56 protein-coding genes and 1 pseudogene (2 of these 57 cut by a window edge) are annotated in these 55,597 nt (G+C 70.9%); 21 read left to right on the top strand and 36 right to left on the bottom strand.

Going from position 1 to position 55,597, the window contains the following annotated elements; genetic code table 11:
• Positions 1–1,252: the 5' portion of a hypothetical protein gene (locus IEZ13_RS46645; protein WP_229794815.1), read on the bottom strand. 1,175 nt of this gene lie to the left of the window's left edge; only the first 1,252 of its 2,427 coding nucleotides appear in the window; it begins with the start codon at positions 1,250–1,252; the stop codon falls past the left edge of the window.
• A 21-nt stretch (positions 1,253–1,273) separates the two neighbouring features.
• Positions 1,274–2,050, bottom strand: a complete 777-nt coding sequence (locus IEZ13_RS20420) for a deoxyribonuclease IV (RefSeq protein ID WP_183226524.1) — start codon at positions 2,048–2,050, stop codon at positions 1,274–1,276.
• Between the two features lie 129 nt (positions 2,051–2,179).
• On the opposite strand from IEZ13_RS20420, the gene IEZ13_RS20415 reads away from it, so the two are divergent.
• The 5 genes from IEZ13_RS20415 (at position 2,180) to rplI (ending at position 5,159) form a co-directional block, all read left to right on the top strand.
• Positions 2,180–3,202, top strand: a complete 1,023-nt coding sequence (locus IEZ13_RS20415; RefSeq protein ID WP_183226523.1) for a hypothetical protein — start codon at positions 2,180–2,182, stop codon at positions 3,200–3,202.
• 294 nt (positions 3,203–3,496) lie between these two features.
• The gene (gene rpsF / locus IEZ13_RS20410; RefSeq protein ID WP_183226522.1) at positions 3,497–3,787 is read left to right on the top strand and encodes a 30S ribosomal protein S6; all 291 of its coding nucleotides are present in this window, start codon (positions 3,497–3,499) and stop codon (positions 3,785–3,787) included.
• 64 nt (positions 3,788–3,851) lie between these two features.
• Entirely contained in the window at positions 3,852–4,415 is a 564-nt protein-coding gene (locus IEZ13_RS20405; RefSeq protein ID WP_183226521.1) for a single-stranded DNA-binding protein, read from the top strand.
• Between the two features lie 40 nt (positions 4,416–4,455).
• Positions 4,456–4,695 (top strand): 30S ribosomal protein S18, encoded by a 240-nt coding sequence (gene rpsR / locus IEZ13_RS20400; protein ID WP_007073789.1) that lies wholly within the window; start codon positions 4,456–4,458, stop codon positions 4,693–4,695.
• Between the two features lie 14 nt (positions 4,696–4,709).
• Complete coding sequence (gene rplI, locus IEZ13_RS20395; protein ID WP_043529634.1) at positions 4,710–5,159, top strand: 50S ribosomal protein L9; 450 nt, start codon at positions 4,710–4,712, stop codon at positions 5,157–5,159.
• Positions 5,160–5,229: 70 nt separating this feature from the next.
• Here rplI and IEZ13_RS47525 read toward each other — a convergent pair whose 3' ends face one another.
• Positions 5,230–8,625, bottom strand: coding sequence for a hypothetical protein (locus IEZ13_RS47525; RefSeq protein WP_183226520.1), 3,396 nt, complete (start codon positions 8,623–8,625; stop codon positions 5,230–5,232).
• Positions 8,626–9,149: 524 nt separating this feature from the next.
• Between IEZ13_RS47525 and dnaB the strand changes: the two genes are divergently transcribed.
• Entirely contained in the window at positions 9,150–10,598 is a 1,449-nt protein-coding gene (dnaB, locus tag IEZ13_RS20385; RefSeq protein ID WP_183226519.1) for a replicative DNA helicase, read from the top strand.
• Between the two features lie 117 nt (positions 10,599–10,715).
• Here dnaB and IEZ13_RS20380 read toward each other — a convergent pair whose 3' ends face one another.
• From IEZ13_RS20380 to IEZ13_RS20360, 5 genes are all read right to left on the bottom strand, one after another.
• Positions 10,716–11,045 carry a YbaB/EbfC family nucleoid-associated protein gene (locus IEZ13_RS20380; RefSeq protein WP_229794814.1) on the bottom strand — a complete coding sequence of 110 codons (330 nt, stop codon included), beginning with the start codon at positions 11,043–11,045 and terminating at the stop codon, positions 10,716–10,718.
• 261 nt (positions 11,046–11,306) lie between these two features.
• Entirely contained in the window at positions 11,307–12,089 is a 783-nt protein-coding gene (locus IEZ13_RS20375) for a nucleotidyltransferase domain-containing protein (protein ID WP_229794842.1), read from the bottom strand.
• Positions 12,090–12,234: 145 nt separating this feature from the next.
• Positions 12,235–12,603: a TFIIB-type zinc ribbon-containing protein gene (locus IEZ13_RS20370; protein WP_183226517.1), complete on the bottom strand. Its 369-nt coding sequence runs from the start codon at positions 12,601–12,603 to the stop codon at positions 12,235–12,237.
• Positions 12,604–12,626: 23 nt separating this feature from the next.
• Positions 12,627–13,823 (bottom strand): glycosyltransferase 87 family protein, encoded by a 1,197-nt coding sequence (locus IEZ13_RS20365; RefSeq protein WP_183226516.1) that lies wholly within the window; start codon positions 13,821–13,823, stop codon positions 12,627–12,629.
• The gene (locus IEZ13_RS20360) at positions 13,820–16,315 is read right to left on the bottom strand and encodes a putative bifunctional diguanylate cyclase/phosphodiesterase (protein ID WP_183226553.1); all 2,496 of its coding nucleotides are present in this window, start codon (positions 16,313–16,315) and stop codon (positions 13,820–13,822) included. Before IEZ13_RS20360 ends, IEZ13_RS20365 begins: the two co-directional genes overlap by 4 nt.
• 373 nt (positions 16,316–16,688) lie before the next feature.
• On the opposite strand from IEZ13_RS20360, the gene moaC reads away from it, so the two are divergent.
• The 4 genes from moaC to IEZ13_RS20340 are packed head-to-tail and all read left to right on the top strand — an operon-like array spanning position 16,689 to position 19,390.
• Positions 16,689–17,180, top strand: a complete 492-nt coding sequence (gene moaC / locus IEZ13_RS20355) for a cyclic pyranopterin monophosphate synthase MoaC (RefSeq protein ID WP_183226515.1) — start codon at positions 16,689–16,691, stop codon at positions 17,178–17,180.
• Positions 17,153–17,650 carry a MogA/MoaB family molybdenum cofactor biosynthesis protein gene (locus IEZ13_RS20350; protein WP_183226514.1) on the top strand — a complete coding sequence of 166 codons (498 nt, stop codon included), beginning with the start codon at positions 17,153–17,155 and terminating at the stop codon, positions 17,648–17,650. Before moaC ends, IEZ13_RS20350 begins: the two co-directional genes overlap by 28 nt.
• Positions 17,651–17,666: 16 nt before the next feature.
• Entirely contained in the window at positions 17,667–18,884 is a 1,218-nt protein-coding gene (locus tag IEZ13_RS20345) for a molybdopterin molybdotransferase MoeA (RefSeq protein WP_183226513.1), read from the top strand.
• Positions 18,881–19,390 carry a molybdenum cofactor biosynthesis protein MoaE gene (locus tag IEZ13_RS20340; RefSeq protein ID WP_229794813.1) on the top strand — a complete coding sequence of 170 codons (510 nt, stop codon included), beginning with the start codon at positions 18,881–18,883 and terminating at the stop codon, positions 19,388–19,390. Before IEZ13_RS20345 ends, IEZ13_RS20340 begins: the two co-directional genes overlap by 4 nt.
• 362 nt (positions 19,391–19,752) lie before the next feature.
• On the opposite strand, the gene IEZ13_RS20335 is transcribed toward IEZ13_RS20340, so the two are convergent.
• From IEZ13_RS20335 to IEZ13_RS20320, 4 genes are all read right to left on the bottom strand, one after another.
• Positions 19,753–21,069, bottom strand: a complete 1,317-nt coding sequence (locus tag IEZ13_RS20335; protein ID WP_229794812.1) for a glycosyltransferase 87 family protein — start codon at positions 21,067–21,069, stop codon at positions 19,753–19,755.
• A gap of 219 nt (positions 21,070–21,288) precedes the next feature.
• Complete coding sequence (locus IEZ13_RS20330) at positions 21,289–21,798, bottom strand: DoxX family protein (protein WP_183226511.1); 510 nt, start codon at positions 21,796–21,798, stop codon at positions 21,289–21,291.
• Positions 21,799–21,826: 28 nt separating this feature from the next.
• Entirely contained in the window at positions 21,827–23,032 is a 1,206-nt protein-coding gene (locus IEZ13_RS20325) for an ATP-binding protein (protein ID WP_183226510.1), read from the bottom strand.
• Between the two features lie 80 nt (positions 23,033–23,112).
• Positions 23,113–23,718 (bottom strand): LppU/SCO3897 family protein, encoded by a 606-nt coding sequence (locus IEZ13_RS20320; RefSeq protein ID WP_183226509.1) that lies wholly within the window; start codon positions 23,716–23,718, stop codon positions 23,113–23,115.
• A 76-nt stretch (positions 23,719–23,794) separates the two neighbouring features.
• Between IEZ13_RS20320 and IEZ13_RS20315 the strand changes: the two genes are divergently transcribed.
• The gene (locus tag IEZ13_RS20315) at positions 23,795–24,478 is read left to right on the top strand and encodes an A24 family peptidase (RefSeq protein WP_229794811.1); all 684 of its coding nucleotides are present in this window, start codon (positions 23,795–23,797) and stop codon (positions 24,476–24,478) included.
• Here IEZ13_RS20315 and IEZ13_RS20310 read toward each other — a convergent pair.
• From IEZ13_RS20310 to IEZ13_RS20285, 6 genes and pseudogenes are all read right to left on the bottom strand, one after another.
• Positions 24,465–27,587: a UvrD-helicase domain-containing protein gene (locus IEZ13_RS20310; RefSeq protein ID WP_183226508.1), complete on the bottom strand. Its 3,123-nt coding sequence runs from the start codon at positions 27,585–27,587 to the stop codon at positions 24,465–24,467. The two genes, IEZ13_RS20315 and IEZ13_RS20310, sit on opposite strands and share 14 nt — an antisense overlap.
• 65 nt (positions 27,588–27,652) lie before the next feature.
• Positions 27,653–28,465: pseudogene (locus IEZ13_RS47955) on the bottom strand (metallophosphoesterase); the annotation flags it as partial.
• A gap of 1,057 nt (positions 28,466–29,522) precedes the next feature.
• The gene (locus IEZ13_RS20300) at positions 29,523–30,083 is read right to left on the bottom strand and encodes a DUF6939 family protein (protein ID WP_183226507.1); all 561 of its coding nucleotides are present in this window, start codon (positions 30,081–30,083) and stop codon (positions 29,523–29,525) included.
• Positions 30,084–30,441: 358 nt separating this feature from the next.
• A complete protein-coding gene (locus IEZ13_RS46630) occupies positions 30,442–30,750 on the bottom strand; it encodes a MoaD/ThiS family protein (protein ID WP_183226506.1) in 309 nt (102 codons plus the stop codon).
• Entirely contained in the window at positions 30,689–31,723 is a 1,035-nt protein-coding gene (gene moaA / locus IEZ13_RS20290; RefSeq protein ID WP_229794837.1) for a GTP 3',8-cyclase MoaA, read from the bottom strand. The genes IEZ13_RS46630 and moaA overlap by 62 nt, the downstream gene beginning before the upstream one ends.
• 118 nt (positions 31,724–31,841) lie before the next feature.
• A complete protein-coding gene (locus IEZ13_RS20285; RefSeq protein WP_183226504.1) occupies positions 31,842–32,711 on the bottom strand; it encodes a fructosamine kinase family protein in 870 nt (289 codons plus the stop codon).
• Positions 32,712–32,767: 56 nt separating this feature from the next.
• Between IEZ13_RS20285 and IEZ13_RS20280 the strand changes: the two genes are divergently transcribed.
• Together IEZ13_RS20280 and IEZ13_RS20275 are read left to right on the top strand one after the other, a co-directional pair.
• Positions 32,768–33,271, top strand: coding sequence for a GNAT family N-acetyltransferase (locus IEZ13_RS20280; RefSeq protein WP_183226503.1), 504 nt, complete (start codon positions 32,768–32,770; stop codon positions 33,269–33,271).
• Between the two features lie 90 nt (positions 33,272–33,361).
• Positions 33,362–34,321, top strand: a complete 960-nt coding sequence (locus IEZ13_RS20275) for a DUF4192 domain-containing protein (RefSeq protein ID WP_183226502.1) — start codon at positions 33,362–33,364, stop codon at positions 34,319–34,321.
• Positions 34,322–34,325: 4 nt separating this feature from the next.
• Here IEZ13_RS20275 and IEZ13_RS20270 read toward each other — a convergent pair whose 3' ends face one another.
• Entirely contained in the window at positions 34,326–35,963 is a 1,638-nt protein-coding gene (locus IEZ13_RS20270; protein ID WP_183226501.1) for an alkaline phosphatase D family protein, read from the bottom strand.
• Positions 35,964–36,022: 59 nt separating this feature from the next.
• Positions 36,023–36,850: a formate dehydrogenase accessory sulfurtransferase FdhD gene (gene fdhD / locus IEZ13_RS20265; RefSeq protein WP_183226500.1), complete on the bottom strand. Its 828-nt coding sequence runs from the start codon at positions 36,848–36,850 to the stop codon at positions 36,023–36,025.
• 82 nt (positions 36,851–36,932) lie between these two features.
• Here fdhD and mobA point away from each other — a divergent pair, with 82 nt between their 5' ends.
• The 3 genes from mobA to IEZ13_RS20250 are packed head-to-tail and all read left to right on the top strand — an operon-like array spanning position 36,933 to position 38,903.
• Positions 36,933–37,532 (top strand): molybdenum cofactor guanylyltransferase, encoded by a 600-nt coding sequence (gene mobA / locus IEZ13_RS20260; protein WP_229794809.1) that lies wholly within the window; start codon positions 36,933–36,935, stop codon positions 37,530–37,532.
• A complete protein-coding gene (locus IEZ13_RS20255) occupies positions 37,529–37,768 on the top strand; it encodes a DUF6457 domain-containing protein (RefSeq protein ID WP_183226498.1) in 240 nt (79 codons plus the stop codon). The genes mobA and IEZ13_RS20255 overlap by 4 nt, the downstream gene beginning before the upstream one ends.
• 58 nt (positions 37,769–37,826) lie before the next feature.
• Positions 37,827–38,903, top strand: a complete 1,077-nt coding sequence (locus IEZ13_RS20250; RefSeq protein WP_183226497.1) for a T3SS (YopN, CesT) and YbjN peptide-binding chaperone 1 — start codon at positions 37,827–37,829, stop codon at positions 38,901–38,903.
• On the opposite strand, the gene IEZ13_RS20245 is transcribed toward IEZ13_RS20250, so the two are convergent.
• Positions 38,898–39,350, bottom strand: coding sequence for an Lrp/AsnC family transcriptional regulator (locus IEZ13_RS20245; protein WP_183226550.1), 453 nt, complete (start codon positions 39,348–39,350; stop codon positions 38,898–38,900). The genes IEZ13_RS20250 and IEZ13_RS20245 overlap by 6 nt on opposite strands.
• 68 nt (positions 39,351–39,418) lie before the next feature.
• Between IEZ13_RS20245 and ddaH the strand changes: the two genes are divergently transcribed.
• Together ddaH and IEZ13_RS20235 are read left to right on the top strand one after the other, a co-directional pair.
• Complete coding sequence (gene ddaH, locus IEZ13_RS20240) at positions 39,419–40,249, top strand: dimethylargininase (RefSeq protein ID WP_183226496.1); 831 nt, start codon at positions 39,419–39,421, stop codon at positions 40,247–40,249.
• 31 nt (positions 40,250–40,280) lie between these two features.
• A complete protein-coding gene (locus IEZ13_RS20235) occupies positions 40,281–40,850 on the top strand; it encodes a bacterial proteasome activator family protein (RefSeq protein WP_183226495.1) in 570 nt (189 codons plus the stop codon).
• Between the two features lie 182 nt (positions 40,851–41,032).
• Here the strand turns inward: IEZ13_RS20235 and IEZ13_RS20230 are convergent, their stop codons facing one another.
• From IEZ13_RS20230 to IEZ13_RS20215, 4 genes are all read right to left on the bottom strand, one after another.
• Positions 41,033–41,830: an HAD family hydrolase gene (locus tag IEZ13_RS20230; RefSeq protein WP_183226494.1), complete on the bottom strand. Its 798-nt coding sequence runs from the start codon at positions 41,828–41,830 to the stop codon at positions 41,033–41,035.
• Entirely contained in the window at positions 41,830–42,639 is an 810-nt protein-coding gene (locus tag IEZ13_RS20225) for an HAD family hydrolase (RefSeq protein WP_183226493.1), read from the bottom strand. Before IEZ13_RS20225 ends, IEZ13_RS20230 begins: the two co-directional genes overlap by 1 nt.
• 108 nt (positions 42,640–42,747) lie before the next feature.
• Positions 42,748–44,004, bottom strand: a complete 1,257-nt coding sequence (gene serS, locus IEZ13_RS20220) for a serine--tRNA ligase (protein ID WP_183226492.1) — start codon at positions 44,002–44,004, stop codon at positions 42,748–42,750.
• A gap of 55 nt (positions 44,005–44,059) precedes the next feature.
• Positions 44,060–44,728, bottom strand: coding sequence for a hypothetical protein (locus IEZ13_RS20215; protein ID WP_183226491.1), 669 nt, complete (start codon positions 44,726–44,728; stop codon positions 44,060–44,062).
• Between the two features lie 66 nt (positions 44,729–44,794).
• Here IEZ13_RS20215 and IEZ13_RS20210 point away from each other — a divergent pair, with 66 nt between their 5' ends.
• Together IEZ13_RS20210 and IEZ13_RS20205 are read left to right on the top strand one after the other, a co-directional pair.
• The gene (locus IEZ13_RS20210; protein WP_183226490.1) at positions 44,795–45,223 is read left to right on the top strand and encodes an OsmC family protein; all 429 of its coding nucleotides are present in this window, start codon (positions 44,795–44,797) and stop codon (positions 45,221–45,223) included.
• 75 nt (positions 45,224–45,298) lie between these two features.
• Positions 45,299–45,640, top strand: coding sequence for a metallopeptidase family protein (locus IEZ13_RS20205; protein ID WP_183226549.1), 342 nt, complete (start codon positions 45,299–45,301; stop codon positions 45,638–45,640).
• A 10-nt stretch (positions 45,641–45,650) separates the two neighbouring features.
• Here the strand turns inward: IEZ13_RS20205 and pheA are convergent, their stop codons facing one another.
• The 5 genes from pheA to IEZ13_RS20180 form a co-directional block, all read right to left on the bottom strand.
• Positions 45,651–46,580, bottom strand: a complete 930-nt coding sequence (pheA, locus tag IEZ13_RS20200; protein WP_183226489.1) for a prephenate dehydratase — start codon at positions 46,578–46,580, stop codon at positions 45,651–45,653.
• Between the two features lie 14 nt (positions 46,581–46,594).
• Complete coding sequence (locus tag IEZ13_RS20195) at positions 46,595–47,137, bottom strand: hypothetical protein (RefSeq protein WP_183226488.1); 543 nt, start codon at positions 47,135–47,137, stop codon at positions 46,595–46,597.
• 24 nt (positions 47,138–47,161) lie between these two features.
• Positions 47,162–47,548: an ACT domain-containing protein gene (locus IEZ13_RS20190; RefSeq protein WP_183226487.1), complete on the bottom strand. Its 387-nt coding sequence runs from the start codon at positions 47,546–47,548 to the stop codon at positions 47,162–47,164.
• Positions 47,549–47,631: 83 nt separating this feature from the next.
• A complete protein-coding gene (locus IEZ13_RS20185) occupies positions 47,632–48,093 on the bottom strand; it encodes a PAS domain-containing protein (RefSeq protein ID WP_183226486.1) in 462 nt (153 codons plus the stop codon).
• Positions 48,094–48,166: 73 nt separating this feature from the next.
• The gene (locus tag IEZ13_RS20180) at positions 48,167–48,904 is read right to left on the bottom strand and encodes a hypothetical protein (protein ID WP_183226485.1); all 738 of its coding nucleotides are present in this window, start codon (positions 48,902–48,904) and stop codon (positions 48,167–48,169) included.
• A 263-nt stretch (positions 48,905–49,167) separates the two neighbouring features.
• Between IEZ13_RS20180 and IEZ13_RS20175 the strand changes: the two genes are divergently transcribed.
• Positions 49,168–50,340, top strand: a complete 1,173-nt coding sequence (locus IEZ13_RS20175) for an arginine deiminase (RefSeq protein ID WP_372441899.1) — start codon at positions 49,168–49,170, stop codon at positions 50,338–50,340.
• Positions 50,341–50,533: 193 nt separating this feature from the next.
• Here the strand turns inward: IEZ13_RS20175 and IEZ13_RS20170 are convergent, their stop codons facing one another.
• The 6 genes from IEZ13_RS20170 to IEZ13_RS20145 form a co-directional block, all read right to left on the bottom strand.
• A complete protein-coding gene (locus tag IEZ13_RS20170) occupies positions 50,534–51,409 on the bottom strand; it encodes a DUF5926 family protein (protein WP_183226483.1) in 876 nt (291 codons plus the stop codon).
• 70 nt (positions 51,410–51,479) lie between these two features.
• The gene (locus IEZ13_RS20165) at positions 51,480–52,634 is read right to left on the bottom strand and encodes a sensor histidine kinase (RefSeq protein WP_183226482.1); all 1,155 of its coding nucleotides are present in this window, start codon (positions 52,632–52,634) and stop codon (positions 51,480–51,482) included.
• Positions 52,635–52,718: 84 nt separating this feature from the next.
• Complete coding sequence (locus tag IEZ13_RS20160) at positions 52,719–53,507, bottom strand: glycerophosphodiester phosphodiesterase (protein ID WP_183226481.1); 789 nt, start codon at positions 53,505–53,507, stop codon at positions 52,719–52,721.
• Positions 53,504–53,839, bottom strand: coding sequence for a rhodanese-like domain-containing protein (locus IEZ13_RS20155; RefSeq protein ID WP_183226480.1), 336 nt, complete (start codon positions 53,837–53,839; stop codon positions 53,504–53,506). Before IEZ13_RS20155 ends, IEZ13_RS20160 begins: the two co-directional genes overlap by 4 nt.
• A 68-nt stretch (positions 53,840–53,907) precedes the next feature.
• Entirely contained in the window at positions 53,908–55,056 is a 1,149-nt protein-coding gene (locus IEZ13_RS20150) for an LCP family protein (protein ID WP_183226479.1), read from the bottom strand.
• A gap of 111 nt (positions 55,057–55,167) precedes the next feature.
• Positions 55,168–55,597 carry the 3' end of an LCP family protein gene (locus IEZ13_RS20145; protein WP_183226478.1) on the bottom strand. Its footprint extends 731 nt past the window's final position, so the window shows 430 of its 1,161 coding nt (coding positions 732–1,161); the start codon falls outside the window, past its right edge; it ends in the stop codon at positions 55,168–55,170.

Here is a 55,597-nt window from a genome sequence, read left to right as displayed (position 1 = left end):
TCTCCGGCCCGGTCACGCCCGGCTTCAGCGGAGCCGCTACCGGCTGCACCTCCGGCTCGGGTCCGTCGGCCTTGGATGCCGCTTTCACGGACGCGCCGGCCGGGGCCGGTACAGCCGACTTTGCCGCCTCGGCCGGGCCGGCCAGTGCCGCGCGCCTGCCACGCCGCAGGCTCCAGCGCCGTCCGGGCACGGCAGCGGCGCGCTTCTCCCGCCGGGACTGGCGGAAATTTCTGATCAACCCGGCGGCGACCAGCGTGATCAGGATCAGGCCCAGCGCGTACGCGAAAGGAATGCCCAGGGAGAAGCCGAGGGTGAGTTGCCAGATCGCCGTCAGCCACCCGGCGACGGCCCAGGCGGCGCGCCGGCGCTTGGGCCGGAAGCCGTACCGGAGTGAATAGCCGTGCCCGCGGGCGAGCATGGCCAGCGCCAGCGGGATGGCGCCCGCCGAGATGATGTTGAGATGCCCCTCCTGTGCCAGACGCCATGGCGCGTAGGCGAACGCGACCGCCGCCACGGCCGCGCCGGTGGGCCGGGCGCCGAGCTGACGGACCAGGGCGTAGGCGCCGATCAGCAGTAGTGCGTGGGCCAGCACGAACAGGATGTTGTACCGCAGGATCGCGGCACTCGGGCCGTCGCCGAGCATCCCGGCGAACGCATACCCGAACAGGCTGTCACCGAAGGCGAAGCTGTCTTTCTGTGGGTAGTAGGCGTTCGACTGCCACAGCCGGGCCGGGTCGTCGATCACCGCGTGCCCGGCCCAGGCGACGCGCCACGCCTGGCGGGTCGGGTCGCCGAGGTCCTGCGGCAGGGTGTGCATCGGATAGCGCAGGGTGGGCCAGGTCATCATCACGGCGAGCAGGCAGCCGGCGTAGACGACGAGCGCGTACTCGTGGACCACCGACCGGCTCAGCGCCCGCAGCGTCCGCCGGAGGAGCCCGGGTGGCTGCTCCGGGATCGCGGCGAAGACACTCCACGGATCCGGTGGCGCGCCGGGCGGGCGGGCGTCCTTCGCCGTCGCCGGAGCGCTTGCCTTCTTTTCCAGCGTCCCGGCCTTGGCGGCGGGTGCGGTCTGCTCTGAGCGGCCGATCTTGGCGGCGGGCGACTCCGCCGTACCGTTGCCGGGTTTGTCCTCTTTGTTTACCGGTGCTGTCGCGCGCCGCGGCGGCAGGAGCCCGAGCAACCGCCGCGGCCCACGGCGCGCGGAAGTCTCCGCGGCGGCCACGGACGACTTCGGTTGCGGCTGCTCGGTCATGACCCTCCCGGTGGCCCTACGTCAGCTGCCCGCCCGCTCCCGCAGTAGGGCGATGTCGGCGGTCTGCCCCTCCACCCCGCCCGGCGTCTCCACAATGGCGGGAGCACCGGAAGCCCGGATCGCGGCCACCACCAACTCGGGGTCGATCTTCCCACTGCCGATGTTGTCGTGGCGGTCCTGGCCGGAGTCGAATCCACCCTTCGAATCGTTGGCGTGGATCAGGTCGATCCGCCCGGTGATCGACTTGATCCGGTCGACGATGCCGGTCAGATCCTCCCCGCCCGCGAACGCATGGCAGGTGTCCAGGCAGAACCCGGCCCCGAAGCGGCCGACCTCGTCCCACAGGCGGGCCAGATCGTCGAAGCGGCGGGCGCACGCGTTGTCCCCACCCGCGGTGTTCTCGATCAGCACCGGGAGCGGGAGGCCGCCTTCGCTCTCCGCATACTCGAAGGCCTTTCGCCAGTTCGTGAAGCCGGCGGTGAGATCGGCGCCCGCGCCGACGTGCCCGCCGTGCACGATCAGGCCCTTCGCGCCCAACTCGGCGGCGGCGCGGGCGTGCGCCATCAGCAGTTTGCGGCTGGGGATGCGGATCCGGTTGTTCGGCGAGGCGACATTCACGATGTACGGCGCATGCACGAACACCTCCACCTCGGAAGCCCGGATCCGCTCCGCGTCCTCGCGTGGTTTGGGCGAGTTGTATTTCTGCGGGTCGGTCAGGAAGAACTGGACGGCGTCGGCCCCGCGGGCGGCGGCCTCGGCCAGCGGGTCGGCGGAATCGACATGGGCTCCGATGCGCATGGAACGAGCCTACGACGCGGGTACGACGCTCTCCCGCCGCGTCACCGGCCTCCGCCGCCCCTCGTTAGCTCCATTGATCACGCTTGACGAATTGCCGGGCGCGCCCGGCGGTGGACTAGGGGATGGTGCATGTCGCGGCAGTTCCGATACCGGATGGCGGCGCTGGGGTTGAGTGCGTTGATCTTCGGCGTGCCGCTGCTCACGAACGGGACGGCGAGTGCCGAACAGCTCGAGGGGAACGATCGCCAGGTCAGTTTCGGCGGCGGTGGGATGCTCGGCCTGTCCTGCGGGTCGAAGCCGAGCGTCGAGTCGATGACGGTGCCGGCCAGCAGCGTCGTCCGAGTCGTCAACCAGACCGGGCACGACGCCCAGCTCAAGCTCGCCGGCTCACCGAAGGGCACCATTCCGGCGGACGGCACGGCCGAGGTCGTGTTCCGGCGCGGCACCACCGAGGTGCTGCTCACGCCGGACTGCCCCCTCGATGAGAATCCGGTTCCGATGCTGGTCACGGCCACCACGGCGGCGGACTCCACGGCCCAGTCCGACCCGGTTCCGGCCCCCACCGACGGGAACGGCGCCGCGGTGGCGATGGCGAAACCGGTCGGACCGGGATCGCCGGCGCACTCCCGTACCTCCGGCTCGATCCTGCCCGATGGGCTGGCGCCGCATTCGGGCCCGGACCGGACCTCGCCGAAGTCCGCGCGCTCGGGGAACCGTCACCCCGCCGACCCGAGGCCGGCCACCGCGATGCGGAACGTGAACATCGCGGCGCAGGCCTTGCCGCAGGGCGGCGTCGCGCCGCGGATCAAAGACAAGATCATTAGGGGTACGGGGATCGGCACGCCCGCGTTCGCCGGCATGCCGCCCGGAGACCGGAGGACGATCCTGCCCGACGCCGTCACCGCGCCGCGGCCCCCGGCCCGGGAGGACGTCGCCCCGCCCACCATGGCCGAGGCGGGGGCGCCGGCCACCGATACGGCCGGGGCGGGCAGTTTCGCGGCCGCCGAGCCGGTCGCCGCGGTGGGCCGGATCGACGAGGGGCACCCGCTCGGCCTGCTGGGCCTGACCGCCCTGGTCTGCGTTCTGGGCGTGGCAACCGCCGCGATTCGGGCAATCGCGTCACAACGTGCATCTCGTACAAATATGGTTTAAGCTCGTCCTTGCAAGCTCCGCGGGGCGTGCGCGCCCAACCTCATCGGTGTGGTCGTTCCTCCCCAGGTCCCACCCAACGAATCGGGACGGGCGCCCCGCGGCTCCCGTCGACGGCCCCGTCCACCCGGACGGGGCCGTCGTTTTTGGCATGGCGGCCGGCGTGGGTATGCTGGCTCGGTTCGCAGTGTGTCCGCCGTGGGCGCTTCTCTCCCACGGCTTTCCTTCTGCGTTCGACACAAGACCTCCTGCCACGGAAATACCGTGGCCGCATAGCCCACAGGAGGTGAGAACGTCTTGCGTCATTACGAACTCATGGTGATCCTCGACCCTTCGCTCGAGGAGCGCACCGTCGCCCCGTCGCTCGACCAGTACCTGAACGTGATCAGGACCGCGGGTGGCTCGGTGGAGAAGCTCGACATCTGGGGCCGTCGCCGGCTCTCGTTCGAGATCAACAAGAAGGCTGAAGGCATCTACGCGGTCGTCGACCTGCAGGCGACGCCCGAGGCCGTGGCCGAGCTGGACCGTCAGCTGCGGCTGAACGAGTCCATCCTGCGTACCAAGGTCATCCGTCCCGAGACCCGCTGAGGCGTTTTTGTCAGAGGGTCCTGAGACCCTTTGCGGCAACGACTGAAGCGGCGAGGAGAAGTTCATGGCAGGAGAAACCACCATCACGGTCGTCGGCAACCTGACCGACGACCCGGAGCTCCGTTTCACCCCTTCGGGTGCGGCGGTCGCCAAGTTCCGCATCGCTTCGACGCCGCGGACCTTGGATCGGCAAACGGGCGAATGGAAAGACGGCGAGCCACTCTTCCTCGCGTGCAACATCTGGCGTGACGCCGCCGAGCACGTCGCCGAGTCGCTGACACGTGGCGCTCGGGTGATCGTGCAGGGTCGGCTGCGCCAGCGGTCCTACGAGACCAAAGAGGGCGAGAAGCGCACCGTCTACGAGCTCGAGGTCGACGAGATCGGCCCGTCCCTGCGCTACGCCACGGCGAAGGTGCAGAAGGCGAGCAGGTCCGGCGGCGGCGGAGGGGGCGGTTTCGGCTCCTCCGGCGGTGGTGGCGGCAACCGGCAGTTCGGCGGCAACAGTGGCGGCGGTCGTGGCAACAGCAACGACTTCGACGACCCCTGGGCCACGGCTGCTCCGGCCGGCGGCGGCCGCTCCGGCGGTGGCGGCGGCAACTCCTCGTTCGACGACGAGCCTCCCTTCTGAGCCTTCGGGCTTTCCAGGATCACTAACAGGAGTTTGAGCAATGGCTAAGGCTGCGGCGCTTCGCAAGCCGAAGAAGAAGGTGAACCCGCTCGACAAGGACGGGATCACCTACATCGACTACAAGGACACCGCGCTCCTGCGGAAGTTCATCTCCGACCGCGGCAAGATTCGTGCCCGCCGCGTCACCGGTGTGACCTCCCAGCAGCAGCGGCAGATCGCCCGCGCGGTCAAGAACGCCCGTGAGATGGCGCTCCTGCCGTACACGGCCACGGCGCGCTGAGAGGGGGCACCGAGATGAAGATCATCCTCACTCAGGAAGTGTCCGGCCTCGGCACCCCCGGCGACATCGTCGAGGTGAAGAACGGCTACGGCCGCAACTACCTGCTCCCGCAGGGGTTCGCGATCCAGTGGACCAAGGGCGCCGAGAAGCAGGTCGTCGTGATCAAGCGGGCCCGCGAGGCTCGTGAGATCCGTGACCTGGGCCAGGCCAACGAGGTCAAGGGCCAGCTCGCCGGCCTCAAGGTCACGCTGAAGGCGCGCTCCGGCAACGGTGGCCGCCTCTTCGGCTCGATCACCCCGGCCGAGATCGTCGACGCGGTCAAGGCCGCCGGCGGTCCGGCTCTCGACCGGCGTCGTCTCGAGCTCCCGGGTCACATCAAGACCACCGGCTCGTACAACGTGCAGGTCAAGCTGCACCCCGAGGTGACCGCGACGTTCCCGGTGAACGTGGTGGCCGCCAAGTAGTCCCCGCACTACGCCGAAGGCGCTCCGGGCTCGCCCGGGGCGCCTTTCGTGTTTCGGGCCGTCCAGCCGGCTAGCTGAGGCTGTTGCCGGTGATGGCGGAACTCAGCACGGTGGCCAGACCGCCACCCACCACGGCCGCCGCCAGGCCGATGCTCGGCGACTTCCAGGCCGTCGTCGCCGACCGCAGGCCGAAGGCCACCAGCATGCTCAGTACGAGCGCGATGCCGAACTCGGGCGCGGCGCCGGCCAGCGTGTCCAGCGCGGTCGACCGCTGCCCGCTGTTCAGCAGGAACATCGCCAGGACGAAGAGCACGACCGGTACGCCGTACCACACGACGGTGTAGCCGACCGCGGCCAGCGGGCTGCTGACCTTCTGCTCTTCCTCGTCGTCAGACGGGTCCAGCAGGTCGGGCGAGCGGCCGGCGAGGAGATCGCCGCTCATCGGCCGCCGCTCGTACGATCCGGTGCCCTGGAAAGCGCCCGTGGAACGCCGTGGCGGCCACGAAGTGTCGTCCCCGGTAGGGGAGTTACCCTCCGGGGCCGTCGAGATCACTGACGTGGCGCTCAGGGCCAGATTCGACGCTCCGGCAACCGTGGCCGAGCCGCTTGGCCGAAAGGGAGGAAAGTCCGACGTGTCGTAACGGCGAGACTCGCCCTCGGCGAGATCATTCTGGCGGGACAGCTCCTGGCGCCAGTCGGTCTCACCGTCCTGCCCGGCGCTCCCTCGATAGTCGGCCCCGCGCCGGTTGGCGCGTTCGGCGGCGAGCCAGTCCGCCATGGGCGGGCGCTCACCGAAACCACCACCGGCGCCCTGATCGCCGTAGCCACCCCGGCCGGACTGGTCCGCCAGCGGGTCCGGCCAGCGACCGGACAGGTCGCCGCCGCCGTACGCCGGCTTCTGCTGCTCCGACCAGGACGGCGTGCCGCCGCCGGCGGGCAGCGCCCGGGGGCCGCCGGTCCCGGCGGGATCTGTCCAGCGTGACCCGGCGTCACTGCCGGCTGGCAGGGCGCGGGCGCTGCCGTAGGCCGGTCCCTGCTGGGCCGGCCGCTGCCGCTCCTGCTCCAGCCAGGCGGGGCCGCTGGACGTCGGAGCGCTGGGCGACCGCTGCTGCCGTTCCTGGTCCAGCCAGGACGGGCCGCCGGCGCCGCCGTACGCCAGGCCCTGGGGTTCCTGGAGCCGCTGACGCTCCTGTTCGAGCCAGGACAGCCCGCTCGACGTCGGCTCAGCGGCCGGGCTGCCGTAGCCGGAACGGCCGGGCGGCAGCTCACGGGGCCCACCACCGTAGGTGGGCTGCTCCGGTGCGGACGGCCCGGCCGGAAGGGCACCCGCCGGGGTGCCGTAGGGCCGTTGCTGCGGCGCCCCGGCGCGCGGCGGAAGGCCACGCTGCGGTTGTTCCTGCACCGACCACGACGGGTCGGACCAGGACGGCGGCTCCGGGCGCGAGGGCTCCGGGCGCGACGGCTCGGACCAGGACGGCCCGGACTGCTGCGGGTACGACGGCTCCGAGCGCTGTGGATAACCCGGTCCGGGCTGTGGGTAGGACGGACCCGAGCTGCCGGCCGGAAGCTCACGCCGGCCGCCACCGTAGGGCTCGTCCCGGTACGCGGACCGGCGTGGCGCCTGGCCACCGGGATCCGACCACTGCGGCGGCCGTGGGCCCGGCCGGCCACCGGGCGGTGGATAGTCGTCGGGTTCGCGCCGGGGCTCCTGCGGGGCCCGCCGCGCTTCCGGGCCGGGCGGCTCGTCCATGGACGGCTCGGGCGCACGCCGGCGGCCCCCACTGCCGGTGGGGTACGGCTCCTCGGAGCGCCGCCGCCGACTCGCCTGGGTGTCGTCGACCGGGCTCATCGGCCCGGGCAGGGCGCTCCGTGGACGGCTGCCGGGCATGGCGCTCGTCGGCCAGGTCGCACCGGCCTCCGAGGGGCCGGGGACGGAGCTGCTCGGCAGCGGCCCGCCGGGCACCCCACCGACCGGTTCCGCACGCCGTGAGCGAGGCCCGCTGTCACCGCGCGGCTCGTCCGGCTTCGTCGACTCGCGACGAGCCGCCTCGGCCCGCCAGGCGAGGACGCGTGGGTCGTCCTCCGCACGGCTCCACTGGCCGGTGTCCGGATCCCGGGTCCAGTTGCTGGTGTCCTGCTCCGCGTCCCAGGAGGCGGTGTCCTCGCGCCAGTTCGTCGGATTGGCGTTGTAGCGCGGCTTGCCCGGCCGGGGCTCCGGCTGGGCGCGCTGTGCCGGCGGCTGCTCCGGCGGTGGCGATGGGGGTTCGGCATACCGTCCGCGGTCACGGCGCGACGGCGGTGCGGACCGGGCGCCCCAGGTGGTCGCGTCCGGGGAGAGCGCCTGGTCGGAGACGACCGGGATGCTGCCGGTGTCGGTGTGGCCGGCCCAGTTGTCGGCGTCGGCGCCGTTCGTCCAGCCGGTGCCACCGGCCGGGGCGGCGCCGGTCTCGGCGGCACGGCGGCGGCCGACCCGGGTGGGCCGCTCGGTGTAGTCCGCCTCCCGGCGCCAGGCCGCCCGGTCGTCCTCACGCACCAGGTGACGGGCGTCCTCGGCGGCCGAACGCTGCCAGCCGGGCGCCTCGGTCCGCTCCCAGCGCGGTATGCCGGTGGTGTTCTCCCCCGGCGGCGGGTTGTCGGAACGGTTCCAGGACGGGGCCCCGGTCTCCGCGCCCCGCCGACGGGACGGCAGCTGGGCGGACGGCTGCTGCCACGACGGGGTCTGCTGGGGTTCCTGCCAGGAGGGCGTCTGCGTGGACGGCTGCTGCCAGGACGGGGTCTGCTGCGGCTGCTGCCACGACGGTGCCGAGGCGGAGGGCTGCTGCCATGACGGCGCCGGAGCGGAGGGCTGCTGCCATGACGGTGCCGGAGCGGAGGGTTGCTGCCGGCTCGGCGTCTGCGGCTGTTGCGGCTGCTGCCAGCTCGGTGTCTGCGCCGACGGCTGCTGCCACGACGGGTTGCTCTTCGACCAGGTCTGCTCGACCGGGCTGGTCACGGCGGGGCCGTCGGTGCGCCTCCAGGACGACGACGTGTCCGGATCGCTCTGGCGCCAGGACGACGACGTGTCGGGGTCGCTCCGGCGCCAGGACGGCGTCTCGGCCTCCAACTCGGGGGTGGGCCACGCCGTACCGGGTATGGAGGGTTTCTCCCGCTCCGCGGCGGCCCGCTGCTCCTCCTCGTCCTCCCAGGCCTCGGTGGTGGAACGCCACACGTGCGACCCGGTGGACGACCGCCACTCGGTGGTCTGCCGCCAGCGCGCCCCGGTGGCCCGCCACTCGGCGGTCTCGGTGCGCCAGCCGACGCCGTCGGCCGGGAAGGTCGGCCGCCCGGTGGAGGTCACCTCGGAGGACCAGCGGTTGGCCGGCTCGACGGCCTGGCCGCCGCCACCCTGGTAGGGCTCGATCTCGGCCTGCTGCGCCCAGTCGTCGGCGCGCCGCTGCCAGGTCAGCGCCTCATCGCTGGGAGCCATGCTGCCGGTGTCGGTCAGAGAGGCCCAGCGGGGCTCCGGCTCCGCGATCTCCGGTTCCCGGGTGGGCCAAGACCCCGCAGCGCGCCGACTGCGCGACATGCGGGTGCCGTAGTCCCACTCCCGTTGGTCCACCTGGAAAGGGTGACGTGCCTGAGACGGAACCGCAACGCCTCAGTGCGACGGCTTGCTCACCCGGGACGGTATTTCCGCAGATCCAGAACCTTTTCTGCCCTCCACAGGTCAGAACTGCAAATCCCCTGCTCGGGTTCGTCGCATCCGAGAGTTATCCACATGGTGTGCACAGGGCTACCCACAGGAGTCACCGGTGCTGTCCACAGGTTGTCCAGAGACTCGTCCACCGGCGCAGTTGGCGGGTGGGTTGGTGATTCGTACAGTGGTCCAGCCTCACGTGCGGACTTTGGTCGGAGCGAACCACTGGATCCGGTGCCGGATCAGTCGAAAGAGATGTGCCGAGGCGGTTCGATCGTGCGAGCGGCCATGGCCGAGTGGAGGGGGAGTCCGGGGTGTCGATCACCGACGACGCGAGGCCGGAGTCGCGGCCGCCGTCCCAGGGCGGTGGCGGCTCCTTCAACGGGGGCGGCGGCGGCGGGAACGGCAAAGGGCCACAGGATGGTGGCGGCGGCAACTACGACAAGGCCCCACCCCAGGACGTGGCTGCTGAGCAGGGCGTCCTCGGCGGCATGCTGCTCTCCAAGGACGCGATCGCGGACGTCGTGGAGATCCTCAAGGTCACCGACTTCTACCGCCCGGTCCACGCGACGATCTACGACGTCATCCTCGATCTGTACGGGCGGGGCGAGCCGGCCGACGCCCTGACCGTCGCGGCGGCCCTCGCCGACTCCGGTGACCTCCAGCGCATCGGCGGTGTGCCGTACCTGCACACCCTGATCGAGAGCGTCCCCACCGCGGCGAACGCGGCCTATTACGCCCGGATCGTCTCCGAGCGGGCCATCCTCCGCCGCCTCGTCGAGGCCGGCACCAAGATCGTCCAGTTGGGCTACGGCGCGAACGGCCACGGCGGGCGCGATGTGGACGACATCGTCGACCTGGCCCAGCAGGCCATCTACGACGTGACCGAGAAACGGGTCAGCGAGGACTTCGCGGCCCTCGGCGACATGCTCCAGCCGACCCTCGACGAGATCGAGGCGGTCGGCGCCTCCGGTGGCGTGATGACCGGTGTGCCCACCGGCTTCCAGGACCTCGACCGCCTCCTCAACGGCCTGCACGCCGGTCAGCTGATCATCGTGGCCGGCCGTCCCGGTCTCGGTAAGTCGACCGCGAGCATGGACTTCGCCCGCAACGCCGCGATCCAGCACGGTCACGCCAGCGCCATCTTCTCGCTCGAAATGAGCAAGATCGAGATGGTGATGCGTCTGCTCTCCGCCGAGGCGCGGGTGCCGCTGCACACGCTGCGTTCCGGCCAGCTCTCCGACGACGACTGGACCAAGCTGGCCCGCCGGATGGGCGAGATCAGTCAGGCGCCGATCTTCGTGGACGACACGCCGAACATGAACCTCATGGAGATCCGGGCCAAGGCGCGCCGCCTCAAGCAGCGCCACAACCTGCGGCTCCTGGTGATCGACTATCTCCAGCTGATGTCCTCGCCGAAGAAGACCGAGAGCCGTCAGCAGGAGGTCTCGGAGCTCTCCCGTGGCCTGAAGCTGCTGGCCAAGGAGATCGAGTGCCCGGTGATCGCGGTCAGCCAGCTGAACCGTGGCCCGGAGCAGCGCACCGACAAGCGGCCCCAGCTGTCCGACCTGCGTGAGTCCGGCTCCATCGAGCAGGACGCCGACGTGGTCATCCTGCTGCACCGTGACGACTACTACGACAAGGAGTCGCCACGCGCGGGCGAGGCCGACTTCATCGTGGCCAAGCACCGTAACGGCCCCACCGACACCGTGACGGTGGCCGCTCAGCTGCACCTGTCGCGCTTCATCGACATGGCGATCTAAAAACGACATTTTCCTCGGTACGGCGTAGGGCCGTCCGAAGAGGAAAGTGGCGGGGCGCGGCGCGTAATTCGTCCGGAATGGGGACGTGCGCCGCGCTTCTGCGGGCCGGGTGGTCTATTAGTCCTCGCTGTCCGGGCTGCGGTGATTGGTCACCAGACTTTCGATCTCGCGGGATTTGTCAGCAGAGGCGTGCTGGACCGTTTCCACGATGACGCGAGCCAGGGTTTCCACGTTCCATTCCCGGCAAGCCTGCTGGTCGAGGCGAAGGTCGACGAGACGGCCGTCCGCATCGACGGTGGCGTGGACGACGCCGTCCTCGGATTCGGCGCTCACCTGCATGGTGGCCAGGCTGCGCTGGAGTTCGTCCACTCCGGAACGCATCTCCTCGTACTGGCCGTAGACGTCTTCCAGGTCGTTCCGCAGGGAGTGATCGGTGGTTCCAGTCACGGTTCTTCCTCCGTTCGCCGCGACGGTGGGGGGGCGAGGAGACAATACCCAAGATCCGCGACGTTGCGTATTCCAGCAACTTCGTAACGCACACGAAAAGAGAAGCTTATCGAAATAGTTCACTCTTAAGTAGTGATATGACTTCGTCTTGTAATTACTAAGAGTGATGAACGCCACCCTGTTGACAATTCGGCGAGCAAAAATCGACGAGTTCTTTGCCGGGCAAAACACGCATTCTGGAGCCGTGGCGCTTCTGAGCCGTCACTCTGAGTTTCGGCCAGGATCTTTGCCGGACAGCACGAAACCTTCTTGAAGAGGTCCGCCCGCAAAGTCCAGGACAGCCAGCACGGCGGCGATGAGCGGCTCCCGGTCGCCGTCCACGACCACCGCCCGCTGGCCGGCCACGAGCCGTCCGGGAAGGTCCGGGTCCACCTCGCCGATGCGCCGGGGCAGCCACTTGCCGCGCGCCGACCACCGATTCCCGGCCAGGAGGAGGAAGTCGGAGGCCGCCAGCATCAGGGTCGCCGCCAGATAGGCGAGTTCCACCGGCTCGGTACAGCCGCGCAGATCATCCACCAGATCGGTCAGCAGGTACCGCTGATAGTTGACCGTCTCGGCGCCCGGCGCCGCCGGGCCGGCCGCCAGCAGTGCGGCGGCCCGCTCCTGGAAGGCCGTCGCCGCGCCGTCACCACCGGCCAGGATCACGCCGTCGGCCACCATCCGCAGCAGCGGAGTACGCCGCCGCTCGGCATCGACACCCCAGTAGTACTCGATCGAGGTGTCCGTCTGCACGAACAGCTCGACGACCCAGCCCTCGAACCGCCGCGTCTCCCGAAACGGGGCGGGCGGCCCGTCCAGAACCACGACGATGTCCAGATCCGACCACGGCGTCCGCCGCTTGGTAGGCGCACTCCCCCCGAGAAAGGCCGCAAGCACCCCAGAGAACCGCTCCCGCACGAGCCGCGCCGCAACTTCCACCGGCCGATCACCAGACACAACCCTCACCGTGGCACAACCCTCACAGCAAGGCACCCCAATACCCATCCCGCCACGGAGCATCCACGTTGAGCAGGACGGCGGTGCACCAACCACCCCCGCAAGACACCGGTTACAAGGCGTTTTGCCGCGGAGCGAAGCGCAGCAAAGCTAGCCCAGCGTTTTGCCGCGGAGCGAAGCGAAGCAATCAAACTCAGTCAAAGAGGTCGTGCAGGAAGCCTCGCCGGCGGTAGTGGCCGTGGGGGCCGCGCCGGTAGTGACCACGGTGCCCATACATCGGCGCGGCAGGCGGGTAGTGGGCGGCCGGTGCGCCGTAGGCGGGCTGCGGCGGAGGCGGCGGGGGCGCGTAACCCGGCTGGTGGTGGGCCGGCGGCGCGGGCGGCGGGGGAACCGGCGCTCCGGTGCCCGGCCGGTTGTTGTAGGTGGCTTCGGCCGCGAAGAGCTTCTCGAGCTCGCCACGGTCGAGGAAGATTCCGCGGCACTCGGTGCACTGGTCGATCGTGACGCCGCTGCGCTCGTAGACCCGCATCTCGCCGTGACACTTGGGACAGGTCATATGCATTTCAATGACGGTACAAGGCTGTGTCATGCCGTGGGGCCGAAGAAGCTGTGTGCTTGCTGAGTACGACCGGAGAACACCCGCAGGGCGGGCGCCCAGAGCAGTAGGGCGACCGGGTAGAGCAGGTAGCCGAACCGTGTCGTCGGCATCAGCAGGATCGCGGCGAGAAGTCCGTATCCGCAGAAGAGGGCGGCGGTGGCGGCGGTACGCGGTGGACGGCGCACCAGGAGCACCCCGATGACGGCGGCCGCGGCCACGAGCAGCCCGGCGGCGACGTAGCGGCCGCCGGGAACCGCCTGGGAGATCAGGTACCCGGGGAAGGGGGACTGTGCGGGGCTCGTGACGAGGCCGTGCCCGAGGGTGAAGCGGAAGACGTTCTCGATGAGGGCGTCGGGGTTCACCAGCAGCGGCGGGAGCACGGCCAGCACCGGGATGCCGAGGGCCCCGGGCAGCAGTCGCCGCCAGGTGCCGGTGGCGATGGACAGCGCCGCGAGGACGGCCACTATCGGGAGCGCGAAGAGTTTGAGCCCGGCGGCCGCACCGATCGCGACTCCGGCCCAGCCGGGGCGGCCGCTCGCGAACAGGGCCAGGGCCAGCAGGCACAGCGCCAGTACGGGGATGTCGTCCCCACCGGTGGCGAGGGTCAGCGCCGTCACGGGTAGGACGGTGGCCGCCTGCATCGCCCGTACCATCGATGGGTTTGACGGACGCAGAAGGGTGACGGCGGCAACCAGCGCGGCCACCGTGATGATCGCGAACCAGACGCGGGCGTCGGTCCACCAGTGCTCACCCGCGATGGCCCGGGGCAGGCCGAAAAGGGACATGCCGGGCTGGTAGGGGCGGTAGCCGAGCAGGCGTTCGTCGAGCGGGATGGCGGCGATCTCGGCACGGCTCAGGTAGGGCGTGCCGGTGTGCAGCAGCGATTCACCCATGTGCTCGACGACGACCACCTCCTCCTGGGCCCGGTCGGTACGCCCACCGGCCCGCTGCACCGCCTGCACGACGAGCGGAAGCATCGCCACCGCTCCCCAGGTGGCCCAGGTCAGGACGTCGCGGCGGCGAACCACGTACACGAGCAGGGCCGCGGCCAGATAGCCGCAGGCGGCGATCGCGCCCCACGCCCGGTGTGGCAGCAGCGTCGACGTGAGGGCGGTGACCAGCGCGAAGACCGCGGAGATCGCGTAGAGGAGCAGATCGACGGCCCGATCGGACGGCTTGGTCACGCGGGCAAGTTTGGCAGACGCCGCACAGGCAGCCTGACCACCGAACCCGCATCGTGCAACGCCACCGCCAGCACGCCCGGCCGCCCGCCTGAGCCGCGCCGCAGCACGCTGAGGAATCGGACCGCCGAGTACGGCCGGGCGAACAGGTGCCCCTGCCCGGCCGTGCAGCCGAGCTGCCAGAGGGCGTGCCGTTGGGGTTCGCTCTCCACGCCTTCGGCGACGACCGTGAGGTGCAGGTTGCGGGCCAGGTCGACGGTGGTTCGGATGACCGCGGCCGCCTCCGTCGAGGTCTCCACCCCGGCCACGAACTCCCGGTCGATCTTGAGTTGGTGCACCGGGATCCGGGAGAGCACGGAGAGCGACGAGACGCCGGTGCCGAAGTCGTCGATGGCCAGTTTGACACCGGCGTTGCGCAGCTCGGCGAGGGTCCGCTCGACCACGTCGAGCTGACTCACGGTGAGGGTTTCGGTGAGTTCGAGGACCAGCCGGTTCGCCGGGACGTCGTGCCGGGACAGTCGGGCCAGCACGGCCGCCGGGAATGTCGGGTCGAGCAGGCTGCGCGGCGACACGTTCACGGCGACGGGCAGGTCGAAGCCCGCCTCCCGCCAGGTCTGGAGGGCGAGCAGCGACTGCTCCAGCACCGCGTCGGCGAACGCCGGCAGCTGCCCGGACCGCTCGACCGTCTCGAGGAACTGCACCGGAGTGAGATTGCCCTGCTGGGGGTGCCGCCACCGGGCCAGCGCCTCGGCCGCGACCACCTCGCCGCTGCCCAGGTCGACGATCGGCTGGAAGTCGACGGTGAACTCGTGCTCGGCCACCGCGCGCCGTAGCTCGCCGGTGAGGACCAGCCGGTCCAGGTCGGCGGTGTCCCGGGCGTGCGCGTAGACGACGGTCGGCTCGCCGGCGCGTTTTGCCTGGTACATGGCGATGTCGGCGCGGCGCATCAGCTCCTCGACGCTGCCCGTGCCGGCGGCCAGGGCGATGCCGCCGGCCGCCTCGACGGTCAGTTGCATGCCCTCGACCTCGATGCCGGCGTCCAGGGCGGCGAGCATGCCGGTGGCCCGGTGCCCGGCCAGCGCGGGTGTCGGCAGGGCGGTGAGCAGCACCGCGAACTCGTCACCGCCGAGCCGGGCGACCAGGTCACCGGGAGCGGCCGCGTCCCGCAGCCGGCCGGCCACCTGGCGCAGCACCTCGTCACCGGCGGCGTGCCCGAGCGTGTCGTTGACCTCCTTGAAGTGGTTCAGGTCGATCAGCAGCAGGGCGAAGAGGCCGGTGTGGGCGGTGGACCGGAAGAGGCGGTCGGCGTGTTCGTACAGCCGGCGGCGGTTGGCCAGGCCGGTGAGCGGGTCGTGTGCGGCGGCGTGCGCGTTCTCCGCGGCGATGCGGGCCAGTTCGGCGTACGCCTGGGCGTTCCGGATGGCGGTGCACACCGCCGACGCGAAGGTACGCAGCTTGTACTGCTCGACCTCGGTGAGCCGGACCGTCCCGCCGAACCGCAGGCGCAGCACCCCGACCCGGACACTGCCGTCGTGCGCCACCAGGTCGACGGTGGTCTCGTCGGGCGGCGACGGCGTGGTGACCAGCAGCGGGCCGTCGGCGAGCACCTGCGTCTCGGTGGCCCGCACGGTCCGCGCGGCCAGATCGATGGCCGCCTCCACCGCCGAGAAGATCTGCGCGGCCCGGGTCGTCGCCGAGTGCAGCACCTGGGTGAGGTCCACCGCGTTGAGCTCGTCGGTCGCCTTGGCCAGACGCTGCCACGACTCCCGTTCCTCCCGGGTCCGGACGCTGCGGGACTGCCACAGGTGCATGCACACCACAACGAGTGGGACGACCAGCAGGAGCAGCGGGTTCGTGCCGGTGGCCAGCACACCGACGACGATCAGGGTCGCCGCCAGCTCGCCGAGATGAAGGATGAGCTTGGTGGTCCAGTCGTGCAGCGCGACCTGCCACAGGCTGCCGCCGGTCGCGACCGACAGCACCGGCACGAAGGCGAGATGGTCGACCACGATGAAGGCGATCAGCGCCGCCACGATCGGGAGCACCGGGAAGGGCGGCCGGACCAGATCCGGCTGGACGTCGAAGGCCAGGAAGACGGCCGCCGCCGCACCGGTGGTGAGCGCGCCCTTGGCGATGCCGAACGCGGTCTTCTGCGGGCCGAGCCAGCTCAGGCAGCGGATCACGGTGATCGCGGCGATCGTGCAGAACACCACCCAGGGCGCCGGGATCAGCGTCAGTCCGATCAGGACCGGGACCTCGCCCCAGGTGTTGCTGTCGACGCTGGACTTGACGCGGACGTGCACCCGGACCCGGTTGGCGATGATTAGGCCGGCGCCGAAGACGGCCAGAACCAGTGGATGCGGCGGTGGGCCGGGGAGGCTCAGCGCGTACGCCAGGAAGCCCGCGGTGGCGCAGACCCCCAGAACGACGACGAGACCGATGAGCAGCCGGAGCCGCTGATCGGTCACGTTTTCGTCGCCTCGTGTGCGAGTCATTGAGTCCTTGTCGTAGCCGAGCGCGATCGGATCGTCGCTCAAGGCTCAACCTAATTGATAACCGTCTGTCCGCGCATCAGGCGTTTCTCAGCCCCACTCTTTTTCGCCATACATGGCGTTTCCTCCACTTTGTCCGCTGTCGTCCTGACAGGGGATAAGTTAGGCGCGTGTAGCGCTGATTTCCAGTAGATCGTGTCGGTATGCGCAGTATGCGACAATAGCCTGCCACGCCATCACGGACAGTTTCTGAATGGAAACTCATTGCGATGAAAATCGCATCGTCCGGCCGTGATGAATTCTATTTCGCCAGCGCCCAGATGGCCCCTGAGCAGTGTGGACAAGATGTGAAGTGCAAACGAACTAGGCTTCCGGTATGCCCCAGGAAAGCCAACTCACCCACGTCGACGAGACCGGCGCCGCCCGGATGGTCGACGTTTCCGGCAAAACCGTGAGCGACCGCCGTGCCGTCGCGGCCGGCCGGGTCCGTACCACCGCTGAGGTCATCGACCTGCTGCGCCGCGACGGCCTGCCCAAGGGCGACGCGCTCGCGGTGGCCCGGCTCGCCGGAATCATGGGCGCGAAGCGGACACCCGACCTGATTCCGCTCTGCCACCCGATCGGGTTGCACGGCGTGAAGGTCGAACTGGAGCCCACCGACACCACGGTCGAGATCACCGCGATCACCAAGACCGCCGACCGGACCGGCGTCGAGATGGAGGCGCTCACCGCCGTCGCCACGGCCGGCCTCGCGCTCATCGACATGATCAAGGCAGTGGACCCGGCGGCCAGCATCGAATCGGTCCGGGTGCTGCGCAAAGAGGGCGGCAAGACCGGCGAGTGGATCCGCCCGGAGGACCGGCCGTGACCATCCGGGCCCGCGTGATCGTCGCCTCCAACCGGGCCGCGGCCGGGGTCTACGCCGACACCAGCGGCCCCCGGCTCGTCACCGGGCTGCGCGAGCTCGGCTGTGAGGTGGGCGAGCCGGTCGTCGTACCGGACGGTGACCCGGTCGCCGAAGCGCTCCGCGCCGCCGTCGCCGACGGCATCGACGTGGTCCTGACCAGCGGCGGCACCGGCGTCACACCGACCGACCGCACGCCGGAGGCCACCCGCGGGCTGCTCGACTTCGAGATCCCCGGCATCGCCGAGGCCATCCGCGCCCACAGCCGCGACCGGGTCCCCGCCGCCGCCCTCTCCCGCGGGCTCGCCGGGGTGGCCGGCCGCACCCTGATCGTCAACCTCCCCGGCTCGACCGGCGGCGCCAAGGACGGGCTGGCCGTGCTCGGGCCGCTGCTCGCACACACCGTGGACCAGATCCGGGGCGGCGACCACTGAGCGATAGGCTTCGCCGGTGACCGAGTCGACCCCTGTGGACTGGGAACTGGCCCGAGCCCTCGCCTTCGCCGCGGGGCAGGCCGCGGCGGGCGGCGCCGAGGTGATTCCGCTGGGCGAGGCCGACGGCCGGACCCTCGCCGAGCCGCTGCGCGCCCTCACCGACCTGCCGGCCTTCCCCACCTCGAGCATCGACGGCTGGGCGGTCCGCGGCCCGGCGCCCTGGCGCCCGGTCGGCCGGGTCCTGGCCGGCGGCACCCCGCCCCCGCTCACCGCGGACGGCGACTGCGTCGAGATCGCCACCGGCGCCATGGTGCCGGAGGGCGCCACCGCCCTGGTCCGGATCGAGGACTCGGCAACCGGCGGGGACGGCCGGGTCACCGGCGAACCGAGGGCCGTCCCCGACTGGCGCCTGCCCGGCGAGGAGGCGCACCGCGGCGAGGAGCTGCTGCCGGCCGGCACGGCGGTCGACCCGGCGGTCATCGGCGTCGCCGCCACCTGCGGCTACGAGACCCTCCAGGTCCGCCCGGCGCCGCGCGCCGCACTTCTGGTCTTCGGCGACGAACTGCTCACCGCGGGCCCGCCCGGCAACGGCCGGGTCCGCGACTCGCTCGGCCCACAGGTGCCGTCCTGGCTGCGCCGTTACGGCGCCACCATGGGCTCGGTCACCGGCCCGGTCAAGGACACGCTCGACGCCCACCTCGACGCCATCCGGTCCGCCCTCGACACCGCCGACCTGGTCTGCACCACCGGCGGCACCATGCACGGCCCGGTCGACCACCTGCATCCCGCCCTCGCCGAGCTGGGCGCCGAGTACATCGTCAACACCGTCGCAGTCCGCCCCGGCTTCCCGATGCTGCTGGCCCGGGTGCCCGGCCCGGCCGGCCGCCCGCGCTTCCTCGCCGGCCTTCCCGGAAACCCGCAATCCGCGATCATCGCCCTGGTCACCCTGGTCGCGCCGCTGCTGGCCGGCCTGCGCGGCCGCGATCTGCCCCCGTTGCCGCAGGTCACCGCGGGCACCGGGATCGCCGGCCGCGGGGACTTCACCCACCTGGCCCTCGCCGCGCTCGACTCCACCGGCCGGACCGCCACCCCGGTCGGCCACGTCGGCTCGGCCATGCTGCGCGGCCTCGCCAACTCCCACGGCTTCGCAGTCGTCCGCCCCGGCACCCAGGCCGCCGCCGGCGACACCATCGGATTCCTGCCCCTTCCGCTGACGCCCGGGGAGCGCCCATGACCACCGAGAACCCCACCGGTCTCGCCCACGCCGAGAACCGCACCGCAGCCGGCGTTCCCACCGAGATCGCCTCCGGGGATTCCGCTGCCGGCGTCATCCGGGCCGAGGTGATCGACGCGCCGCTCGACCTGGCCGCCCACGAGGCCGCCGTGGCCGACCCGCGGGCCGGTGCGGTGGTCTCCTTCCAGGGCGTGGTCCGCGATCATGACCACGGCCGCGGCGTCACCCTCCTGGAGTACGAGGGCCACCCCACCGCCGCCGCCATCCTCCGCGAGGTGGCGTCAGAGATCGCCGCTGACCCAGCGGTCTACGCGGTCGCCGTCTCCCACCGCATCGGAACCCTCCAGATCGGCGACGTCGCCCTGGTCGCCTCGGTCAGCACCGCACATCGCGCGGCCGCCTTCGCCGCCTGCGCCCGCCTGGTCGACGAGGCCAAGGCCCGCCTCCCGATCTGGAAACGCCAGGTCTTCCACGACGGCGCCGAAGAATGGGTCAACTGCCCTTAAAACCCATGATTTCGTACGGGAGTGCCTGCCCCCGACGAAACATTGGCAGTCCCGTAGCGCACCGCGAGCCGGGTGCCACCCAAGCCTGTGCCGCGCCCGCCGGGCGGAGATCGCGGGTCAGGCTCGCGAGCCCTCTGATTCAGCGGTCGGTGACGAGCGGCCGGCCGCCCTGTAGTGGTCGCGGTATTGCTCGCCAGGCGCCCAGGTTGCCCGCCTACGGCCGTAGCGCCGTCCGCCCGGGCAGGGCGGTCGCGGGGCCGCGGGCGGGTGGATGTACACGGTTGCGGTGTCGTGATCGCCCGTTTGCCTCATGGCGCCGGCGACCGCACACGCGACCTCTCTCGTGTGCGGCCACCCCGCGGTCAGCCGCCGCGTGGGAGCGGGATGGCCGCGGGGCGGGAGGACCGGCCCGGCCGCGGGGTGGGCAGGGACGGGGCGCCATGCCGCCACGGGAGCGTGTTGACCAGCAGGATCAGGGCGAAGGCCGGAATGTTCCAGGCCAGCGACCAGGACGGTGGCGCCAGCAGGGCCAGGTAGACGAGCAGGGCCCCGGCCAGGAAGGCGATGCCGGTGAGACGGGTGGTACGGGGCAGCCGGCCACTCAGGCGACGGCGCATGCCGGTGTCGGCGAGCACCAGGACGGCCGGGAGCAGCCAGAGCGTCTCGGCCGAGGTGGACACCGGGCCGGTGATGGCGCCGGTCAGGCCGACCAGCGTGAAGGCCGCCACCTCGTCGCCGTCGGTGTGGGCCGAGCGGGCCCGGATCAGGCCCACGGCGAGCAGCAGCATCCCGAAGGCGAACCAGACCAGCACCGGTGGCGCCGGGAAACCGTAGAGACGGGCCATCACGCCGGCCAGCGACTGATTGTCCGGGGCGCTGACCGGGGCGGGGCGGTCCAGCTCCCACATGACCGTCCCGTACCAGGAAAGGGTCTCGTCGGGAGCCACCGCCAGAGCGGCCAGGGTGACCACCGCCGCCGTGAACAGGGCCGTCACGGCGGCCCGGCGCTGCTTGGTGAGCAGTAGGAAGACGATGAAGAGCAACGGCACGGCGCAGAGGGCGGCGGCGAGACCGCTGCCCACGCCCGCCCACGAACCGGTGATCCAGACCCGGCGCAGACGACGGCGGAACCTGTCCGGGAACCAGTGCGGTCCGCGGTCCAGGGCGGAGCGGCGGCGTGGGCCCGGCAGGTCGGCCAGGATGCGGTGCCGGGCACGGTCGGCGCGGCGCAGGGCGATCAGGTCGGCGGCCAGCAGGGCGAGGATCAGCAACTCCGGGCGGCCCAGGCCGATGGTGGCCCGGACCGGTTCGGAGAGCAGCGCCAGGGCGGCCGCGGCCAGGACGAACGGGGTGCGGCGGTGACCGTGACGACGGGCCACCGGGCCGGCGACGACCAGCGTGGTCAGCAGGAGAGCCGCCACCCCGACCGCGGCCAGCAGCCAGCCGGCGGCACGCAGCGGCAGCAGGGTCAGGGGCGCGAGCAGCATGGCCAGTGCGGGTGGCAGCGCGGCGCCGGCCTGGTTGCCGGGGGACCGGTAGGCGTACAGGTCCGCGCCGTCGAGCCACCCCCGGATGGCGGCGTGTTCCACGGCGAGGGTGCTCAGCGCGTACCGCTGAAGGTAGAGAGTGATGACCGCCAGGGTGAGCAGGGCGCCGAGAACGACCAGCCCGGACCGCACGCGCGCAGCGTTGTGCGCCCCTCTTCGCTTCGCCGGCATGGCGCGACCCCCGTCTCGTTACCGGGCACGGCATGGCCTGCCGGTCGACCCGCCGCTCGCACGAAGGGCGAAGCGGTCGGGATCGGCGGCACGTCGTAGCCGAGCGGAAGCGAGCTTAGAAGGCGCAGACCGACCGCGCGGTCCCTTGTCCGCTTTAACGCAAACGCCGCGATAAGGTTGTTATCCGGGCAATCTGCGCGCCGTGGCGGCGGCGGCCGCGGCGATCTTCGCCTCCCGTTTCGCGGTGCGCACGGCCCGGCGCACCGACCGCTGGCTGCGGTCCACCGCGTGCGTGGTGCGGTAGCGCAGGCTCGGCCGGCCCTCGGTGTCGGCGGCGGCGAGCAGCAGCCCACCGAGCAGACCGAGACTGCGCAGCAGGTGATCGCGGTCACCCTTGTCGGTCGCGGTGTGCGGAATCAGGCCGGCCGCCAGCACGGCGGCGGAGAGTCGGGTGAACCGCCCGGTGGCCAGCGCGAGACCGGCCAGCACGTCGGCGGCCGCCTTTACCCGCACCAGGGTGACCGGATCGGTGGGCAGGCGTGGGTCCGTGCGCTCCAGCAGCGGCGTCACCCGGTCGGCGAACGGGCGGACCGCTTCAGCCCGCTCCTCGGGGCGGGCCAGGGCACGGATGCCGTCGAACACGAAGATCGATGCCAGCATGGCTCGGGCTGCGGTGCGTACGGGCCTCATGCCCCCGGTTATACCCGTAACCGGCCGACTACACCGGCTGAGTCCTGAGGTAGCGGCCGAAATGCGGGACGGTGAACGCCACCGTCCCCCGCTCGCCGGAGTAGATGAGTCCCTTTTTGATCAGCGCGTCGCGGGCCGGCGAGAGGCTGGCCGGTTTACGGCCGAGCGAGGTGGCGATGTCCGACGTCGGCACCGCGGCGTCCATGTCGTTGCCGGGATCGTCGGAGAGCGCCGCCATGGCCCGCATGTACTCCCGCTCGGCCGGGGTGGCCCGCTCGAATCGGGAGCCGAAGAAGCCGACCGCCAGCTCGCCCTCGGCCTCGGGCGCTGCCACCCGGACGTCGTCGGGGGTGATCGGCGACTGCGGCGCGTGATCCCAGGTGGCCTTCCCGTAGGCCTGGACGAAGTACGGATACCCGCCGGACTTCTCGTAGAGCAGGTCCAGCGCCTCCTGGTCGTAGTCCACGCCCTCCCGCTCGGCCGGCACGCCGAGCGCCAGATCGGCGGCGTCCCGGTCCAGCCGGTCGATCCGTGCGTACCGGAACAGCCGCTCGGAGTACGACTTGGCGGCGGATAGCACGGCCGGCAGGTGCGGCAGCCCGGCGCCCACCACGATCAGCGGCGCGCCCAGCTGGGACAGCTCGTGGCAGGCCGCGCAGAGCGCCGACACGTCGGTGGCGCTGAGGTCCTGCATCTCGTCGATGAACAGGGCGATCCCGGTGCCGACGTCGGTGGCCAGCGAGGCGGCGTCGGTGAACAGCTCGACCAGGTCGATCTCGATGTCGCCGGAGTCGGCACGGCCGCGGGCCGGCGGCACGTCGATGCCGGGCGCCCAGCGGTCCCGGATCTTCGCGTTGGTCTCGTTGGCCCGCAGCGCGAACGCCTTGAGCACGCCGAGCACCTCGTCCACCCGGTCCGGGTCGCGGTGGTGCGGGGCCAGCTCGCGGATCGCCATGTGCAGCGCGCCGGAGACGGGGCGGCGCAACGACTGGTCCGGCCGGGCCTCGATCTTGCCGGTGCCCCAGAGGCGGCCGATCGCGGCCGAGCGCAGTGTGTTGAGCAGCACCGTCTTGCCCACGCCGCGCAGGCCGGTCAGGACCAGGCTGCGCTCGGGGCGACCGCGGGCCACCCGCTCCAGAACGACGTCGAAGGCGTCCAGCTCGCGACCACGGCCCGCCAGCTCGGGTGGGCGCTGACCGGCGCCGGGAGCATACGGATTTCGCACCGGATCCACGCGTAGCACCGTATCGGGCCGTCTAGCGCGAACGCTAGAGTCGCCTCGATATCACCATCTAGGGGTTTCTAGCAGATTCGCTAGACCGTGGAATACTCCTTGAGGCAGAGCACGAAGTCGACGTCGTCGTATTCGGTGTCGTAGTAATACCACTTCGTGTAGCCGGTCACCTTGGAGCATTTACCGACCGCGTCCTTCTCGCCCGTGGTCTTGCCGTCGATCCGCTTCAGCACCTGGTAGGTGTTCGCCGTGCAGACCACCACACGCAGCTTCGGCTCGTTGTCGGTGCCCTCGTTGCGGACACACTGGCCCTTCGCCGCGAACCGGGCGTCCTCACTGGTCTGCGGTCGCGCCCCGTGCCCGGCCGGCGCGGTCGTGGTCGCCGCCACCGGCGTCTTCGCCTTCTCGTCGCGGCCCAGCAGGAACCAGGCGCCGGTGGCCACCCCGCCACCGATCAGGACACTGAGCACGGCGACCAGCGCGCCCATCGCGAAACCGCGCCGGGCCGGTGGCGGCTTCCACTCGGCGGGCGGTTTCCAACCGGGCTGCGGCGGCTGCTGTTGTGGAATCTGCGGCTGGCTCCACGGCTGCTCGGTCGCGCTCCACGGGTCGGCGGGTTCCGAGTACGGCTCCTCGGGGCTCCCACCCAGCCATGGCTGACCAGGGTACGGCCCGTTCTGCGACATCGGGGGTCCCTCCAGAAGCGGTCTACGCTGCCTGCCACCGTAGCGTGCGGCGGACAATCGGCTACCTTTCACGTTCGTGTCATCACAGTTGGTGATCTTGTCGATGCTGTTCGGGGCGGCGGCGGGGGCGTTCCTGCCCCGCGTCGCGTACCGGCTGACCGTCCCCTTCGGAGAACCGGCACGGCCGGCGTGCGCCCGCTGTGACCGGCCGTTCCCACCCGGAGCGGCCGGCTGGATCCACGCCGGACCGGCCTGCTGTGCCAGCGGAATCGGCCCGGCCGTGACGCTGTCGCTGGTCGGCGGCCTGCTGGCGGTCCTGCTCGGACCGGTGCCCCAACTGCCGGTCCACCTGCTCGCCGCGATCCCCGGCGTGCTTCTCGCGGCGATCGACCTGGGCTGCCTGCGCCTGCCCGACAAACTGGTCGGCACACTCGCCCTCGGCGCGGGCACACCACTCGCCCTGCTGGCGCCCGGCCGGATCGGTCCGGCCCTGGCCGCCGGCACGCTGGTCGGCGCCGGGTACCTGGCGATCGCGATGCTGCCCGGGCGCGGACTCGGCCTCGGCGACGTGAAACTGGGCGCGGCACTGGCGTTCCTGCTCGGGTTCGCGGGCTGGCCGGCGGTGGCCGTCGGTCTCGGCACCGCCCACCTGCTCAACGGCGCGGTCGCCACCTGGTTGCTGGTGCGGCGGCGAGCACGGCCGATCCCGTTCGGGCCGGCCCTGCTCGCCGGAGCGCTCGCCGGTCTTACAGCAGTCTGAGCTGACGATCCTTCGGACGGGCCGGGGTCGCCTCACCCAGCTTCTCGAAAAGTCCGGAATCGATCACGTCGAGGAACGGTGTGGGACTCTGCTCCCGCTCGCTGCCGTGCCGCGACCGTTTCGCCGAATGGCTCACATACAGCCGGTCCTGGGCACGGGTCAGGCCCACGAAGAACAGCCGGCGCTCCTCGGCCGTCTCCTCCTCCGACGGGGTCGAACCCGGCCAGCGCAGCGGCAGCAGACCGTCCTCACAGCCGACCAGGAAGACCACCGGAAACTCCAGGCCCTTCGCGGCGTGCAGGGTCAGCAGGTTCACCGCCTCCGCCCGCGGGTCCAGCGCGTCCACCTCGGCGCCCGTCGACAACTGTTGCAGGAACAGCGGCAGATCCTCACCCACCCGGTGGGCCAGCGGCATCAGCAGCTCGGTGGCGGTCCAGATGTCCTCGGGCGCCAGCTGTCCACCGTCCAGCGTGGGGGCGGCGAACCGTTGCGCCAGCACCTGACCGGCCAGCTTCACCCGGGTCGCGAGCGAACCGCCCGCACCGCCGGCGTGCCGCAGCTCCCGGGCGATCTCGGCGACCCCGGCCCGGTCCCGCAGCCGGTTGTGCGACCGCTTCTGCACCGGGACGCCGGCCCGGGACAGGGCTTCCATGATCGGACCGGACTGGGCGTCGGTGCGGTACAGCACCGCGATGTCGGAGAACGACAGATTTCCGGCCGCGGCGACACGGGAGTCCACCCGGCCCGAGTCCAGCGAGCGGTGCGAGAGGCCACCGACGAGCTCATCGATCGTACGGACGACGAAGTCGGCCTCGTCCGCGACACTGCGGGCGGCATAGCGGCCCACCAGCGCGGCCTCCGGGTCGAGCCGGGCCGGGTCCAGCCGGCGGCCACGGACCAGCGTCGTCGGGGCGATGGCCTGCACCGCGGCGGCCAGGATCGGCGCCGACGACCGGTAGTTGCGGGTCAACCGGACCAGGCGGGCGTCCACGAAGTCGGAGTTGAACCGCAGGAAGTACTGCACGTCGGCGCCCCGGAACGAGTAGATCGCCTGGTCCGGGTCACCGATCGCGCACAGGTTGCCGTTCGGCGGGCTGAGCAGGCGGAGCAACTCGTACTGGAGCTCGTCGACGTCCTGGTACTCGTCCACGAAGATCCACTGCCAGCGCTTGCGGTACTTCTCGACCAGCGCCTGGTCCTCCCGCAGCAGCGCCACCGGCACGCTGATCAGATCGTCCAGGTCGACCAGGTCCTGCTGGCGCAGCAGCTTCCGGTACGCCGCGTCGTCCTCGCCGGCCTGCTCCCGGGCCCGCGCCTGCTCGTGGTCGTCGGCGATGCGCCAGCCCGAGCCCAGCCCGGCCGCCTTCGCGTTCTCCTTCAGCACGGTCAGGCCCAGCGAGTGGAAGGTGCCCACCGTGATGTCCTCGGCCACGTCACCGAGCAGCGCCTCGAGACGCTCCCGCAGCTCCGCCGCGGCCCGCCGGGTGAACGTGATGGCCAGGCAACGCTCCGGGAAGACGCCCAGCTCGGCACAGAGGTACGCGATGCGGTGCGTCAGTGTCCGGGTCTTGCCGGTGCCCGGGCCGGCCACGATCAGCAGCGGACCGCCCGGCGCCGACGCGGCCACCCGCTGCATCGCGTCCAGCCGGTCCAGCAGGCCGGTGCCGACCTCCTCCATCCCGGCCAGCATCGGCTCGAACGGCTCGTGCGGGCTGGGCGGCGGGGCCAGCGGCGGCGGGGCCGGCTTCTCCTTGACCGGCTTGGCCTTCGGTTTCGCCGGGGCCGGCTCGGGCCTCGCCTTCGGTGTCTCCGCAGGAAAGTCGAAGAGCGTCTCCACCTGCGGGGCGCTGTTGCGGTTGCGCAGCTCGCCGGAGTCGAAGAGCGTGATCACGCCGTACTCGCCGTCATAGCCGGGCACCCGCCGCACATCGCCGCTCCGGAGCCGGGTGATCGCCTCGCGCAGCTCGTCGCCGCCCGCCTTGCCGATCTCGTCCACCGGCACCTTGCGCAGGATGTCCAGCTCCGCGCCGAGCGTGGCGACCAGATGGTTGAGCTGGGACTCCACCGTCTTCGACTTCGGGCCGACACCGTGGATCTCGCCGAGGATCTCGTGCAGCTGGATCAGGTGCTCGACGTGGTCGTCCTTCTGGAAGCCCAGCGGACGGTCGGCCAGGTCCTCGATCCGGCTCAGCACGCCGACGGTCAGCGGGCGCCCGCACTCCGGGCAGCGGCCGCCGGCCTGCCGGGTCCGCTCCGGCTCCCAGTTCACCCCGCAGGCGCGGTGGCCGTCGGCGTGGTACTTCCCCTCCTCCGGGAAGAACTCGAGCGTCCCGGCCTGGCCGACGCCGTCGCGCACCGCGAAGTAGTCGGGGGTGCCGGTGAACAGGGTGGCCTCACGGGCCAGGGCGGCCGGCGAGTGCGCGTCCGAGTTCGAGACCAGGCGGTAGCGGTCCAGGCTGGAGACCCGCCAGTTCATCTCCGGGTCCGAGGAGAGGCCGGTCTCCACCGCGGTGACGTGGTCGGCCAGGTCGGCGTAGCAGTCGGCGATCGCGTCGAACCCGGACTTCGACCCCAGGGCGGAGAACCACGGCGTCCAGATGTGCGCCGGGACCAGATAGCCGCCGGCCTCCAGGGTGATCTCCAGAAGATTTCGCGAGTCCAGGCCCAGGATCGGGCGGCCGTCCGCGGTCAGGTTGCCGATCCGGGCCAGCGCCGTGTTGATCTTCGCGACCGACTCGAAGTCGGGAGCGTAGAGCAGGTGGTGGACCTTGCGGGTCTTGTCGTCCCGCTTGTAGATCGTGGAGATCTCGACGCTCAGCATGAACCGGGCCGGGTCGGTGCCGCGCAGCGAACCCGGCAGCCGCTTCGTCACCGGCTTCTCGTCGGCGAGCCGGAACAGGCCAGGCTCGGCCGGCTCGAGGCTCTCCCGGAGGTGCTCGAACCAGGCCGGGTGGGTGAAGTCGCCGGTGCCGAGCAGGGCGATGCCCTTGCGCCGGGCCCACCAGGCCAGGTTGGGCAGGGTCAGATCACGGCTGCAGGCCCGCGAGTAGCGGGAGTGAATGTGCAGGTCCGCGACATATATATCCGTGCTGACCGCCACGTTCCGCATCCTGTCACGGCCGTCGGTTCCGCCAAGCTTCGCCACGCTCAAACACACTTACCGATCTTGATGGGTTACGCCACACGCAATTCGATGACCGTGACCTGCGGGGGCGCGCCCACCCGCACCGGAGGACCCCAGAAACCCGCGCCGTTGGTCACATACACCGGCACGCCGTCCACCTTCCCGAAGCCGGAGACTACCGGCTGCTGCAATCTCACGAGCATGTTGAACGGGGCCATCTGGCCGCCGTGCGTGTGCCCGGAGACCTGGAGATCCACCCCGTAGGGCGCCGCCTCCTTCGCGGCCACCGGCTGGTGGGCCATCAGCACCACCGGCCGGGTGGTGTCCCGGTCGCCCAGCGCGCGGGCGAAGTCCGGGCCGTCGCCCTGCTCCTTACCGGTGAGATCGTTCACACCGGCCAGATCCAGTCCGTTGATCTCGACCCGCTCGTTGCGGAGTGGCCGGATCCCGAGCCGGGCCACCTCCTCGACCCACTCCTCGGCGCCGGAGTAGTACTCGTGGTTCCCGGTCACGAAGAACGCCCCGTGCCGCGACTCGATCTCACCCAGCGGCGCCGCGAAACGGCCCAGCTCGGCCACACTGCCGTCGACCAGGTCGCCGACCACGCACACCAGGTCCGCGTTCACCGAATTGATCACCCGGGTGATGCGCCGCGCGTGCTCCACTCCGGTGAGCGGCCCGATGTGGATGTCGGAGACCACGGCCAGCCGTGTTCCGTCCATGGACCGTGGCAGCTTGGCGATCGGCAACTGGACGCGATCGATCTGCGGCGCCCCGGTCGCGGTCTTCACGCCGTAGCCGGTGATGCTAGCCGCGGTGAGCCCGGCGAAGATCGCCGTCCCCCGGGCCAGGAGCAGCCGCCGGTCCATCCCCGGCCCCTGACCCGCGCCCCCGTGACCCGCGCCCCCGTGACCCGCGCCCCCGTGTCCCGCCACGCCGCCGTCTGCCGGCTCCCGGCTCGCGCCACCGCTCTCACCGTCGACGTCGACATCGACGCCGCCGCTCTCGCCGACCGTGTCAACGGTCGCGGCCCCATCCGCGCCCAGCGTCAACTCACCGCCACCGTGCGACTCGCTGCCGTGCCCGCTCGCCTGGCCGCTGAGGGAGGGCTCGCCGCCATGCTCGCTTGCTGCCGGAGCGCTGGCGTGCCCGCTCGTCGCGCCGCTGAGGGAGGGTTCGCCGGCGCGCTCGGTCAGCGTCACCGGCCCACTGCCGCTCAGCGTCACCGGCCCACTGCCGCTCAGCGTCACCGGCCCACTGCCGCTCAGCGTCGGCTCACCGCCACCGATCGACTCGCTGCCATGTTCGCTTGCCGCGCCGTTCAATGCCGGCTCGCCGGTGGGAAGGGGGTCGGCCGCCGGACCGCCGGGAGCAGGGGCAGTCCCGGGAGAACGCGACGCACGGTCGCTGCCTTCTCCAGGGTTACGCGCCCACAACCGCAGCGCCACCAGCCGGGGAATCTCCAGCAGGAGCAGCGTGATCAGCAGGTAGAACATCACGGCGATCCACAGATAGCCGGGCCAGGCCAGCCACGTGAGGTAGCCGGCCCGCACCCCGCCCATCGTCACCGGGAACAGCACGAAGAGCAGGACCGCCAGAACAGTCCCGGCGCGGCGGGCTGGGCCGGGACGCAGTGGATCACGAACCAGCCTCTTCCACAGGTAGAAGTGGATCAGACCGACGATCACCAGGACCATCGCGATGAACAGCACCAACTCGAACCCTCCCCAGCCGGCCCCACCCGCGACCGTGCCCTCCAGCTTGCCCGACCCAGTTTCCCCGACTAGCCGGAGCCCCTGGAGCCGTGAACTGTCGACGTTCTCAGCGGCGTCTCAGCAGCCACATGCCGGGCGGAACCGTCCCACCCGTCAAACAGCGCGACAACGCGGGAGGTGGCTGGCTGATACAAGCGCATCACCCTCATGCCGGCTCCGGGCCCGGCCACCGGCCGGTCAGATAGCGGGCCAGCAGGGCGGCATGCGACAGCGGGCTGCTGGTGTCGGCCGGGTCGCCGTTCGTCGTGTAGTCGAGCAGGACGATGCCGCCGGCCGCCAGGCCGCGCAGCCGATCGACGAGATCCGGGACCCGGTGCTCGAGCACCCACCGATAGGCCGGCAGATAGATCTGCTTGCGGGCGGTCGGATAGTCCAGCAGCTCCTGACCGGTAAGCCCGGCACGATGGCCGCGAACCGGCCCGTAGCGGCGCACGGTCCGTTTGATCTTGGTCATCGAGGTGACGGCCAGCCTTCCCGGATCGACATCGGCGCTCTCGAACACCTTCAGCGCCTGCCAGATCCCTTCGACCGAGGCGCCGACCGCCCCTGATGTGAGCGGAATCGGAATGCCGCCGTGTGGGTAGAACGGGCTCAGCCGCACCCACGGCTCCGGCCCCCGCGACGTCACGTCGATTACGGTCGCCCCGGGGAACGCAGCCCGCACCGATTCCGGCTTCCGTCGCCTGCTCGCAACATCAACCCGCATCCCAGCCTCCCCGTCAGTCCCACCGCACATGCTGCCCCAGGGGTACGACAAAACCCGCCGACCAGCGCAGCAGCGCAACGAGACGCCCACGACACGCGGCGACCTTGGACGTTTGACCACCGATTGCGGTGGCGAACCGTCCAAGATCGGCCCACGAGCTGCTCGGACGCCTGAGAGCGCGGCGGGGAGATGCGCGCTAGCCGCCCGCGAGCGGTAGCAGGAGGCCACGTCGGTGCCCGCGAACCGCGGCGGAAAGGCGCGGGGCAATCTTGGACGATTGACCGCCGGTGGCGGTGGCAAAGCGTCCAAGAATGGCCCGCCAGCTGCCCGGACGCGCGAGCGTGCGGCGGGAAGGCCGTCAGCCGCCCGCGAACGGCGGCAGGATGTCGACCGTAACGCCCTCCGGCAGGGCCGCCGCCCGGTCATGGCAGCTGAGCCCATCCACCAGGAAGCTGGCCGCCTTCAGCACCAGGGCCAGCCGCTCACCATGCCGGTCGACCAGAACCTGGATCAACTCGTCCAGGTGAGCGGCCTCGACCATCTCACTGGACGTGCCACTGGCGGCCGCGCGGGCCCCGGCGAAGTAGCGGACCGTGAGCACCGGTTCAGCCTCCGATCGCGGACATGGGACGGGCGGGCTGGAGGAAGGACGGGTCGTCGATGCCATGCCCGGCGCGTTTGCCCCACATGGCGGTCTGCCAGGCCCGACCGATCTCCTCGTCGGAGGCCCCGCCCCGCAGAAGCCCGCGCAGATCGCTCTCCTCGGTGGCGAAGAGGCAGTTGCGGACCTGGCCGTCGGCGGTGAGGCGGGTCCGGTCGCAGTCGCCACAGAACGGGCGGGTCACACTGGCGATCACGCCGACCCGGGCCGGTTCCCCGGCGGCGTCGACATGGCCCGGGACCAGCCAGGTCTCGGCCGGCGCCGTTCCACGTGAAACATTGTCAGGCTGGAGATCGAAGGGCTCGAGCGCGGCAAGGATCTCCTCGGCGGTGACCATCTCGTGCCGGTCCCACTGATGCTGGGCGTCCAGCGGCATCTGCTCGATGAAGCGCAACTGATAGCCGTGATCGAGGGCGAACCGCAGCAGCGCCGGCGCCTCGTCCTCGTTGACCCCGCGCATCAGCACGGTATTGATCTTCACGGGGGTGAGCCCGGCATCGGCCGCCGCCCGCAGGCCCGCCAGCACGTCGGCGTGCCGGTCGCGCAGGGTGAGCGTGTTGAACCGCACCGGGTCGAGGGTGTCCAGCGAGACGTTCACCCGATCGAGGCCGGCATCACGCAGCGCGACGGCGGTCCGGTCGAGGCCGATCCCGTTCGTCGTGACCGAGAGTTTGGGGCGCGGATCGAGCCGCGCCGTCTCCGCCACGATGTCCACCAGGCCGCGCCGGATCAGCGGCTCGCCGCCGGTGAACCGAACCTCGGTGACGCCGAGCCGCTCGACCGCGATCCGGACGAGCCGCTTCACCTCGTCGTCGGAGAGTTGCTGCTGCTGCGGCATCCAGGCGAGGCCCTCCGCCGGCATGCAATACGTGCAGCGCAGGTTGCACCGATCGGTCAGCGAGACGCGCAGATCGGTCGCGATGCGGCCGAACCGGTCGATGAGCCCGGTCACGGTCGCCACCGGGCCGGCTCGGCTGATCTCCTGGAGATGCGCACATGTCGAATTTAGCCGCTCATCACCCATCCCGCCGCTAGCCATATCGCCCTATGGGCAACCCGCCTCTCCGTTCCGGGCCTTTCGCCCCATAGATCAACGATCAAAAGTGCAGAACGGCCGTGGCGGCGGCCCGCACCGCGTCCCGGTACCCACCGCCGAACGCCGCGGTGTGCACCAGCAGCAGGTGCAGCTGATGCAGCGGAACCCGGGCCTGCCAGCCCTCCGCCAGTGGCCACTCCTCCCGGTAGGCGGCCAGGATGACGTCCAGGTAGGGCACCCCGCCGAACAGGGACAGTGTCGCCAGGTCGGTCTCCCGGTGGCCGCCGTGCGCCGCCGGGTCGACGAGCCAGGCACGGCCGTCGGCGGCCCACAGCAGGTTGCCCGGCCACAGGTCGCCGTGGATTCGTGCGGGCGGTTCGCTCACGGCGTACCCCTCGAGGTCTTTGATGATCTGCTCGATGAGGGTGACGTCGGTCTCGGAGATTGCGCCGCGATCGGCCGAGATCTTGAGGTAGGGAAGCAGGCGCCGAGTCGCGAACCAGGAGGCCCACGCGCCGGTGCCGGGGGTGTTGTCCAGCGGCAGCGGGCCGATCCAGCCGGGCCAGGCGGCGCCGAAGGCGTCGGAGCCGCTGCGATGCAGGCGGGCGAGCGAGCGGCCGAACGTCTCCGCCGCCTGCCGGGTGGGCTCGCCGGGCTGGACCCACTCGGTGGCGAGCAGATCGGGCAGGGCGACCAGGACCTCCGGCACCGGAACCGTCTCCGAGGAGCGCAGCCAGGCCAGTCCGGCCGCCTCCGCCGCGAACATGCCGTCGGGCGCCGGACCGGACGACCACGACTTCGCGAACAGGGACGTTCCGTCGTCGAGAGTGAGCCGGGAGACCCCACGGGCCACGGGTGTCTCACGGATTCGCTGGTGGGTGAGAAATGTCGGGAGGTGCTCAGGGTGCGCGCGCAGATACGCCAGGTCCACCCGGCTATCTTGCGCTTCTGGTGACGTAAGTCTCCATTCGGAGGCAAGATGACGTCATGACCCCTGTCGTCGTGCGCTCGTACCGCCCGAGTGACCACTCCACTGGCAGGCGCTTGTGGACCGAGCTCACCAGACAGCACAACGAGATGTACGGGGAACACCGGGACGACGGCGGCGCCGGCTTCGAGGAGTACCTGACCAGGCTCGACCTCTCCGGACTGTGGGTGGCCGACCACGCCGACGACGGGGTGATCGGGATGGTCGGGCTGATCATGCGGGGCCGGGCCGGTGAGGTCGACCCGGTCGTCGTGACGATCACCCACCGGCACAAGGGCGTGGGCCGCCGCCTGCTGCAACACGTCGCCGGCGAGGCCAAACGCCGCAGCATGACCGCGCTGACCATCTCACCGGAGTCCCGCAACGTGGAGGCGATCCGCAGTCTGCACGCGGCCGGCTACGACGTGGTCTCGTCGATCGAGCTGACCATGGACCTGGACCGGCACACGCACCCCTGGCAGCAGGAGGGTCTGCAACTGCACGAGTTGCCGTTCCGCTCCTAGCTGCGGCTTCGCGATCGCCGCCTGTGGACAGGTCGGCGTGTCGTCCACAGGGCATCCCACCGGCCGCCGAATGCGAGCACGCTGCCGGGCATGACAGGCGACTGCTCCCTCGTCCTCCGTACCCCTTCCGATCTTCTCGCGGCACTGCCGTTCCTGCTCGGCTACCACCCGCGTGACGACCTCGCCCTGGTCGGCCTGCGCGGCCGTGAGCTCGACTTCGGCGCGTGCCTCGACCTGCCGCCGCCGGACCGGTGCGCGGAGACTGCCCGGGAGGTGGCCGGAGCGGTGGCCCGGCAGCGTCCCGACGCGATGGTGATCGTCGGCTACGGTCCGCCCCGGCGGGTCACCCCGGTCGTGCTGTCCGTCGCCGAGGCGCTGCGGGCCGCCGGCGTCCGGATCGACGACGTGCTCCGGGTCGACGACGGCCGCTGGTGGTCGTATCTGTGCGAGGACCCGGGCTGCTGCCCGCCGCAGGGGTTGCCCTGCCCGCCACCGGACAGCGTGATCGCGGCCGCGGCCACCTACCTCGGCCAGGTCGCCCTGCCCAGCCGGGAGCACCTGGCGGACCAGGTCGCGGCGGTGCGCGGGCCGGCCCGTAAGGCCATGGTGGCGGCCACCGAGCGGGCCCGAACCCGCTTTCCCGAGCTGCTCGACGACGTCCGGCGGATCCGGCGGGCCGGCCGCCTGGCGATCCGGGACGCTGAGAAGCGGTACCGGTCCGGTGCCGCCCTGACCGACGACGAGGTCGCCTGGCTCGGGTCGCTGCTGGTGGAGCGGGGTGTGGAGGACTATGCGCTCAACCGGACCGGTCCGGAGGAGTGGCGGGTCCGGCTCTGGACCGACGTGGTGCGGCGGGTCGAGACGGCGTTCGTGGCGGCTCCGGCCTGCCTGCTCGGGTTCGCGGCCTGGCGGCTGGGCCGGGGTGCGCTGGCCCGGGTGGCGGTGGAGCGGGCCCTCAGCGCGGAGCCCGGCCACCAGCTCGCCCGGATGCTGTTCGAGCTCCTGACCAGCGGAATCCCCCCGACCCTGGTGAACCGTCGTGCGGGCTGACCGGTCAGGGCCGTTCGGTCTCCTGACGGACGGTCTCCGCGCCCTGGTCCTCCGGTGCCGTCGTGCGCAGGCTGGGCGACGGGGTCGGGTTGTCGGCGACCGTGTGCAGGCCGGGCACCCGGTCCTCGATGACGAAGGAGGCCCGGGTGTGCGCCGGCGCGCCCGCCTCGGTGACGTAGGGCAGGACCACGAAGTCGGCGGTCAGCGTCTCCCCGGTGATCCGCGTCCGGACGTAACCGCGCTGGTTGTTGTAGAAGCGCAGGTGCGGGTTCCAGGCGGCCCAGGTGTGGTTGCCGCTCGCCACGTCGGCCCCGTTCCCGCCGGAGGTGATCGACGAGCAGACCAGCTCGGTGCCGACGGTCTTCGAGGTGGGGTCGTTCCAGTCCAGCTTGAGTTCGTCGGCCCAGTGCGCGTGCACGTCACCGGTGAGCACCACCGGGTTGCGGACCCCGGCGTCCACCCAGCCGCGGGTGATCCGGTCCCGGGAGCCCTGGTAGCCGTCCCAGGAGTCCATGCTCAGCACCTTCTGGGGGCCGGAGTTGTTGTCCCGCTGGCCGAAGAAGACCTGTTGACCGAGGACGTCCCAGCGGGCGGTCGACCGGCGGAAGCCGTCGAGCAGCCAGGCCTCCTGTTCGGCACCGGTGATCGAGCGGGCCGGATCGGCGGCGGCCGCGCAGTCCTTGTAGCCGTCGCCGCACCCCTGGTCATCGCGGTACTGCCGGGTGTCGAGCATGTGGAAGGTGGCGAGCCGGCCCCAGTGCAGCCGCCGGTAGAGCAGCATGTCGATGCCGTTCGGGATCGACGACCGGCGCAGCGGCATGTTCTCCCAGTAGGCCTGGAACGCCGCGGCCCGCCGGGCCAGGAAGTTCGGGTCGGGCTGCTCGGGCACCTCGTCGGCCCAGTTGTTCTCGGTCTCGTGGTCGTCCCAGACCACCGCCCACGGGGCTACGGCATGCGCTGCCTGGAGGTCCTGGTCGGTCTTGTACTGGGCGTGCCGCTGCCGGTAGTTGGCCAGCGTGACGGTCTCCGGACCCTCGTGGTCGCGCGGGTTGCCGCCGGGGATGTTGTAGGTGTCCGGCGCGTATTCGTACTGGTAGTCGCCGAGGTGCAGGATCAGTTCCGGCTCGTCCTCGGCCAGTCGGCGGTAGGCGGTGAAGTAGCCGTGCTCGTACTGGGAACAGGAGGCGAACGCCATGGCCAGGGTGGCGGGCCGGGACCACCGGGCGGGTGCGGTCCGGGTCCGCCCGGTCGGCGAGGTGTGGCGCTCGGCGTGGAAGCGGTAGAAGAACTCGCGGCCCGGCGCCAGCCCGTCCAGTTCGACGTGCACGCTGTGCGCCCGGTCCGGGCGGGCGGCGGTCACGCCTCGGCGGATCACTCGGCGGAAGCGCTCGTCGGCGGCGAGTTCCCAGGCCACCGGCACGGCACGGTAGGGCATGCCGCCGAGGCCGTCCGCGGCGAGCGGGGTGACGGCGAGCCGGGTCCAGAGCACGAAGCCGTCCGGGGACGGGTCACCGGAGGCGACGCCGAGGGTGAACGGGTCGGCCGGCAGTGGGCCGCGGCCGGGAGTGGTCGCGGCGGACAGCGGAATCACGGTGGCGGCACCGGCCGCCGAGGTCAGCAGGGTACGGCGCGAGATCGGCATCCCCGCAGCGTCGATCCCATAGATGAATCTCTATAAATGGTGGCGTTGCCAATGAATGGTCAGGAAGTGACGCGATGTGCGCCCGAGTAGACGTTCATCCGCGGTTCGCGGAGGAAACCGACAAGTGTCATTCCGGCTTCCTCGGCCAGTTCCGCGGCGAGTGTGCTCGGCGCCGACACCGCGGCCAGCATCGGCAGCCCGGCCGTCCACGCTTTCTGGGTGAGCTCGAAACTGGCCCGCCCGGACACCAGCAGGACATGCCCGGTCAACGGCAGCCGGCCCTCCCGCAGCGCCCACCCGAGCACCTTGTCCACCGCGTTGTGCCGTCCCACGTCCTCACGCAGCACCACCAGCTCACCCTCGGCGGTGAAGAGGCCGGCGGCGTGCAGACCGCCGGTGCGGTCGAAGGTCCGCTGGGCGGCGCGCAGCTTCTCCGGCAGGCCGGCGAGCAGCCGGGCCGGGATCCGCACCGGGTCGGCGGACACGTCGAAGTGCGACCGTACGCGTACCGCGTCGATGCTGGCCTTGCCGCAGACCCCGCAGGAACTGGTCGTGTAGAAGTTGCGGCTCGGGTCGGTGACCGGCGGCGGCACACTCGGATCGAGCACGACGTCCACCACGTTGTAGGTGTTCGGCGTGTCCGTGCCGGCGCACAGCTGGGCCGTCGTCACATCCCCGGCCCGGCTGATCACGCCCTCGCTGAGCAGAAATCCCATGGCCAGGTCGATGTCGTGGCCGGGGGTGCGCATGGTCACCGCGAGCGGCTTCTTGCGGACCCGGATCTCCAGCGGCTCCTCGGCCGTCAGGTGGTCCTGGCGGCGGCGGGCGGCCGGCGACACGCTGACATCGATGGTAACCACCGTGCGGCGGGTCGTGCTCCTGGCCATAGCGGGAGCTTACGGGGTCCCCGGAAGGCGTCGAACCGAGCGCGTGGTCACGTCCGGCACGTGGTCGGGATACGGTACTCACGTGGGGGGATTCGCGGCGGTGGTCTTGGCCGGTGGTGCGGCACGGCGGATGGGCGGTGCCGACAAGCCGGCCCTCGCGGTCGCCGGCCAGTCGATGCTCACCCGGGTGCTGGCGGCGGTGCACGACGCCGACCCGCGTGTCGTGGTCGGCCGGATAGCGCCGGACTTCCCGGTTCCGGTGCACGTCACGCGGGAGGAACCGCCCGGTGGTGGGCCGGTCGCGGCGGCTGCGGCGGGGCTCGCCCTGGTGCCGTCCCAGGTCACCTACACCGCCCTGCTCGCCGCCGACCTGCCGCTGCTGACCGGCGAGGCGGTCGACGTGCTGCGGCTGACCCTGGAGTCGGCGCCGATGGAGGGCGCGGTCTACCGGGACACCGACGGGCACCTGCAACTGCTGTGCGGGGTATGGCGTACGGCCGGTTTGCGTGCCGCCCTCGACCGGGTGGCCGAGGCCCGCGGCGGTCTGCACGGCGCCCCGGTGCGGGCGCTGCTCGATCACTCCCGGGTCGCCGAGGTGTCCTGGCGCCGGCCCGGCCCGCCCCCGTGGTTCGATTGCGACACCGACGACGATCTACGCACCGCGGAGGAATGGGCGCAATGAGCGAGCTCGATCAGTGGGTGGCCGAGGTCGCCGTCGAGTTGGGGCTCGGTGACGTCGAGGTGCCCACCCGGGAGGTGCTCGACGTGGCCCGGGATGTCGCGCACAACGTCCTGCGGCCCGGGGCGCCGGTCTCCGCGTACCTTCTCGGGCTCGCCGTGGCCGCCGGCGCCGACCCGGCCGACGCCGCTCAGCGGATCAGCGCGCTGGCGCTGCGCCGGGCCGCTCCCGGTAACTAGAGGCGGTCCACCCTGGACCCGCATCGCTCGATAGGGTGACGGGAACGGAGGTGCGATCATGACGGCAGAAGGCGCCGCGAGCGAGGCGTACGAAGGCGGTTTGCTCGACGAGCCGACCACGGCCGACCTGAAGGCGAAGGTCACCCAGGCGTGGCGGGAGTTCGCCGCCGCGCTGGCCGGACTGCTGCCGAATTTGGAGCCGGGCGCGCACATCGACCTGACGCTCGACCCCACCGCCTCGGGCACCGGCACGGCCGTCTATTCAGTGAGCATCCGGGTGCTGCCGGAGGGCGTCGTCGAGGCGCTCGCGGTCGGCAACGCGGCGCTGCCGCAGGAGTTCCGGATGGACCGCGCCGCCGTCGCCGACCTGGTCGCGCTCGGCTGGTCGCCGCCGGGCGTGCTGCCGGGCTCGGGCGACTCGTTCGGGCTGCGCTCGTTACAGGACAAAGCCGCCCAGGTCGCCACCATCGTCACCCGCACCCTGCGGGACGTGCACGGCGCCCCGCACCCGGCCTTCCTGGTCTACCTGGTGCACGACGAGGACGACGAGCCGATCGAGTCCACCCCGCTCGGCACCGCCCGTCACGAGCCCAGCATCGAGGCCGGGCTGAGCGTGGACGACGACGACGCGGCTCTCGACGCGGCCCTGGCCGCGGTGACCGACGACGTGGTGCCGCTGGAGGAGCGGGTCCGCACTGTCGTGGCCACCATGTCCAAGACCACCGTCGACCAGCTCCAGGTCGACGCCGACGGCGACATCGGCATCCGGGCCGGCTCGGCGATGGTCTTCGTCCGGGTTCGGGACAATCCGCCCCTGGTCGACGTCTTCTCCCCGATCCTCACCGAGGTCGAGCCGACCGAGCAGCTCTACGTGAAGCTGTCCGAGCTCACCAACCGGATGCCGATCGGCCGTCTCTACTGCGCGCAGGACACCGTGTGGGCGTCGATCCCGGTGTTCGGCCGCAACTTCCAGGCGATCCATCTCATGCTGGCGATGCAGGTGATGACCGGTCTCGCCGACGAGCTGGACGACCGGCTGCACGGCGAGTTCGGTGGCAAGCGGTTCTTCGGCGAGGGTGACAAGCCGTCGGCGGGCAAGTCCGACGACGGGCACCGCCCCGGCATGTACCTATAGCGGCACCGCGGTCGGCGTCTCCACCAGCCGCGACAGCACCACCATGCTCCGGGTCGAGGTCACGAACGGCTCGGCCCGGAGTCGCTCCAGCGCCTGTTCGAGGTGCCCGATGTCGGCGGCCCGCAGGTGCACCAGCGCGTCCGCCTGCCCGGAGACGGTGTAGGCGCCGACCACTTCGGGATGCCTGCGGGTGGCCACGGTGATCTGCGCCGGTGTGGTTCGCCCGGTGCAGAACAGCTCGACGAACGCCTCGGTGGTCCAGCCCACGGCGGCCGGCTCGATGACGGCCGTGAATCCCTTGATGACCCCGTCGGCGCGCAGTCGATCGACGCGCCTCTTCACCGCGGGTGCCGACAACGACACCCGTGCACCGATCTCAGCGTACGAAGAGCGGGCGTCCGCGACGAGGAGCGCAATGATTCGCTGGTCGACGGCGTCCATCTGCAACGATTCGCCTCCGAGAAGCAAGATTCATGGCTGTTTGCTGCAACTTAGCCTACCTACCCTTTAACCTCATGAGCTACACGGAGCGCTTGCCGCGAAACAGGACATACCTCATGTGTCCCCCCGAGCATTTCACGGTCGAGTACGCCATCAACCCCTGGATGGACACCACCGTCACGGTCGACGCCCGTCTCGCCGTCAAGCAGTGGGACCAGCTCCGTACCACCCTCGCCGACCTGGGCCACGTCGTGCACGTGCTCGACCCCGAGCCCGGCCTGCCGGACATGGTCTACTCCGCCAACGGCGCTTTCTCCGTCGACGGGACCGTCTACGGCGCCCGCTTCCTGCACCCGCAGCGCTCCGCCGAGGCCGCCGCCCACCAGGCGTTCTACCTGGCGAACGAGGGCTGGAACTTCATCGCTCCGGAGCACGTCAACGAGGGCGAGGGCGACTTCGCGTACCTGCCCGCGGCGTACGGCGGCATCGTCCTGGCCGGCTACGGCTTCCGTACCGACCCGGCCGCGCACGCCGAGGCGCAGGAGGTTCTGGGCCGCCCGGTGATCTCGCTCAAGCTGGTCGACCCGGCGTTCTACCACCTGGACACCGCGCTCGCCGCCCTCGACGACCGGCACGTCACCTACTACCCCGGCGCCTTCTCCGAGGCGTCCCAGCAGGTGCTGCGCCAGCTCTTCCCGGACGCCGTCATCGCCGACCGCGCCGACGCCGAGGCGTTCGGCCTCAATCTGGTCAGCGACGGCCGGCACGTGATCCTCAACACCGAGGCCGTCGCGATGGGCCACAAGGTCCGCGAAGCCGGTTACCTCCCCGTTCACGTGGATCTCTCCGAGCTCAAACGAGGCGGCGGCAGCATCAAGTGCGCGGTAGCCGAACTGCGCCCCTGACGATCTCGAACCGGTGAGCGAAGATGGGCGCATGACCGACGACACCCGTACCACTGAGCACAAGGAAGACGGCTCCGTCATCGTCGTGGGCCCGGACGGCCGCCCGATGGGTACGGTCGAGCCCGACGGCTCGCTCACGCCCGAGGAGCCCGGCAACCTCATCGAGCAGCCCGCCAAGGTCATGCGAATCGGCAGCATGATCAAGCAGCTGCTCGAGGAGGTGCGGGCGGCTCCGCTCGACGAGGCGAGTCGCGGCCGCCTGCGGGAGATCCACCAGCGGTCGATCACCGAGCTCGAGGACGGTCTCGCCCCCGAGCTGCGCGAGGAGCTGGAGCGTCTGTCCCTGCCGTTCGAGGGCGAGACCCCGCCCAGCGAGGCCGAGCTGCGCATCGCCCAGGCCCAGCTGGTCGGTTGGCTGGAGGGCCTCTTCCACGGCATCCAGGCGGCTCTCGTCGCCCAGCAGATGGCCGCCCGCCTGCAACTCGAGCAGATGCGCGGCGGCATCCCGGGCCGCCCGGCACTGCCGATGGGCGGCCTCATCCCAGGCGCCGGCGCTCCCGGCCAGGAGAACGTGCACGGCCGCACCGGCCAATACCTCTAAAACCCCTTTTATCGTATGGGGCCGCCCGTTCCGCCGAATTCGGACCGTCCCGCCGGTTCGGCGCGGCCCCGTGCAACTCCAGACCATGCCGCGCGTTCCGGGCGTGAGCGTCGGCTCACGCTCGCAACCACCTGCCCACCCACCCTCCCCGCCGCGGCTCCCGCCGGCCGGAAGCGACCCCGCTAGCTCAACTTGAAGAGAGAGCGCAGATAGGTTGCGACGCCGTCCTCGTCGTTGGTGCCGGTGACGTCGTCGGCGATCGCGCGCAGCGCGGGATGCGCGTTGCCCACCGCGACGCCCCGGCCCGCCCAGCTCAGCAGCGGAATGTCGTTGGGCATGTCGCCGAAGGCGACGACCTGGTCGGCGGTGATGCCGTGCCGTTCACAGAGCCAGGCCAGCCCGGCGGCTTTGGTGACGCCGGCCGCGGAGATCTCGACGAGCGCCGACGACGACGACCGGGTCGCCTCGGCCCGGTCGCCCAGGGTGCGGCTGACCAGTTCCAGGAAGTCGTCGGGGTCGGCGGTGGCGGAGCGGGCCAGCAGTTTCACGGCGGGGGCCGCGGTCAGCTCCTCCGGGGAGGCGATCACCCGGACCCGGTCGTCGTGCTCCCAGCGGATGGTCCACGTGTCCTCGTGCAGGAAGGCTCGGCCGTCCTCGATCTCGACGGCCAGGGACACGTCGGGAACCGTGTCGCGCAGGCGTTTCGCGACGTCGATCAGCAGGTCGCCGGGCAGCGGATCGGCACGTAGCACCTCGTCGTTGTCCGGGTCGTAGATGACCGCGCCGTTCGCGCAGATCGCGGGCAGCGGTGCCGACAACTGGTCGTAGAGCTGGTGGAGCCAGCGCAACGGGCGGCCGGTGACCAGAACCACCGGGACCGGGATGCGCTCCAAGACGTCCCGGGTGCCGGGGGACAGGCTGCGGTCGCTGGTGATCAGGGTGCCGTCGATGTCGGTGGCGACGAGCCGGAAGTCTGCCATCACCTGGACAATAGCCGGTCCAGATAGCGGGCCACGCCGTCCTCGTCATTGGTGAGTGTCACATCGTCGGCCACCGCGAGCAACGACGGGTGTGCATTGGCGACCGCCACCCGTCCCCAGCCGGCCCAGGCGAACATCGGCAGGTCGTTGGGCATGTCGCCGAAGACCAGCACGTCCGACGGGTCGACTCCGATCGACTCGGCGACCACCGACAGGCCGGTGCCCTTGTCCACCGAGGGTGGGCAGATCTCCACGTAGTCGAGGCCGGCCTGGGTGACCGTCGCCAGGGCCGGCGGCACCACCCGGTGGGCCATCGCGAGCAGTTCGTCGACGCCCAGCTCGAACGACCGGGCGAACGCCTTGATCACCTCGCTGTCGAGGCACTCGGCGCGTGACCGGGCCTCCACCGTCACCGGGAAACGCCAGGTCGGGTCGTAGTCGCCCCAGAGCGGGGAGTCGTCGTGTTCCAGTGCCTCGAACATCACCGACAGCGGCCCGGCCACCGACTCCAGCGCGCCGAGCACCCGGCCGAGCGCCGGGCCGGGCAGGCGTGCCTGCCGCAGGTAGCGGGAGTCCTCCAGGTCGAGCACCCAGCCACCCTGGGCGAGCACCAGGAAGTCGGCGACCCGGATGTCGTTGCGGGTGAGCGAGGTGAGGCGGGGGCCGCGGCCGGTGGCGGCGACGATCCGGATGCCGGCGGCGCGGACCCGGTCGAGAACCTCGTGTGTGTACGCCGAGACGGTGTTGTCACTGCGGACCAGGGTGCCGTCCAGATCCGTGGCGATCAGCTTGGGGAGTCCAGGCTTCATCGAAACCTCCGAGGGTCGGCTGACCCCCGCGGAGGGCGGAAGGAGAACGGTACACCTGATCGGCTACCAGCAGCTATGACAACTGGTAGCCGATCGATGACAAGGTCGTTACCTGGCAGGTTCCAGGACCTCGCGGCCGAGGAAGGGTTGCAGAGCCTTCGGCACCCGCACCGAACCGTCCGGCTGCTGGTGGTTCTCCAGGATCGGGATGAGCCAGCGGGTGGTGGCGAGCGTCCCGTTCAGCGTGGCGGCGATCTGCGGCTTGCCGTCCGCGTCCCGGTAGCGGACGTTGAGCCGCCGCGCCTGGAAGGTGGTGCAGTTCGACGTCGAGGTGACCTCGCGGTACCGCCCCTGCGACGGCACCCACGCCTCGCAGTCGAACTTGCGGACCGCGCTGGACCCGAGGTCGCCGGCGGCCACGTCGATCACCCGGTACGGGATCTCGACCTTGGCCAGCATCTCCTCCTCCATGGCGAGCAGCCGCAGGTGCTCGGCCTCCGCCTCCTCGGGACGGCAGAACGAGAACATCTCCACCTTGTCGAACTGGTGGACCCGCAGGATGCCGCGCACGTCCTTGCCGTGCGAGCCGGCCTCCCGCCGGTAGCACGTCGACCAGCCGGCGAACCGGGCCGGCCCGCTGTTCAGGTCGATGATCTCGTTCGAGTGGTACGCCGCGAGCGCCACCTCCGAAGTGCCGACCAGGTAGAGGTCGTCGGCTTCGAGCCGGTAGACCTCGCTGGCGTGCGACCCGAGGAAGCCGGTGCCCTCCATCGACTCCGGCCGCACCAGGGTGGGCGTGATCGACGGCGTGAAACCGTGCTCGACCGCCTGCTGGATGGCCAGCTGGAGCATCCCGAGCTGGAGCAGGGCGCCCACACCGGTGAGGAAGTAGAACCGCGACCCGGACACCTTGGCGCCGCGCTCGGTGTCGATGGCCCGCAGCGCCTCACCGATCTCCAGGTGGTCCCGCGGCTCGGCGATCTGCGGCTTCTCGCCGACCTCGCGCAGCACGACGAAGTCGTCCTCGCCGCCGGGCGGGGCGCCCACTGTCACGTTCGGCACCGCGAGGTGGGCCCGGCGCAGCGCCTGGTCGGCCTCGCCGGCGGCGGCCTCCGCCGCCTTCACCTCAACGGCCAATTCCTTGGTACGCGCGAGCAGCGCGGCCCGCTCGTCCCCGGAAGCCTTCGCGACCTCCTTGCCGATGGACTTCTGCTCCGCCCGGACCGTCTCGAACCGCTGGGTGGCGGCCCGGCGCTCCTCGTCGGCACGCAGCAGGTCGTCCACGAGATCGGTGGACTCACCGCGCAGCCGCTGGCTGGCGCGGATCAGTTCGGGGTCTTCACGGAGCAGACGCAGGTCAATCACGGTTGTCGAGCGTACCGGCGTCCGGGTCCGATCATCACCCGGATATCCCCGGGTGTCACGATCGGTGTGGTTGATCCAGCTCGCCGGGCAGCGACGCGAACGGTGCGGTCGGGCCGATGCTCAGGTCGAGGTCGTCCGGGAAGGCCGTTTCCACCGGGGCGGGTTCGGCGATCTCACGCCGGCGGGGCTCGGGCAGCCGGAGGGCGGCCATCGCGAGGATCACGGCGGCGAACGCGCACCACAGGCCACGGCCGGGTGCGATCGTCAGGTTCTCGTCGGCGAGGTCGACGAGGAAGTACTTCGGGATGATGAGGCTGGTGTCCGCGATCACCGGGACCAGCGTCACCAGCACGGCGAGCAGCAGCCCCCCGGTGGCCAGGCCGGCGAGCCGGGCGTAGCGGCGGCCCTCGGTCGGACCGAGAAGGGTCAGCACGACCGTGATCGTGAGCAGGAACAGCCCGATCAGGTAGCCGCCGCCGGCCGCGCCCATGTCGACCAGTTCGGTCTGCACGACACGCTGACCGGGCAGGGACCCGTCGCCGTACGCCAGCCCCTCCAGGTCGGTGGTCTGCCACTCGGAGATCAGTGACCCGAACGCGGCCACCGCGGCGAGCGCCGCGGTCAGGAGTGGCAGCCGATGGTCCCTACCGAGGTCACGGAGGAAGCTCCGCCGCTCGGAGGCGCCGAACGAGATGACCGATTCGGCCGGGGAATCCTGCGACATGGGAACCATCATGACCCCAGCCCGGTCTGCGAACCAACGAGCGGGATATCGGATAGCGTCGGGGACATGCCTATTCGTTCTGCTTCTGCCCGCTGGGAAGGGAACCTCATCGAGGGTTCCGGCACTGTCAAGACCGGCAAGGGTGGCCTCCAGGGCGCCTACTCCTTCAAGTCGCGCTTCGAGGAGGGCGAGGGGACCAACCCCGAGGAGTTGATCGCGGCCGCGCACGCCGGCTGCTTCTCGATGGCCTTCTCGAAGGGTCTCGCCGACGCGGGCTTCACGCCCACCTCGGTGGAGACCGTCGCGAAGCTTCACCTGGACAAGACCGACGCCGGGTTCGGCGTGACCCGCATCGACCTGGAGACGGTCGGCGACGTCCCCGGGATCGACGACGCCAAGTTCCAGGAGCTGGCGGCGGGTGCCAAGGAGAACTGCCCGATCTCGCGCCTGCTCAGCCCGGGCGCGGAGATCAGCCTGGTCGCCAAGCTGTCCTGAGGACTCCGGCGCGGCCGGGCACCGGTCGCGCCGGAAATCCGGAAACCCGGGCACAATGGGCTCGTGCCGGTCGACATGAGTCCAGAACGTTTCGAGGAGCTGGTGGGCGAGGCCCTCGATGAGGTCCCCGTCGAGTTGATGTCGTTGATGAACAACGTGGTCTTCCTGGTGGAGGACCTTCCGCCGGGCGGCGGTGACGACCTGCTGGGGGTGTACGAGGGCGTCGCCCTCACCGAACGCGGCTGGGACTACGCCGGTGCGCTGCCCGACCGGATCACCATCTTCCGGCTGCCCACCCTCAGGGTGTGCGACACCGAGGAGGACGTGGTGGAGGAGGTCGCGATCACCGTGGTGCACGAGATCGCCCACCACTTCGGCATCGATGACCAGCGGCTTCACGAGCTCGGGTGGGCCTGACCGGGCCGGGTCAGCTCCCGGAGCGCAGCCGCTCCAGCCAGTCCGCCGAGTCGGCGAAGTCGTCGTCGGAGAGGCCGGGCGGCGCCGCCACCGGCGCCTCGGGCTGGAGGCGGTGCTTCGGGTAACTGCCGAGGAAACGGACCTCGGCGCAGATCCGGCGCAGCCCCTGCAGCGCCTCGCCGAGACGCGGCTCGGCCACGTGCCCGGTGCAGTCGAGGAAGAACACGTACGTCCCCAGCTGCTCCCCGGTCGGCCGCGACTCGATCCGGGACAGGTTGATGCCGCGCACCGCCAACTCGGTCAGCACCGCCAGCAACGCCCCCACCTGATCGTGGCGGATCGACACGGCCAGGGAGGTGACGTCGTCCCCGGTCGGGGCGGCCGGCGGGCCGGGCCGGGTGAGCAGCGCGAAACGGGTGACCGCCTCGGCCCGGTCGGCGATCTTCTCGGCCAGCACCGTGAGCCCGTTGCGGCCCACCCCGATCGGGGCGCAGATGGCCGCGTCGTACTCCCCGGTGGCCGCGCTGATCGCGGCCGCCGCGTTGGACAGCACGTCGACGACGACCGCGTCCGGCACGTTCGCCTGGAGCCAGTGCCGGCACTGGGCGGACGCCTGTGGGTGCGCGGCGATCGACCGGATCGCGGCGAGCGGCGCCGCCGTCCGCGCTCCGAGCACGAACTCGACCGGCAGCAGCACCTCCCGCGTGATCATCAGCGGGCTGCCGGTGATCAGCTCGTCCAGGGTGACCGGGACCGCCCCGCCGACCGAATTCTCCAGCGGGACGAGTGCCGCGTCCGCAGTGCCGCTGCGCACCGCCTCGAGCGCCTCGGGAACGCTCCGGGCCGGGGTGCGCTCCCCCTGCTCGGCGGCGGGGATGGTGCGCAGCGCGGCCTCGGTGAAGGTGCCCTCCGGGCCGAGGTATGCGAAACGGACAGGCATTCCCGGAAGTCTAATCACTCACCGCAGGCGAGCACCCGGATCCCGGCCGGGGCCTCCGCCTTCACCCGCGGATTGCACACGTCGGTGCCCGCGGTGACGATCTCGAGGGTCGCTCCCTTGCCGGTGGTGACGACCGACAGCGGCTCGGCGGACTCGGCACCGACCAGGCTGACCGTGGCGAAGGCCCACGCCCCGGCGCAGTACGGCCCGTCGGTGACCGTCAGCTCCCTGTCCGGCACCGCTGGGCTCTCCTTGAGCTCGGTGACGATCTGTGCCGCGGTCGGCTCGCCGGTGCACCGGGGCGCGTGTGACCGCGTCGGGCTCGGGCTGGTGGTGATGGTCGTCGGCACCGTCGTCCGTACCGGAGTCGTGGTGTAAACGGTGGTCGGCGGCGTGTATGTCGGCAGGGTGGTCGGGGCCGCCCGGGATGTCGGCGTGGCAACGCTCAACCGGGGCAGGGGAGGGCTGGTGGGCAGCGCCTGGGGTGGGGCGCCACAGGAGGCGCTCAGCAGCAGCGCTCCCACCATCAGGGGAAGGTGACCTGTGCGGGGGGACACGCGCTCATGGTATGAGCCGAGAGGTCAGCTGGCGATCCGATGGCCCGCCGCGGCGAGCGTGTTGATTGCTTCGGTCAGCCGCACGGCCGGGACCAGCAGATAGTCCGTGTCGTACGTCGAGAAGGTCACGATGTTGACCCGGGCCTCCGCCAGCGGCCCGACCAGCGACGCGAGCACCCCGGTCATGGCCAGGTTGAGGTCGGCGACACGCAGGCACCGCCAGGCCGTGTCGGCGACCGCGTCCGCGGGCACCCGGTCGTTGGGGCAGATCACCGAGAGTTCGTCGACGCCCCAGGTCACCGAGATGACGCTCTTGTCGTCCGGACCTGCGGTCAGCGAGGCGGGCAGGGTCGAGCCGGCCGGAAGCCGACACACCGCGTATTCACCCGGTAACAGGTCTAGATCGAGCATGTTCGCAGACTACGTTGCGGATCTGTAACGTCCAATGCCTGCCAAGTGCGTTGAACACCACACCGGCGCGGACAAAAAGGACGTCAGTAGCGTACCGGGGACAGGAAGGTCAGTGTCCCGCCGATCCGGTCGCCCGCCTGGAGCGGCGTGGAGACGGCATCGACGGTCAGCGCGGGCACGCCGTCACCCGGCACCACCCGCATGAGGCCCCGGGCCAGCCGCTCGCTGCGCAGCGCCAGCAGCGGCGGGATGTTCTCCGCCTCGGGCTCCTCCAGGCGGCCACCGCCGGCCGTGAAGTCGATGAGGTGCAGCGCGGCGTTGAGCCGCTGACCGATCGCCTCGGCCGGCTTGCCCAGGCCGAGCAACTCGCTACCGGACGGCGACACCGCGAGTATCGAGCCGTTGACGTCGATCACCAGGCACGGCTCGGCGGCCACCGCGACCGTCATCGACCAGCGCTCGACGCTGGTGACGAACTCGGCCTCGGACGGTGTGCGGGCCTGGGGTACGAACGCTCCCGAGAGGGAGAGCTCAACATGCGCCACCGGCTCCTCCTCGTTCCTGTGGACGTCGCTGACCGGCGCGGAACGTCGGTCAGCGACGGCGTCGCAGGGAACGTTACCGGCGGCTCAGCCGCTTGTCAGCGGTCGTCTGTCCGTTGCCATACGAAGAGTAGTCATGGTTCGGGCGCCACGGCGCGTTCGACCAGGTGCCCGGGTGCTGGGCGACGGCGGTCAGCTTGGCCGCGGTGGCCGGGGAGATCTTTCCGCCCCCGGCGATCAGGAGGCGGTCGAGCTCCTTGTCGGTGGAGACCAGACAGTCCTTCGGCAGGCCGTGGACGCTGATCACCCCGGATCCGACGAACGTCAGCACGGGCGTCACCGGGACGTTGAGACCCACGACAGCGGAGATCGCCTTGGCGGCGCGGCGCCCGTCACGACGGGCCTCGGCCACATACTCCGGGCGCTTTCCGTTGATCTGGACGACGTCACCGGCGATCAGCACGCGGGAGCGGCCGTGGTCGGCCACCGTGACGGCGTAGACACCGCCGGGTCCGATGGCGAGGAATCCGGCACGCTCGTCGGCCGGGTTCGGTTCGTAGTACGCGTTGGTCAGGTCGGTCCGCGGCCAGTCGACGATGTGCCAGTTCGGCCCGAGGCGGTCGAGGCGGGTGAGAGCGCGTGCTCCAGCGGCCTCGATGCGGCGGGCGCCACGTTCGGCGCGGCGACGGCGGGCCCACTCGGCCGGCGTGGTCATCCGCTGCGTGTCCTCCAGCAGGGACGGATGGGTCCGGTCGACGGTGGCGAGGGTTTGGGACGACATGGGCAGCGCGGGGCGGGCGGGGAAGACAGTCACTGCAGACCTCCGGCAAAAGGTCAGTCGGGCTCTCTTTTCCAACTACCGTACGTGCTCGTTCCCCTACAGAACAGGGTCACAGGGCGGGAAAGAAAGAGAATGAGTGTGGATGAATGACATATTCACGACAACGTCTTCTTTCGCATGGTGCATCGTCGCACCTTCTCAAGCTATCGCTCCGCCCAGCCTGATGCATGACTGTCCCAAGATCTAGTCAGAACGTCACGGCCCGATCGCGCTCGGTACCGGCTAACGTCGGCCATGTGTACGTCGACAGTGAAGTCAGTCGCCTCCGTACCGTACTGCTGCACCGGCCAGGATCGGAACTGGCGAGGTTGACCCCGCGCAACAACGACTCGTTGCTCTTCGACGGCATCCCGTGGGTGAGCCGTGCCCAGGAGGAGCACGACGCCTTCGCGGAGGCACTCCGGAGCCGTGGAGTCGAGGTCCTTCACCTGGGTGACCTGATCGCCGAGACGCTGACCCTGCCGGAGGCCCGCGCCGAACTGACCGCCGGCGTGCTCTCCGACCGCCGCCTCGGCGACGCGCTGCGCGCCACGGTGGCCGACTACCTTGCCGATCAGGAGCCCGCCCGGCTGGCCGAGGTGCTGATCGCCGGGCTCGCGCACGAGGAGATCAAGTCCGGTGGGGGCGGTCTGGTCTACGAGATGATGAACCGGCTCGACTTCGTCATCGATCCGCTGCCCAACCTGCTTTTCACCCGCGACTCCTCGGTCTGGGTGCGCGACCGGGTGGCGGTCACCAGCCTGGCCATGCCGGCCCGCCGCCGCGAGACCACCCTCACCCACGCCATCTACCGGCACCATCCGCGGTTCGCCGGGACGGAGCTGCTCTTCGACCCCTCGCTGGAACACCTGGAGGGCGGCGACGTGCTGGTGCTGGCCCCGCGGGTGCTGGCCATCGGCGTCGGCGAGCGGACCACCCCGGCCGGCGCCGAACGCCTCGCCCAGCGGGTCATCGCGGCCGGCCTCGCGCACACCGTGCTGGCCGTCCCGATCGCCCAGGAACGCGCCACCATGCATCTGGACACCGTCTGCACCATGGTGGACGTCGACGCCGTCGTGATGTACCCCAACATCGCGTACACCCTGGAGGCCTGGACCGTCACCGAGCAGAAGGTCAGTGGGCCCCGGCCGTTCCTGGAGGCCGCCGCCGAGGCGATGGGCATCGACCGGCTGCGGGTGATCGATACCGGTCTCGACCCGGTCACCGCCGAACGCGAACAGTGGGACGACGGCAACAACACCCTGGCCATCGCGCCGCGGCTCTGCGTCGCCTACGAACGCAACGTCGAAACCAACGCCCAGCTCGAACGCGCCGGCATCGAGGTGGTCCGGATCAGTGGCAGCGAACTCGGCTCCGGCCGGGGCGGCCCGAGATGCATGAGCTGCCCCATCGAAAGAGACCCGCTCTAAAGATCAAAATCAGACGAATTCTTCAAGATCAAATTCAAGGTCAAGATCCTGAGGCCGCAGCGGGGTGGTGGGTACAGACCGCTGCTCCCGCCGAGGGCCCGGCGCGACTCGCTGGCCGCTGACGCGTCCAAAACACGAGCCACACCGGGCGACGTGCGTGAGTGGTTGCGCTCCAACCCCTCAAACCGGCAATTCAACGCAGCGTCAACTGGCGGCCGATCAGGCCCTGCTTTGCGCGGCGGGCGGCGGCGTCCAGGGGGCCGTCGACGGCGAGGGTGTCGGCGTACCGCTTGGCGAAGTCGGCCAGTGCCGACTCGAATTCGGCCCCCTCCGGCTCGCCCGGGATGTCCCAGACCGGAACCAGCAGTCCGTGCGCCCGGAACATGCCGGCGAACTTGGTGTCCTCGCCGAGCAGCAGCTCCCCGGCGGCGGACAGCCGGGACAGCGTGTCCAGGGCCCGGTCCTCCGGCTCGCTCAGCACCCAGCGGATGTGGCTCTTGTCCGGCGCCACCCGGCACCAGTAGGCGGCCTTGGCCGCGGCCATCCGCACGGTCGGGTAGATCGAGGCGTTGGCGCGCTCCAGCGACGCCTTCACGGTGGCGTCCTGCATCTGGTCGACGTCCAGCCAGTACTCGAAACCATCCTGCATGGTGATCTCGAGCGACCCGTCGACGAGCAGATCCTGCAAGCGCAGACCCGGGCCGGGCAGGGCCGGCACGGAGACCGTGTTGCCCGGCTCGGTGGACAGCGCGTTCAGGATGGCGACCGCCAGGTCGCGGGAGACGTCACCGGACTGGACGTGCCGCTGCAGACCGATCAGGACCTTGCCGTCCCGGCGGGACATGGCCGGCCACGCCATCGGCAGCACGGTGGAGAGGATCACCGAGCGGTCGCCGTACTCCTCGACGATCTCCGGTTTGAGGGTCAACGGTGCGGAGGCGGCCGGGACCAGCTCACGCAGGGCGACCCATTCCGGCTCGTCGGCCAGGCCCTCGAAGGGCCGGGCGACGAAGATGTCGCGCACCTTCGTTTTCGGTGCGGTTTCGCGGGACTTGCGACGCTTGCTCACGGGGAACCAGCGTAAGCGCCCCTCCCGCGAACCGGTGACGTGGGCCACCCCGGTGTGTCGCCGAAAAGTGTCACGCCCGGGGCAGGCGGACCTCGGCCACCGTGCCGCCGCCCTCCCGCGGGCGCAGCGAGACCCAGCCGTTCTGCCGCTCCACCAGCCGCCGGACCAGGTAGAGGCCGAGCCCCGCGCCCGGCCGGTGCGGCCCCGGGTCGGCCTGCCAGTACCGGTCGAAGGCGTGCTCCACGTGCTCCGGCGCGATCCCGGCGCCCCGGTCGGTGACCCGGAACCGCAGCGTGTCGTCGTCGACTCCGGCGCACACCTCGACCGTGCCGTCCGGATCCGAGTACTTCTCGGCGTTGGTGGCCAGCTCGGTGAGGATGGTCGCGATCGAGTCGCGGTTCCCGTACGCCTTCGGCAGATCCGTCGGCAGATGCCCCAGCAGCAGCCGCTGCCGCAGGTCGGCGGGCAACTCGCCGGCCGCCTCACGGAGCGCCTCCACCAGATCGAACGGGCCGGCCGGGGAGGCGCCCACCGAACCGTCCTCCTCGCTGGCGGCGGAGAGCAGCCGGTCCACGAGCCGGGCCAGCTCACCGGCGCGTGCCCCGATCACCCGGACCGCCTCGCGCCGCCCCGGTTCGCCCAGGGTCTCCCAGTGGTTGGTGAGCGTGTCCGCGTACCCCTTGATCACGGTGACCGGGGTGCGCAGCTCGTGGCTGGTGACCGCGACCCAGAGGTCGCGGTCCGCGTCCCGGCGCACCTCCTCGGGGGCCGGCGGACCGTGCGCCGGCAGACCGGAGCCCCTCCGGTAGAGACGGCCGATCAGGCTGGCCAGCAGCTCCAGCACGTCCCGGTGCTCGGGGCCGGGCTCGCCGTCGAGGTAGACGTGCAGGGAGCCGACCGGAGTCTCCCGGCCCGGGCAGCGGGCGCCCAGCATCGACCGCGGGTCGCCGCCCTCGATCAGGTGCAGGAGTTCGTCGTCGAGCCGCGGCTCGGCCGGATGCGTCACCCGGCGGCCCACGACGGCGGCCCACACCCCGGTGGCCGCGATGATCCGGCCGTGGTCGTCGGCGGACTCGGCGAAGGCGGTGCCACGGGCGCCCAGCGTCTCCCCGGCGAGCCGGACGAGCTGCTGCAGCACGGACAGGCCGGCGTCGCCGGACTCGACGCGGGCGAGGGCCGCGAGCTGACCCCGGGTCAGCGCCGTGTAGTCGGGACGGTCCGGCATGCCTGCGAGTTTGCCTCGCTCGGCGGCTTTTGGGCAGATGAACCTAAGCGAACCCTGCGGTTGAGTGGCATCTGGTGGTGGACGTCACATCCGGGCGAGGTGATCCAGCACGAACCGGGGACGGTCGGTGATCACGCCATCCACGCGGTGCTCCAGGACCAGTTCGAGATCGGCCGGTTCGTTGACCGTCCACACGTACGCCTGATGTCCGGCCGCCTTGATCGCCGGCAGCAGGGTGGGCCGCGCCCGGACCAGGTCGACACCGGGCCCGGCGGTCTGCGCGCCGAACGGCAGCCGGCCGCGTCCGACCCCCGGCGGCACCAGTTCGAGCAGGTAGACGGTGGGCAGGGTGGGCGCCTGGGCACGGATGCGGCGCAGTGCGAGCGCCGCGAACGACATCACCGTCACCTGTACGTCGGCGTCCGGCTTCGGATCGGCCAGACCGTGGTGCCGCAGCATCCGTACAAGCCGGCGCTCGACCTCCGCGCCGTACCGGGAAGGGTGTTTGGTCTCGATCAGAAGCCGGACCGGCCGCCCGCTGGAGTGGACCGCGTCGAGCAACCGCTCGAGGGTCAGCAGCCGGGACAGGTCGGGGAGCTTGGCGTCGGCCGGGTAGCCGGGATGCCAGGAGCCGAAGTTCAGCGCGTCCAGCTCGGCCAGGGTCTTCGAGCTGACCCGGCCCCGGCCGTTGCTGGTCCGGTCCAGCCGGCTGTCGTGCACGCAGACCAGGTGACCGTCCCGGGTGAGGCGGACGTCGCACTCCAGGCCGTCGGCGCCCTCGTCCAGAGCGCGCAGATAGGCCCCGAGCGTGTGCTCGGGCAGTGCGTCGGCGCCCCCTCGATGCGCGAAGACGAGAGGACGGTACCCGGTCACAGCACGCGGGCCGGTTGCCCGTCCTCGCTCACCACGTCCTTGCCGACGGCGGCCCACGCCTGCATGCCGCCGTCGAGATTGCGCACGTTGTCCCAGCCGTTGTTCATCAGGTAGGCCACGACCTGCCCGGAACGTCCACCGGCCCGGCAGACCACGACGACCTCGCCGTCGGACGGCACCTCGGCCATCCGGGCGGGCACCTCCATCATCGGCAGGTGGTGCGCGCCGGGCGCGTGGCCGGCCGTCCACTCGTCCGGCTCGCGAACGTCGAGCAGGTAGGCGCCGGGAGCGACTTGATCAGCGGTGACGCTGGGAACCTGAGGTCCGAACACGGGTGACAGCCTAGTTGGGGGAGTCTTCAGTCCGCTTCAGGGGCGGCGGCCGGGGTGGTTGGAAGGGGTCATTTCTCGTTGGCGATGACGTCCGGGTGATCGAGCACGAACTCGGCGAGGGTGTCGTTCTTGACCGCCTGGAACATCTTCAGGCTGGTTTCGTTGAAGACCTCACGCCCGCTGTTGTTGCCGGAGAAGGTGCCGTTGTTGGTGCGCAGCAGCACCAGGTCGTTGGCCGCGACGTTCTTCAGCCCGAGGACGAAGTCGGTGAGCTCGATCTGGCCGGTGTCCAGGGTGAACGCCTTGCCGGCCGCCTTGACCAGAGAATTGATCTTCAGCGGGTTGCTCAGGACCCCGCCCTCCGAGGCCTTCTTCGCGATCGCCTTGATCAGCTGCTGCTGGTGCCGCTGCCGGTCGTAGTCGCCGTTCTTCAGCCCGTATCGCTGGCGGGCGTAGTCGAGCGCCTCCCAGCCCTCCATCTCCCGGCAGCCCACCTTGTGCACGACCGGCTTGCCGGACTCGCCGGCCTCCCGGGCCTCCGCCAGGTACATCGGCTTGCCGTCCACCAGGACCATGTGTTTCGAGGTGACCTGCTGGTCGACGCACATCTCCACGCCACCGAGCTCGTCGATCACGCTCTTGAAGCCACCGAAATTGATGATCGAGGCGCCGTCGAAGCTGATCCCGGTCATGTTCTTCAGCGTCTTGGCCAGCAACTGTGAGCCGCCGGCCATCCCGGCGCCGTTCTGCGCGCCCCAGTAGAACGCCTCGGTGGCCTTGACCGTCCCGCCCTCGTATTTGCTCTTGGCGAACGCCGGGACCTCGACCTCGGTGTCCCGGGGGACCGAGATGAGGTACGCCTGATCGTGGGTGGCCGGGATGTGCAGGATGATGATCGTGTCGGAGTGCAGGGCATCGTCGGCCCAGCGCTCCCGGGCGTCGACGCCCATCAGGAGCATGTCGATCGGGCCCTCGATGGTCGACCCGCCACCCTCCGCGGTGGTCTTCTTCGCGTCACCGGTGAGGTTGTCGACCGCGATCGTCGAGGTGGTCTGCTTGACCACCATCCGGCCGCCGACCAGACCGCCGCCGCTCGCCACCAGCAGCACCACGCCGAACGTCGTGGTGAGCCGCGCCCAGAGCGGCGAACGGCGTTTCCGGCGGGCCGCGGGCGGCGCCGCCGGAACCTCGGTGGGCCGGTCTGCGGCGACGGTCATGCAGCACTCCTGGGGGAGATCGGGGGCTGCATTACCTTACGGACAGAATCCGCGTCGGTTGAAGATCCTTCCGGTTTCAGAATGAAGTCATAGCCGTCTGACAGTTCGCGCTTACTTCTTCACCGGGTTCGCCTGGAGCCATTCGTCCACCTTGTCGTCGACGACCGCCTGGTAGAGGGCCAGCGCCTTCTCCCGGTCGGAGACCACCACCGACTGGCCGTTGATCGTTTGACCGCCCTGGTTCGGGCTGGTCAGGAACGTCAGGTTCTCCCCGCGCAGGTTGCGGAACTGGAGCACCATGTCCTTGAGCGAGAAGTTCTCGTCGACCGTGACGGCGGCCGTCGCCGAGTTCAGGAACGCGTTCAGCTTCGCCGGGTTGCTCAGCGTGCCGCTGCTCGCCGCCTTGTCCATGATCGCCTTCAGGAACTCCTGCTGGTGCTGCATGCGGGCGAAGTCGCCGCGGGCGAACTGCTTGCGCTGCCGGATCCAGTCCAGGGCCTGCGCACCGTTCATGTGCATCATGCCCTTCTTGAACTGGCGG

Source organism: Actinoplanes campanulatus (assembly GCF_014647795.1).
Lineage (GTDB): Bacteria > Actinomycetota > Actinomycetes > Mycobacteriales > Micromonosporaceae > Actinoplanes > Actinoplanes campanulatus.
This window is presented reverse-complemented; position numbering and strand designations above follow the sequence as displayed.

What these genes read in the sequence shown, in the direction of transcription:
- IEZ13_RS20420 (WP_183226524.1), bottom strand. Translation starts at nt 2,050, where the DNA reads ATGCGCATCGGAGCCCATGTCGATTCCGCCGACCCGCTGGCCGAGGCC.
- IEZ13_RS20415 (WP_183226523.1), top strand. Translation starts at nt 2,180, where the DNA reads ATGTCGCGGCAGTTCCGATACCGGATGGCGGCGCTGGGGTTGAGTGCG.
- IEZ13_RS20405 (WP_183226521.1), top strand. Translation starts at nt 3,852, where the DNA reads ATGGCAGGAGAAACCACCATCACGGTCGTCGGCAACCTGACCGACGAC.
- rpsR (WP_007073789.1), top strand. Translation starts at nt 4,456, where the DNA reads ATGGCTAAGGCTGCGGCGCTTCGCAAGCCGAAGAAGAAGGTGAACCCG.
- rplI (WP_043529634.1), top strand. Translation starts at nt 4,710, where the DNA reads ATGAAGATCATCCTCACTCAGGAAGTGTCCGGCCTCGGCACCCCCGGC.
- IEZ13_RS47525 (WP_183226520.1), bottom strand. Translation starts at nt 8,625, where the DNA reads ATGGCTCCCAGCGATGAGGCGCTGACCTGGCAGCGGCGCGCCGACGAC.
- IEZ13_RS20375 (WP_229794842.1), bottom strand. Translation starts at nt 12,089, where the DNA reads ATGGGTATTGGGGTGCCTTGCTGTGAGGGTTGTGCCACGGTGAGGGTT.
- IEZ13_RS20370 (WP_183226517.1), bottom strand. Translation starts at nt 12,603, where the DNA reads ATGCATATGACCTGTCCCAAGTGTCACGGCGAGATGCGGGTCTACGAG.
- IEZ13_RS20360 (WP_183226553.1), bottom strand. Translation starts at nt 16,315, where the DNA reads ATGACTCGCACACGAGGCGACGAAAACGTGACCGATCAGCGGCTCCGG.
- moaC (WP_183226515.1), top strand. Translation starts at nt 16,689, where the DNA reads ATGCCCCAGGAAAGCCAACTCACCCACGTCGACGAGACCGGCGCCGCC.
- IEZ13_RS20340 (WP_229794813.1), top strand. Translation starts at nt 18,881, where the DNA reads ATGACCACCGAGAACCCCACCGGTCTCGCCCACGCCGAGAACCGCACC.
- IEZ13_RS20330 (WP_183226511.1), bottom strand. Translation starts at nt 21,798, where the DNA reads ATGAGGCCCGTACGCACCGCAGCCCGAGCCATGCTGGCATCGATCTTC.
- IEZ13_RS20320 (WP_183226509.1), bottom strand. Translation starts at nt 23,718, where the DNA reads ATGTCGCAGAACGGGCCGTACCCTGGTCAGCCATGGCTGGGTGGGAGC.
- IEZ13_RS20310 (WP_183226508.1), bottom strand. Translation starts at nt 27,587, where the DNA reads ATGCGGAACGTGGCGGTCAGCACGGATATATATGTCGCGGACCTGCAC.
- IEZ13_RS20300 (WP_183226507.1), bottom strand. Translation starts at nt 30,083, where the DNA reads ATGCGGGTTGATGTTGCGAGCAGGCGACGGAAGCCGGAATCGGTGCGG.
- IEZ13_RS46630 (WP_183226506.1), bottom strand. Translation starts at nt 30,750, where the DNA reads ATGGCATCGACGACCCGTCCTTCCTCCAGCCCGCCCGTCCCATGTCCG.
- IEZ13_RS20280 (WP_183226503.1), top strand. Translation starts at nt 32,768, where the DNA reads ATGACCCCTGTCGTCGTGCGCTCGTACCGCCCGAGTGACCACTCCACT.
- IEZ13_RS20275 (WP_183226502.1), top strand. Translation starts at nt 33,362, where the DNA reads ATGACAGGCGACTGCTCCCTCGTCCTCCGTACCCCTTCCGATCTTCTC.
- IEZ13_RS20270 (WP_183226501.1), bottom strand. Translation starts at nt 35,963, where the DNA reads ATGCCGATCTCGCGCCGTACCCTGCTGACCTCGGCGGCCGGTGCCGCC.
- fdhD (WP_183226500.1), bottom strand. Translation starts at nt 36,850, where the DNA reads ATGGCCAGGAGCACGACCCGCCGCACGGTGGTTACCATCGATGTCAGC.
- IEZ13_RS20255 (WP_183226498.1), top strand. Translation starts at nt 37,529, where the DNA reads ATGAGCGAGCTCGATCAGTGGGTGGCCGAGGTCGCCGTCGAGTTGGGG.
- IEZ13_RS20250 (WP_183226497.1), top strand. Translation starts at nt 37,827, where the DNA reads ATGACGGCAGAAGGCGCCGCGAGCGAGGCGTACGAAGGCGGTTTGCTC.
- ddaH (WP_183226496.1), top strand. Translation starts at nt 39,419, where the DNA reads ATGAGCTACACGGAGCGCTTGCCGCGAAACAGGACATACCTCATGTGT.
- IEZ13_RS20235 (WP_183226495.1), top strand. Translation starts at nt 40,281, where the DNA reads ATGACCGACGACACCCGTACCACTGAGCACAAGGAAGACGGCTCCGTC.
- IEZ13_RS20230 (WP_183226494.1), bottom strand. Translation starts at nt 41,830, where the DNA reads ATGGCAGACTTCCGGCTCGTCGCCACCGACATCGACGGCACCCTGATC.
- IEZ13_RS20225 (WP_183226493.1), bottom strand. Translation starts at nt 42,639, where the DNA reads ATGAAGCCTGGACTCCCCAAGCTGATCGCCACGGATCTGGACGGCACC.
- IEZ13_RS20215 (WP_183226491.1), bottom strand. Translation starts at nt 44,728, where the DNA reads ATGTCGCAGGATTCCCCGGCCGAATCGGTCATCTCGTTCGGCGCCTCC.
- IEZ13_RS20210 (WP_183226490.1), top strand. Translation starts at nt 44,795, where the DNA reads ATGCCTATTCGTTCTGCTTCTGCCCGCTGGGAAGGGAACCTCATCGAG.
- IEZ13_RS20205 (WP_183226549.1), top strand. Translation starts at nt 45,299, where the DNA reads ATGAGTCCAGAACGTTTCGAGGAGCTGGTGGGCGAGGCCCTCGATGAG.
- pheA (WP_183226489.1), bottom strand. Translation starts at nt 46,580, where the DNA reads ATGCCTGTCCGTTTCGCATACCTCGGCCCGGAGGGCACCTTCACCGAG.
- IEZ13_RS20190 (WP_183226487.1), bottom strand. Translation starts at nt 47,548, where the DNA reads ATGCTCGATCTAGACCTGTTACCGGGTGAATACGCGGTGTGTCGGCTT.
- IEZ13_RS20165 (WP_183226482.1), bottom strand. Translation starts at nt 52,634, where the DNA reads ATGCCGGACCGTCCCGACTACACGGCGCTGACCCGGGGTCAGCTCGCG.
- IEZ13_RS20150 (WP_183226479.1), bottom strand. Translation starts at nt 55,056, where the DNA reads ATGACCGTCGCCGCAGACCGGCCCACCGAGGTTCCGGCGGCGCCGCCC.